Origin of the sequence: Kitasatospora sp. NPDC004615, from assembly GCF_042873545.1 — a bacterium.
Taxonomy (GTDB): domain Bacteria; phylum Actinomycetota; class Actinomycetes; order Streptomycetales; family Streptomycetaceae; genus Kitasatospora.
In genome coordinates, this window is record NZ_JBIALQ010000011.1 from 170771 (window position 1) to 228441 (window position 57671).

Annotated in this window: 44 protein-coding genes, 1 other RNA gene and 1 pseudogene (2 of these 46 running past the window's edge); 8 read left to right on the plus strand and 38 right to left on the minus strand. The window is 72.3% G+C overall.

Features of this window, described 5'->3' with window-relative positions:
* The 9 genes from ACFYS8_RS31520 to ACFYS8_RS31560 all read right to left on the minus strand — a co-directional run.
* Positions 1–190: the beginning of a WXG100 family type VII secretion target gene (locus ACFYS8_RS31520; protein ID WP_387647535.1), read on the minus strand. Its footprint begins 1373 nt before the window's first position; 190 of the gene's 1563 nt are visible here — the first part of the coding sequence; it begins with the start codon at positions 188–190; the stop codon falls past the left edge of the window.
* 1 nt (position 191) lies between these two features.
* A complete protein-coding gene (locus tag ACFYS8_RS31525) occupies positions 192–521 on the minus strand; it encodes a hypothetical protein (protein WP_387647538.1) in 330 nt (109 codons plus the stop codon).
* A gap of 130 nt (positions 522–651) precedes the next feature.
* On the minus strand, positions 652–1986 hold the full coding sequence (locus ACFYS8_RS31530; protein ID WP_387647540.1) for a S8 family serine peptidase: 1335 nt from the start codon (positions 1984–1986) through the stop codon (positions 652–654).
* 320 nt (positions 1987–2306) lie between these two features.
* Positions 2307–4613 (minus strand): xanthine dehydrogenase family protein molybdopterin-binding subunit, encoded by a 2307-nt coding sequence (locus ACFYS8_RS31535; protein WP_387647542.1) that lies wholly within the window; start codon positions 4611–4613, stop codon positions 2307–2309.
* Positions 4610–5662, minus strand: a complete 1053-nt coding sequence (locus ACFYS8_RS31540) for a (2Fe-2S)-binding protein (RefSeq protein ID WP_387647545.1) — start codon at positions 5660–5662, stop codon at positions 4610–4612. Before ACFYS8_RS31540 ends, ACFYS8_RS31535 begins: the two co-directional genes overlap by 4 nt.
* Positions 5659–6558: an FAD binding domain-containing protein gene (locus ACFYS8_RS31545; protein WP_387647548.1), complete on the minus strand. Its 900-nt coding sequence runs from the start codon at positions 6556–6558 to the stop codon at positions 5659–5661. The genes ACFYS8_RS31540 and ACFYS8_RS31545 overlap by 4 nt, the downstream gene beginning before the upstream one ends.
* A 209-nt stretch (positions 6559–6767) precedes the next feature.
* Positions 6768–8399, minus strand: a complete 1632-nt coding sequence (locus tag ACFYS8_RS31550; RefSeq protein WP_387647550.1) for a beta-N-acetylhexosaminidase — start codon at positions 8397–8399, stop codon at positions 6768–6770.
* A 69-nt stretch (positions 8400–8468) separates the two neighbouring features.
* A complete protein-coding gene (locus ACFYS8_RS31555) occupies positions 8469–8744 on the minus strand; it encodes a DUF3039 domain-containing protein (RefSeq protein WP_030459614.1) in 276 nt (91 codons plus the stop codon).
* Between the two features lie 60 nt (positions 8745–8804).
* The gene (locus ACFYS8_RS31560) at positions 8805–9383 is read right to left on the minus strand and encodes a YqgE/AlgH family protein (protein WP_387647553.1); all 579 of its coding nucleotides are present in this window, start codon (positions 9381–9383) and stop codon (positions 8805–8807) included.
* A gap of 217 nt (positions 9384–9600) precedes the next feature.
* Here ACFYS8_RS31560 and murA point away from each other — a divergent pair, with 217 nt between their 5' ends.
* Positions 9601–10956: a UDP-N-acetylglucosamine 1-carboxyvinyltransferase gene (gene murA, locus ACFYS8_RS31565; protein ID WP_387647556.1), complete on the plus strand. Its 1356-nt coding sequence runs from the start codon at positions 9601–9603 to the stop codon at positions 10954–10956.
* A 72-nt stretch (positions 10957–11028) separates the two neighbouring features.
* On the opposite strand, the gene ACFYS8_RS31570 is transcribed toward murA, so the two are convergent.
* The 10 genes from ACFYS8_RS31570 to ftsE all read right to left on the minus strand — a co-directional run bounded on the left by ACFYS8_RS31570 (position 11029) and on the right by ftsE (position 22520).
* On the minus strand, positions 11029–11310 hold the full coding sequence (locus tag ACFYS8_RS31570; RefSeq protein WP_014136004.1) for an HU family DNA-binding protein: 282 nt from the start codon (positions 11308–11310) through the stop codon (positions 11029–11031).
* A gap of 439 nt (positions 11311–11749) precedes the next feature.
* Positions 11750–13225, minus strand: coding sequence for an NAD-dependent malic enzyme (locus tag ACFYS8_RS31575; protein ID WP_387647559.1), 1476 nt, complete (start codon positions 13223–13225; stop codon positions 11750–11752).
* Between the two features lie 321 nt (positions 13226–13546).
* Entirely contained in the window at positions 13547–15847 is a 2301-nt protein-coding gene (locus ACFYS8_RS31580; protein ID WP_387647561.1) for a HelD family protein, read from the minus strand.
* A gap of 169 nt (positions 15848–16016) precedes the next feature.
* Positions 16017–16395: a transfer-messenger RNA gene (gene ssrA, locus ACFYS8_RS31585) on the minus strand.
* 90 nt (positions 16396–16485) lie between these two features.
* On the minus strand, positions 16486–17772 hold the full coding sequence (locus ACFYS8_RS31590; RefSeq protein ID WP_387647564.1) for an alpha/beta hydrolase: 1287 nt from the start codon (positions 17770–17772) through the stop codon (positions 16486–16488).
* A 79-nt stretch (positions 17773–17851) separates the two neighbouring features.
* Positions 17852–19120 carry an alpha/beta hydrolase gene (locus ACFYS8_RS31595; protein WP_387647566.1) on the minus strand — a complete coding sequence of 423 codons (1269 nt, stop codon included), beginning with the start codon at positions 19118–19120 and terminating at the stop codon, positions 17852–17854.
* A gap of 104 nt (positions 19121–19224) precedes the next feature.
* Positions 19225–19701: an SsrA-binding protein SmpB gene (smpB, locus tag ACFYS8_RS31600; protein ID WP_387647568.1), complete on the minus strand. Its 477-nt coding sequence runs from the start codon at positions 19699–19701 to the stop codon at positions 19225–19227.
* Positions 19702–19745: 44 nt separating this feature from the next.
* Positions 19746–20867: a S41 family peptidase gene (locus ACFYS8_RS31605; RefSeq protein WP_387647570.1), complete on the minus strand. Its 1122-nt coding sequence runs from the start codon at positions 20865–20867 to the stop codon at positions 19746–19748.
* A 43-nt stretch (positions 20868–20910) separates the two neighbouring features.
* Positions 20911–21819, minus strand: a complete 909-nt coding sequence (ftsX, locus tag ACFYS8_RS31610) for a permease-like cell division protein FtsX (protein WP_387647572.1) — start codon at positions 21817–21819, stop codon at positions 20911–20913.
* 11 nt (positions 21820–21830) lie between these two features.
* A complete protein-coding gene (gene ftsE, locus ACFYS8_RS31615; RefSeq protein WP_387647574.1) occupies positions 21831–22520 on the minus strand; it encodes a cell division ATP-binding protein FtsE in 690 nt (229 codons plus the stop codon).
* A 259-nt stretch (positions 22521–22779) separates the two neighbouring features.
* Here ftsE and ACFYS8_RS31620 point away from each other — a divergent pair, with 259 nt between their 5' ends.
* Entirely contained in the window at positions 22780–22968 is a 189-nt protein-coding gene (locus ACFYS8_RS31620; RefSeq protein WP_387647576.1) for a hypothetical protein, read from the plus strand.
* 162 nt (positions 22969–23130) lie between these two features.
* On the opposite strand, the gene prfB is transcribed toward ACFYS8_RS31620, so the two are convergent.
* The 3 genes from prfB to ACFYS8_RS31635 all read right to left on the minus strand — a co-directional run bounded on the left by prfB (position 23131) and on the right by ACFYS8_RS31635 (position 27483).
* Positions 23131–24234 (minus strand): peptide chain release factor 2, encoded by a 1104-nt coding sequence (gene prfB, locus ACFYS8_RS31625; RefSeq protein WP_387647578.1) that lies wholly within the window; start codon positions 24232–24234, stop codon positions 23131–23133.
* A 35-nt stretch (positions 24235–24269) separates the two neighbouring features.
* A complete protein-coding gene (locus tag ACFYS8_RS31630; RefSeq protein WP_387647580.1) occupies positions 24270–25517 on the minus strand; it encodes a serine/threonine-protein kinase in 1248 nt (415 codons plus the stop codon).
* Positions 25518–25653: 136 nt separating this feature from the next.
* Positions 25654–27483, minus strand: a complete 1830-nt coding sequence (locus ACFYS8_RS31635; RefSeq protein ID WP_387647583.1) for a serine/threonine-protein kinase — start codon at positions 27481–27483, stop codon at positions 25654–25656.
* A gap of 340 nt (positions 27484–27823) precedes the next feature.
* Between ACFYS8_RS31635 and ACFYS8_RS31640 the strand changes: the two genes are divergently transcribed.
* Entirely contained in the window at positions 27824–30520 is a 2697-nt protein-coding gene (locus tag ACFYS8_RS31640) for an FtsK/SpoIIIE domain-containing protein (RefSeq protein WP_387647658.1), read from the plus strand.
* Positions 30521–30544: 24 nt separating this feature from the next.
* Here ACFYS8_RS31640 and ACFYS8_RS31645 read toward each other — a convergent pair whose 3' ends face one another.
* Positions 30545–31078 carry a M15 family metallopeptidase gene (locus ACFYS8_RS31645; protein ID WP_387647586.1) on the minus strand — a complete coding sequence of 178 codons (534 nt, stop codon included), beginning with the start codon at positions 31076–31078 and terminating at the stop codon, positions 30545–30547.
* 664 nt (positions 31079–31742) lie between these two features.
* Here ACFYS8_RS31645 and ACFYS8_RS31650 point away from each other — a divergent pair.
* Together ACFYS8_RS31650 and ACFYS8_RS31655 are read left to right on the plus strand one after the other, a co-directional pair.
* Positions 31743–32405, plus strand: a complete 663-nt coding sequence (locus ACFYS8_RS31650; protein ID WP_387647661.1) for a response regulator transcription factor — start codon at positions 31743–31745, stop codon at positions 32403–32405.
* A complete protein-coding gene (locus ACFYS8_RS31655; RefSeq protein ID WP_387647589.1) occupies positions 32402–33538 on the plus strand; it encodes a sensor histidine kinase in 1137 nt (378 codons plus the stop codon). Before ACFYS8_RS31650 ends, ACFYS8_RS31655 begins: the two co-directional genes overlap by 4 nt.
* On the opposite strand, the gene ACFYS8_RS31660 is transcribed toward ACFYS8_RS31655, so the two are convergent.
* From ACFYS8_RS31660 to ACFYS8_RS31700, 9 genes are all read right to left on the minus strand, one after another.
* Complete coding sequence (locus tag ACFYS8_RS31660) at positions 33489–34022, minus strand: hypothetical protein (protein WP_387647592.1); 534 nt, start codon at positions 34020–34022, stop codon at positions 33489–33491. The genes ACFYS8_RS31655 and ACFYS8_RS31660 overlap by 50 nt on opposite strands.
* 72 nt (positions 34023–34094) lie before the next feature.
* Positions 34095–39035, minus strand: a complete 4941-nt coding sequence (locus ACFYS8_RS31665) for an NAD-glutamate dehydrogenase (RefSeq protein ID WP_387647594.1) — start codon at positions 39033–39035, stop codon at positions 34095–34097.
* A gap of 292 nt (positions 39036–39327) precedes the next feature.
* Positions 39328–40962 (minus strand): L-glutamate gamma-semialdehyde dehydrogenase, encoded by a 1635-nt coding sequence (pruA, locus tag ACFYS8_RS31670; protein ID WP_387647664.1) that lies wholly within the window; start codon positions 40960–40962, stop codon positions 39328–39330.
* Positions 40963–41053: 91 nt separating this feature from the next.
* Positions 41054–41710 (minus strand): HAD family hydrolase, encoded by a 657-nt coding sequence (locus ACFYS8_RS31675; RefSeq protein ID WP_387647597.1) that lies wholly within the window; start codon positions 41708–41710, stop codon positions 41054–41056.
* Positions 41711–41772: 62 nt separating this feature from the next.
* Positions 41773–42600, minus strand: coding sequence for an aldo/keto reductase (locus tag ACFYS8_RS31680; protein ID WP_387647600.1), 828 nt, complete (start codon positions 42598–42600; stop codon positions 41773–41775).
* Positions 42601–42605: 5 nt separating this feature from the next.
* Positions 42606–42953, minus strand: a complete 348-nt coding sequence (locus ACFYS8_RS31685; RefSeq protein ID WP_387647603.1) for a nuclear transport factor 2 family protein — start codon at positions 42951–42953, stop codon at positions 42606–42608.
* Positions 42950–43375: a heme-binding protein gene (locus ACFYS8_RS31690; protein ID WP_387647606.1), complete on the minus strand. Its 426-nt coding sequence runs from the start codon at positions 43373–43375 to the stop codon at positions 42950–42952. The genes ACFYS8_RS31685 and ACFYS8_RS31690 overlap by 4 nt, the downstream gene beginning before the upstream one ends.
* Positions 43376–43407: 32 nt before the next feature.
* Positions 43408–44595, minus strand: a complete 1188-nt coding sequence (locus ACFYS8_RS31695; RefSeq protein ID WP_387647608.1) for an MFS transporter — start codon at positions 44593–44595, stop codon at positions 43408–43410.
* 181 nt (positions 44596–44776) lie between these two features.
* A complete protein-coding gene (locus ACFYS8_RS31700) occupies positions 44777–45286 on the minus strand; it encodes a DUF6912 family protein (RefSeq protein WP_387647611.1) in 510 nt (169 codons plus the stop codon).
* Positions 45287–45600: 314 nt separating this feature from the next.
* Here ACFYS8_RS31700 and ACFYS8_RS31705 point away from each other — a divergent pair, with 314 nt between their 5' ends.
* Entirely contained in the window at positions 45601–46113 is a 513-nt protein-coding gene (locus tag ACFYS8_RS31705) for an Rv3235 family protein (protein ID WP_387647614.1), read from the plus strand.
* Positions 46114–46205: 92 nt separating this feature from the next.
* Here the strand turns inward: ACFYS8_RS31705 and secA are convergent, their stop codons facing one another.
* The gene (gene secA, locus ACFYS8_RS31710) at positions 46206–48983 is read right to left on the minus strand and encodes a preprotein translocase subunit SecA (RefSeq protein WP_387647617.1); all 2778 of its coding nucleotides are present in this window, start codon (positions 48981–48983) and stop codon (positions 46206–46208) included.
* A gap of 219 nt (positions 48984–49202) precedes the next feature.
* On the opposite strand from secA, the gene ACFYS8_RS31715 reads away from it, so the two are divergent.
* On the plus strand, positions 49203–50393 hold the full coding sequence (locus ACFYS8_RS31715) for a winged helix-turn-helix domain-containing protein (RefSeq protein ID WP_387647620.1): 1191 nt from the start codon (positions 49203–49205) through the stop codon (positions 50391–50393).
* An 18-nt stretch (positions 50394–50411) separates the two neighbouring features.
* Here the strand turns inward: ACFYS8_RS31715 and ACFYS8_RS31720 are convergent.
* Both ACFYS8_RS31720 and hpf read right to left on the minus strand, forming a co-directional pair.
* Positions 50412–51080 (minus strand): annotated as a pseudogene (locus tag ACFYS8_RS31720) (response regulator); the annotation flags it as partial.
* Positions 51081–51305: 225 nt separating this feature from the next.
* Positions 51306–51998 (minus strand): ribosome hibernation-promoting factor, HPF/YfiA family, encoded by a 693-nt coding sequence (gene hpf / locus ACFYS8_RS31725; RefSeq protein ID WP_387647621.1) that lies wholly within the window; start codon positions 51996–51998, stop codon positions 51306–51308.
* A gap of 371 nt (positions 51999–52369) precedes the next feature.
* Here hpf and ACFYS8_RS31730 point away from each other — a divergent pair, with 371 nt between their 5' ends.
* Positions 52370–53158, plus strand: a complete 789-nt coding sequence (locus ACFYS8_RS31730) for a ComF family protein (RefSeq protein ID WP_387647624.1) — start codon at positions 52370–52372, stop codon at positions 53156–53158.
* Here ACFYS8_RS31730 and ACFYS8_RS31735 read toward each other — a convergent pair.
* The 3 genes in view from ACFYS8_RS31735 to mtrA are tightly spaced (at most 2 nt apart) and all read right to left on the minus strand, a layout consistent with a single transcriptional unit that may run on beyond the window.
* Complete coding sequence (locus ACFYS8_RS31735) at positions 53142–55019, minus strand: LpqB family beta-propeller domain-containing protein (RefSeq protein ID WP_387647627.1); 1878 nt, start codon at positions 55017–55019, stop codon at positions 53142–53144. The genes ACFYS8_RS31730 and ACFYS8_RS31735 overlap by 17 nt on opposite strands.
* Positions 54994–57102, minus strand: coding sequence for an MtrAB system histidine kinase MtrB (gene mtrB / locus ACFYS8_RS31740; RefSeq protein WP_387647630.1), 2109 nt, complete (start codon positions 57100–57102; stop codon positions 54994–54996). The genes ACFYS8_RS31735 and mtrB overlap by 26 nt, the downstream gene beginning before the upstream one ends.
* Before the next feature lie 2 nt (positions 57103–57104).
* Positions 57105–57671 carry the 3' portion of an MtrAB system response regulator MtrA gene (gene mtrA, locus ACFYS8_RS31745; protein ID WP_030459579.1) on the minus strand. 111 nt of this gene lie beyond the right edge of the window, so 567 of the gene's 678 nt are visible here — the last part of the coding sequence; the start codon falls outside the window, past its right edge; the stop codon is at positions 57105–57107.

Here is a 57671-nt window from a genome sequence, read left to right on the forward strand (position 1 = left end):
CAGCACCCTCCCAGTGCGCGGAGGCGTGCTGCACTGCCTCCTGCAGCTTTGCGGCGACCTCGTTCAACTCCTGGTGAACGCTCTTCCAGTGCTCGCCGACCTCACGGATCCGGTCCGGGCTGGAGTGCCCGACCATGTCCTTGAGCGGGATGAGGGCGTAGCTGTCGAACGGAGTCTTGTGTGACGCCATGTCAGACCGTCCTCGGGTTCAGCTGGTTCATCGTCGCCTGCTTGTCGAGCTCAACACCGGTGTACCTGGCATGAGCAATCTGGGTCTTGTCGCCGTACTCGTTGATCAGCGCGTCAAGATCCGCGATCGTCTTGGTCAGGAACGCCTGCATCTTGCCGTGCGCCTCATACAGCGCCTGCGCCTCGACGAAGTTGCCGCCGAAGGCATCCCGAGAGATGTCGGTCTTGTACTTCGTATTGGTGCCGCAGGTGCTGATGTTCTGCTGGAGGGCCCGCAGTCGCTTGACGACTGCCTCCAGCTCATCCGGGTTTACGCTGAATCCGTCGGACACGAGGCCCTCTCCCCCTGGAGTGTCGAAACTTCCCCGTGGTAGCGCTCTGGCGGGTGGGCTGACCGTTTGCTCAGAGCGTTCGATCGTATCGCGTTCAGAGGGCGCATTGACACGCCCTCGACGCGACTGATTACTGTCCCTGGTAAGGGTTCTGATAGGACGTCGGCGGCTGCGGCGGGTAACCGGGCGGCGGCTGCTGACCGTACTGCGGAGTTCCCGGCTGCTGCTGGGCGGGCGGCCAACCCTGCGGAGCGCCATACGGAACCGGACCGCCCGGCTGGCCGACAAGGGCTTGCGCCCGGTTCCGCCTGCGGCTGTTCGCCACCACGATCGCAATGATCACCACCAGCAGCACAACCGCCCCGCCAACCGCTCCCAGGATCAGCGGTGTTACCGACTGGGACGGCTGACTCAACTCGGGGGCAGCACCAGGGTCTCCGAGGCCTGGCGTCGAGGGCGACGCCTCTGGATCAGGAGTCGAACCTCCCGCCGTGGAACCCGACCCGGTACCGCCGGCCGCCTTTGCCAACGGTCCCTGCGGAGAGCCCGCAGGGATGTCCATGGTCAGCGCCTCGTACGGGCGGAGAATGCCATAGCCGTAATGCGAGTCGGGAAGCTTTCCGCCAGCCGTCCCGGAAGGTGCAAGGGCCGACTTGATCAGCCGATTCGCCACCTGACCAGCAGTCAGCTTGGGAAACTTGGCTCGGACGAGTGCGGCCGCCGCGGACACGAAGGCCGTTGCATCGGAGGTTCCGCTGGACTTGCAGTAAGAACCGCCGCCACATCCGCCCGCGCTCACGATGTCCACCCCCGGAGCGGTCAACATCACTTCAGGGCCGTAGTTGGAGTCCGACCAGATCTTCCGGTTCTTGTCGACGGCACCGACCGCCAGTACCCCCGGCACATTCGCCGGGTAGTCGACAGCGGCACCGTCATTGCCGGTACTGGCCACGATGAGTACGTCGTGCTGCAGCGCATAGTCGACAGCGTCTGCCATCACGCTGTTCGTGCTCCGTGATCCCTGGGAGATATTGATGACCTTGGCACCATTGTCAACGGCCCACTTGACACCTTCCGGGATGGCATCCCTGCCTCCCGGCCCGCCCTTGTAGATCGGCAGGATCTTCACCCCGGGAGCGAGGCCAAGCACGCCCGCGCCGTCACCGTGCCCGTGGGCAGCGATGTCTGCCGCCATGCTGGTTCCGTGGGAGTCGCCGGACGCCCTCTCCCGCCCCTGGCCTCCAGGGTCGAAGCCCGGCAGGATCTGACCACTGAGGTCGGGATGGGAATCGTCCACCCCATCGTCGATGAGCGCGACGATGATGTCGCCACCCTTGGTGATCGACTGCACCTTGGCCGTGCCGAAGTACTCATTGGCCCATTGCCCGTCACGCACCTGGTCCGCGGACGCCGTCGGCAGTCCTGCAAGCAGGAAGCCCGCGGTCAGCGTGGTCGCGCCGAGCACGCGCGTGAGTCTCGTCAGCCTCATCAGTACCCCGTCAGTCGTGTGACAGCCCGTTCGTTCTCGCAACGCCCCCGGAACGCAGGACAGTCCGATCGTATCGCCCGGCCCGACCGCTGCGCAGACCCCGGATGACGAGCCCACAACATTTCGACCCGTCACACCCCGGCCGCCTGCGACCGCCCGGAATGACGAGCGGGATTCTGCTTGATCCGGCCAACCGACTGCCAACTTTGGTCCAGACGTGAATCTTGACTGGCCGTCTGCCTCTCGCAGGCCCCGCTGCCCGGCGCACCCGCGGCCGAACAGCGGGTGGCGGGCCGTCAGGCGAGGATCGCGTCCTCCGGCAGGATGGGAAGCCGGCCGACGGGGAGGCCGGTGGCGGCGCGGACGGCGGCGGCTACGGCGGCGGGGGCGACGACGGCGGGGGCGGCGCTGACGGCTTTCGCGCCGAAGGGGGCGACGACGTCGCGCTCTTCGAGGAGGGCGGCGATCCGGATGTCGGGGGTGTCGAGGGCGGTGGGCAGGCGGTAGCCGGTGAGGGAGGCGTTGAGGGGGATGCCGTGTTCGGTGCGGAGGTTCTCCAGCAGGGCGAGTCCGACGCCCTGGGCGACGGCGCCTTCGATGCGGTTCTCGATCTGGCGGGGGTTGAGGGCGCGGCCGACTTCCTGGGCGACGGTCACGTCGACGACCCGGACGGCGCCGAGTTCGATGTCGACGTCGACGACGGCGCGCATCGCGCAGAACGCGATGGAGACGAAGGCGTCGCCCTGTCCGGTCTCGGGGTCGAGGGGTTCGGTGGGGTGCGGGCGGCACTGGGCGGTGGCCCAGAGTTCGCGGCCTTCGAGGGCCTGGCTGACGGGCATGCCGAGCACACCGTCGTACGAGGTGATTTTCCCGTCGCTGATGGTGAGCAGTTCGACGGACATGCCGAAGTCGGCGGCGATCGGCTGCAGCATCTGGTGGCGGACCATCAGCGCGGCCCGTTCGACCGCGCCGCCGGAGACCCAGGTGTGCCGGCTGCGGGCGGCGGGGCCGGCCGAGGTCTGGTCGGAGTCGACGGGCGCGATGTAGACCTCGCTGACGCCGAGCACCGACTGGACGATCTGGCGGGCCAGGGTGGCGAAGCCCTGCCCGGAGTCGACGGCCGCGCAGATCACGGTGGCGTGGTCGCCGGAGACCCGGACGGTCGCGGTGGAGACCTCGTCCTCGCCCTCCGCGCCGAGCATGTGCACCATGCCGACGGCGTAGCCGATGCCGCGGCGCACGGCGGCGGGGTCGCCGGCCCCGCCCGGGCCGCCGGGCAGCAGCCAGTCGGCCTCCGGGTCGTCCAGCGGGAGGGCGGGCAGCGGGGAGTCGGCGAGCGCGTCGAGCAGTGCGGTGACGGGTGCGGGGCAGGTGACGGCCTGTCCGGTGGGCAGCGGGTCGCCGGTGGACATCGCGTTGCGGCGGCGGATCTCCACCGGGTCGACGCCGAGTTGCTTGGCGAGCTGGTCGAGCTGCGACTCGTACGCGAAGCAGGTCTGCAGCGCGCCCTCGCCGCGCATCCGTCCGGCGGGCGGGTTGTTGGTGCGCACCGCCCAGGCGTCGACGAAGACGTTGGGGCAGGTGTAGGGGCCGACCGAGAACGCGACGGCGGCGGCGAGCGCCTCGGCGGAGACGTCGGCGTAGGCGCCGCCGTCGAGCAGGATCTGCGCCTCGACCTTCACCAACTTGCCTTCGGCGTCGGCGTGGTGGCGGTAGCGCAGGAGTGCGGGGTGCCGGGTGGGGTGCGCCTGGAAGGACTCGGCGCGGGTGAGTGTCATCTTGACGGGGCGGCCGGTGCGCAGCGCGAGCAGCGCCAGGGTGACCTGGAAGGACAGGTCTTCGCGGTCGGTGCTGGCGCCGGGCACGCCGGTGACGACGAGCCGGACCCGGTCGGGTTCGAGGCCGAGGCAGGCGGCGGTGCGGTCGCGGTCGCCGTGCGGGTCGGTGGAGGACAGGTGCAGTTCGACGCCGCCGTCGGGGCGGGGCACGGCGAGGCCGGCCTCGGCGCCGATCGGGGCGGGGTCCTGCCGGCCGACCTGGTAGAGGCCCTCGACGACGATCTCGCCGACGGCGTCGGGGTCGCCGGTGCGCAGCGGCAGGTGGCGCAGCAGGTTGCCGTCGGGGTGCAGCGGCGGGGCGTGGAAGGCGGCTTCGGGGTCGGTGACGGGTTCCAGGACCTCGTACTCGACCAGGATCGCGGCGGCGGCGAGCCGGGCGGTGTCGGGGTGGTCGGCGGCGACGGCGGCGACGGGTTCGCCGTGGTGGCGCACCACGCCGGAGGCGAGCACCGGCCGGTCGGCGACGACGGCCCCGCCGGGTGCGCCGTCGGGCCCGGCGGGCAGGTCGGCGGCGGTGACCACGGCGCGCACGCCGGGGACGGCGAGCGCGGCGGAGGTGTCGACGGAGACGATCCGGGCGTGCGGGTGCGGGGAGCGCAGCACGGCGCCCCAGAGCAGCCCTTCGGCCCACAGGTCGGCGGCGTACGGGTAGATGCCGAGTGCCTTGGGGAGGGCGTCGGTGCGCAGCGGGGAGCTGCCGAGTCCGGTGGAGCCGGTCTCGTCGTCCGCGGGGGCGGCCGCCGGGAGCTCGGTGGCGGAGGTCATGCGTTCTCGTCCTCGGGGAGCCTGATGCCGTGGGCGGGGGTGGCGTCGTAGCCGGTGTACTGGTGTCCGTAGCCGTCGGTGGCGTAGACGGTGCCGTCGTAGGCGCCCGCGTCCTGCGGCGGTGTGCCGGGGGGCGGGGCCGTGTCGTAGATGCCGGCGTCCTGGTGCGGGATGCCGTGCGGCGGGGTGGGCAGGTACGGGGTGCCGTGGGCGGGGGTGCCGTAGACGGCGGCGTCGGCGGTGGTGCCGTGGGCGGGGGTGGGTTCCCAGCCGACGGGGACGGCGGTGCCGTGCGCGGGGGTGCCGGACCAGGCCTGCGGAGCGGGCTCGGCCTGGGCCTGCGGGGGGATCAACTGGTCGGCCTCGTGCCAGAGTTCGGAGTCGGCGTAGAGCGGGAGCTCGCCGGCCAGCGCGAGGTCGGAGAAGGACTGCTCGGTGGCCCGGGCGGGTTCGGGCGCGGCCGGCTGGGGTGTGTCGGTGGCGGTGGCGGCGGCCTGTTCGGCGGCGTCGAGTTCCGCTTCGAGGGCGGCTTCGCGGGCGTCGGCGACGGCCTGGACGGCGGCGAGTGCGCCCCGGTAGCCGGTGCAGCGGCACAGGTTGCCGCACAGTGCCTGGCGGGCCTCGATCTCGCTGGGGCGGTGGTTGCGCTGCAGCAGGTCGTGGACGGCCATCGCGAGGCCGGGGGTGCAGTAGCCGCACTGGACGGCGCCGGAGTCGGCGAGCGCCTGCTGGACGTCGCTGGCGCCGCCGGTGCCGGACAGGCCCTCGACGGTGTTGATCTCGCTGTCGGCGGCGAGCGCGGCGGGCACCAGGCAGCCGTTCACCAGCTGTCCGTCGACCTGCACCGAGCAGGCCCCGCACTCGCCCTGTTCGCAGCCGTCCTTGGCGCCGGCCAGACCGAGGCGTTCGCGCAGCACGTACAGCAGGCTCTCGCCGATCCAGGCGTCGCTGACGGGTCGTTCGACGCCGTTGACGCGCAGCGTGTACGAGGCGGTGGGGCGCACGTCACCGGTGAGCGCCCCGGGGTGGTTCAGCAGTTCGTCGGTCACTTCTTCAGCGCCCTTCCCAGCGCCCGGCGGGCCAGCACGGCCACGGTACGCCGCAGGCGGGCGGCCGCCGGGCCCGCCCCCTCGTCGGGCGCCCCGCCCTCGGGGACGCAGGCGCCGGCCACGTATTCGCCGAACGCGGCGAGCGCGGCCGGATCGATCAGGACCGCGCCGTCCTGGCCGCGGGCGTCCCAGTCGATGCAGCCGGCCACCCAGTTCTCGGCCTCCAGCGGCCGCAGCGGGACGGGGGCGACGGCGCCGACGGCGCAGCGCACGCCGCGCCGGGCGGGGTCGAGGACGAGCGCGACGGAGGCGGCGGCGCGGGACGGGCCGCTGCGGCCGGTGGATTTGAGGAACACCTGGGGGGCGTGCAGCAGCGGCACCCGCACCCAGGTGAGGAGTTCGCCGGGGCGCAGCGGGTCGAGTCCGGTGAGCAGGTGGCTGATCGGGACGTCGCGGACGGTGCCGGGCCGGGCGAGGGTGGCGGTGGCTTCGAGGGCGGCGAGCACCGGGAGGGTGTCGCCGGCGGGGGCACCGGTGGCGATGTTGCCGCCGAGGGTGCCGACGTTGCGCACCTGCGGGGGTCCGGCGGTGCGGGCGGCGTCGGCGAGGGCGGGGATCAGTGCGGCGAAGTCGGGGCGGTCCATCCGGGCGTGGGTGAGCCCGGCGCCGAGGACGGCGGTGCCGCCGTCCTCGTAGCGCCAGCCGCGCAGTTCGGTGATCCGGCCGAGTCCGATCAGGGCGGCGGGCCGCAGCCGTCCGCCGTTGACGGCCTCCATCAGGTCGGTGGCGCCCGCCACCGGCACCGCCCCGGGGGTGGCGGCCAGCGCTTCGACCGCCTCGTCGACCGAGGACGGCATCATGATCGTCCGGTTCACCAGGTTCCCACCGTGCTCCATTTGCAGTGCGGCCTGCCGCCCGTAGGGTACGGGCGATCGGTGCGGGTTGGGCAACTCTGGCACACAAAGACCGCTGATCATTTCCGAGGTCGCGGACAGGTCCGAACAACTCGGGACAACTCCGGGCGCGAACGCGACCGGGCCCGTCCAGGTGATCGGTTGTTCACTTGATCATGACGAGGCGGCCGCGCCCGGAGTTCCGGTACGTCCTAGCCGACGGCCGGACCGGCGCCGGGACGCCCGTCGATCGGCCGGCCGACGATGCCGGGCTTGCGCTGCCAGGGGAGCGGGCCCTCGGGGCGGCGGTACTCGATGCCGAGGGCGTCCAGGCGCGGGTAGTGGCCGGCCATCCGGGCCTCGAAACCGGCCAAATCGCGCGCGTCGGGGTCGCGCGGCAGGTCGGACCAGGCGACCTCGGCGAACGCGACCAGCCGCGGGAACACCTTGTAGTCGACGTCCCGGCCGTCGAGCATGAACTCGGTCCAGATGTTGGCCTGGGTGCCGATGACGTGCCGGGCGGCCTGCTCGTCGAGCTGCGGCGGGACGGGCTCGAAGCGGTAGACGTCCTCCAGCGTGCGCACCCAGCCGACCGGCACGGGCTCGTCCTCGCCGCCGGCCTGCCGGTGGTCGAGGTAGACGTGCTGCTCGGGGCACATCACCACGTCGTGGCCGGCCTGAGCGGCGGCGATGCCGCCCTCGTAGCCGCGCCAGGAGGAGACGGCGGCGCCGGGAGCGAGGCCGCCCTCCAGGATCTCGTCCCAGCCGATCAGGCGGCGGCCGCGCTCGGCCAGCCAGTTGTCGAAGTGCCGGATGACGTGGCTCTGCAGCTCGAACTCGTCCTTCAGTCCGAGTTCGGCGATCCGGGCCTGCGCGGCGGGGCTGGACTTCCACTGGTCCTTGGGGCACTCGTCGCCGCCGAGGTGGACGAAGGTGGAGGGGAAGATCTCCAGCACCTCCTCCAGCACGTGTTCGTAGAACCGCAGGGTGGCCTCGGAGGCGTTCAGGATGTTCTCGCTGACGCCCCAGTCGGTCCAGGTGCCGAGCGCGGCGGTGTCCACCACGTCGGTGTTGCCGAGCTCGGGGTAGGCGGCGATGGCGGCCTGGTTGTGGCCGGGCAGGTCGACCTCGGGGACGACGGTGATGTGCCGGGCGGCGGCGTAGGCGACGATCTCGCGCAGGTCGTCCTGGGTGTAGTAGCCGCCGTGCGGCTGGTCGTCGTGCCGCTTGCCGGCCCGGAAGCCGACCATCGACCGCTCCCGCCAGGACGCGGTCTCGGTGAGCTTCGGGTAGCGCTTGACCTCGATCCGCCAGCCCTGGTCGTCGGTCAGGTGGAAGTGCAGGACGTTGAGCTTGTGGGCGGCCAGCTGGTCGATGAACCGCAGCACCCCGGCCTTGGGCATGAAGTGCCGGGAGACGTCCAGCAGCGCGCCTCGCCAGCCGAACCGGGGCGCGTCGTGGATCTCCACCGCGGGCACCGTCCAGCGCGCGCCGGGCAGCGGCGCGGTGCGGTACGCGGCGGGGCCGAGCAGCTGGCGCAGGGTCTGCGCGGCGTGCGACAGACCGGCGGCGCCGCCGCCGGTGAGCCGTACCGCGTCCGGGCCGGCGCTCAGCCGGTACTCCTCGGCGGCGAGGGTGTCGTCCAGCGCGAGCACGAGGTCACCGTCCTGCCCGGCGGGGGCCGGGTCCAGGTCGAGGCCGGTGGCGGCGGACAGTTCGGCGCGCAGTCGACGGGCCACGCCCTCGGTGCCGGGGGCGGCGGCGATCCGGGTGCCGGTGTGCAGCTCGAACGGGGCGGTGTCGGCGGGGGTCCGGACGTGCAACGGGGCAGGGATGAGGTCCATGCGCCTCATCCTGCCCCGGTGAACCCCGATTGGCATAGACCACTCGGGGGCATCGCACAGGTCGGACGGTCAGTCCTTCTTGTCGTCCCCGCCCGGGTTGTTCAACCCGTCGAAGATCTCCTTGCACATCGGGCAGACCGGGTACTTCTTCGGGTCGCGGCCGGGCACCCAGACCTTGCCGCACAGCGCCACCACGGGGGACCCGGAGAGCGCGCTCTCCATGATCTTGTCCTTCTGGACGTAGTGGGCGAAGCGCTCGTGGTCGCCGTCCCCGTGCGAAGTCTGCGGGACGGGCTCGACCAGGGTGCCGGTGCCGAGGCCGCGCTCGGGCTCAAGAGTGCTCATGGGTGCCAAGTCTATGGGGGCCGCCCGGAACCCGGCCACCATGTGGGAGCAGGCCGCCGGTCAGTTCAGCATCGGGTCGTCCGGGTAGGTGGCGAGCATCGCCAGCGGCCCGCGCTGGCGGCGCAGCACGGCCCGCCACATCCGGTCCGGCTCCACGCAGGAGACGTCGCCGGCCTCGCACTCCACCGGGTACCAGGCGCCCTCGGCGATCTCCTGCTCCAGTTGGCCGGGCGACCAGCCGGCGTAGCCGGCGAACACCCGCATGCCACCGAGCACCCCGGCCAGCACCTCCGGCGGGGCCTCCAGGTCGACCAGGCCGATCGCCCCGTGCACCCGCCGCCAGCCGAGCGGCCCGGGGTGGGTCTCCTCACCGGGCACCACGGCGATCGCCAGCGCCGAGTCCAGCCCCACCGGGCCGCCCTGGAACACCACCGCGGGGTCGCCGGTCAGCGACGCCCAGCCGTCCAGCACGGCGGCCACGTCGACGGGGGTGGGCCGGTTGAGGACCACGCCGAGCGCCCCCTGGGCGTCGTGGTCGAGCAGCAGCACGACCGACCTGGCGAAGTTCGGGTCGGTCAGTACGGGCGTCGCCACGAGCAGTCGCCCGGTGAACGAGGGGGCCGCTTCCATGCCTGCCATGATGCCTCCCGAGGGGCCGCGCCGGACACCCGGCGGGCCGTGGGCAGGCCACCCGTCCGGCCCAATGGCGGTGCCGCCGGGCACCCCTTACAGCATGATCACCAATAGGGCACACGGGAACCAATCGCCCACCCTCTACCATCTATGTGGTGGCGAAGGGCCGTTCCCTCAGCTCCGCAGCCGAAAACATCCCTGCGCACCCCGGATTGCGAGAACGATGACCGACGACGTCCTGCTGGTCCACGGCGGAAACCCGCTCGAAGGCGAGATCCAGATCCGCGGCGCCAAGAACCTGGTCCCCAAGGCCATGGTCGCCGCGCTGCTCGGCCAGGGCCCCAGCAGACTGCGCAGCGTGCCGGACATCCGGGACGTCAAGGTCGTCCGCGGCCTGCTGCAGCTGCACGGTGTCACTGTCCGCACCGGCGACGAGGAGGGCGAGCTGATCCTCGACCCGTCGCACGTCGAGAGCGCCAACGTGGCGGACATCGACGCGCACGCGGGCTCCTCGCGCATCCCGATCCTGTTCTGCGGCCCGCTGCTGCACCGTCTCGGCCACGCGTTCATCCCGGGCCTGGGCGGCTGCGACATCGGCGGCCGGCCGGTGGACTTCCACTTCGAGGTGCTGCGCCAGTTCGGCGCCACCATCGAGAAGCACCCGCAGGGCACCTACCTGGTGGCCACCCAGCGGCTGCGCGGCACCAAGATCGAGCTGCCGTACCCGTCGGTCGGCGCCACCGAGCAGGTGCTGCTGACGGCGGTGCTCGCGGAGGGCGTCACCGAGCTGCGCAACGCCGCGATCGAGCCGGAGATCGTCGACCTGATCTGCGTGCTGCAGAAGATGGGCGCGATCATCTCGCTGGGCACCGACCGCACCATCCTGATCACCGGTGTGGACGAGCTGGACGGCTACACCCACCGGGCGCTGCCGGACCGCCTGGAGGCCGCCTCGTGGGCCTGCGCGGCGCTGGCCACCAAGGGCGACATCTACGTCCGCGGTGCCGAGCAGATCCCGATGATGACCTTCCTGAACACCTTCCGGAAGGTCGGCGGCGCCTACGAGATCGACGACGCGGGCATCCGTTTCTGGCACCCGGGCGGCGAGCTGAAGGCGATCGCCCTGGAGACCGACGTCCACCCGGGCTTCCAGACCGACTGGCAGCAGCCGCTGGTGGTGGCGCTGACCCAGGCCACCGGCCTGTCGATCGTGCACGAGACGGTGTACGAGTCCCGACTGGGCTTCACCGGCGCGCTGAACCAGATGGGCGCGCACATCCAGCTGTACCGCGAGTGCCTGGGCGGCACCCCGTGCCGGTTCGGCGCGCGCAACTTCAACCACTCCGCGGTGGTCTCCGGCCCGTCCAAGCTGATGGGCGGCGAGCTGGTCATCCCCGACCTGCGCGGCGGCTTCTCGTACCTGATCGCGGCGCTGGCGGCCGAGGGCACCTCCACGGTGCACGGCATCGACCTGATCAACCGCGGCTACGAGAACTTCATGGACAAGCTGCGCGACCTGGGCGCGCACATCGAGCTGCCGTCGGAGGCCGAGCTGGCCGCGGTCCAGCTGACCGCCTGATCCAAGGCCCGTAACAAGCCGGTGGCCGGCCTCCCCGAGGGGAGGCCGGCCACCGGTGCGTTCAGCGGAGGGTCACTTGCCCTTCGCGGCTTCCTTCAGCTTCGAGCCGGCGCTCACCTTGACGCTGAAGCCCTCGGCGATCTGGATCGGCTCGCCGGTCTGGGGGTTGCGGGCGGTGCGGGCGGCGCGCAGGGTGCGCTCGAAGGTCAGGAAACCGGGGATGGTGACCTTCTCGTCGCCCTTGGCGACGACCTCGCCGGTGATCTCGGCGAAGGCGGCCAGCACGGCGTCGGCGTCCTTGCGGGTCACCTCGGCGCGCTCGGCCAGCGCGGCCACCAGCTCACTGCGGTTCATGTGTACTCCTGTGGTCTGTTGCTCTGCCGTACGCGGAGGCATGGCCGGTCCGCGGCACGGTGCTCGTTCAGGCGAGGGGTGGTCAGGGGCCGGGCTCGCACCGCGAAGCGCCGCAAACTGCCCGCCTGGGTACGAATCCTGCCTCGACCGGCACTGAGAAAGCCAATCGGGTACCGGCGTGGTTGACCCGAACAGCGTCCGCCGGACAGAGGTGTGACGCTCCGTCGGTTCCGGGGTGGCCGGGGCGGGCGGCGGCCGGGACGACACGCCGTGGCACAACTGGGGACGTTCCGTACTTGTCGGACACGCCACCCCGTCGCAGGGCTACGGTACGCCCTGGCACCGACAAGCCCAAACACGCCCCTTTCCCTTGTGTCGCAAGGGATCCGGCACGTTCGCCGCAATCCGGCCGCGGCGACCGTGCCGGGCGCTCACCGGCTCAGAGCTGAACGGCCGGGAACGCGGCGGTGTCGAGCGTTCCGACGATGCCCGGGGTGGGCTTCGCCGGGGCCGCCTCCGCGCCGCCACGGGCCGCCACGGCGGCGTCCCGGACGGCCGCGGCGACGGTCTTGGCGACACCCGGGTGGAAGACGCTGGGGATGATGTAGTTGGCGTTCAGCTCGTCGTCGGTGACGGTGGTGGCCAGCGCGCGGGCGGCGGCCAGCATCATCTCGGTGTCGACGCTGGCGGACTGGGCGTCCAGCAGGCCGCGGAAGACACCCGGGAAGACCAGCACGTTGTTGATCTGGTTGGGGAAGTCGCTGCGGCCGGTGGCGACCACCGCGGCGGTGTGCCGGGCCACCGCCGGGTCGACCTCCGGGTCGGGGTTGGCCAGCGCGAAGACGATCGCGTCCTTGGCCATGGTGGCCAGGTCGTCGCCGTCCAGCACGTTCGGGGCGGAGACGCCGATGAAGACGTCGGCGTCGGCCACCGCCTCCTTGAGGGTGCCGGTGCGGCCGGAGCGGTTGGTGTTCTCGGCGATCCAGCGCAGGTTCTCGTTCAGGTCCTCGCGGCCCAGGTGGACCACGCCCTGCACGTCCGCCACGGTGGCGTGCGCTACGCCCGCGGCCATCAGCAGCTTGAGGATCGCGGTGCCGGCGGCGCCGGCGCCGCTCATCACCACGCGGATCTCGCCGATCTCCTTGCCGACCACCTTCAGCGCGTTGGTCAGCGCGGCCAGCACCACGATCGCGGTGCCGTGCTGGTCGTCGTGGAAGACCGGGATGTCCAGCGCCTCGCGCAGCCGGGCCTCGATCTCGAAGCAGCGCGGCGCGGAGATGTCCTCCAGGTTGATGCCGGCGAAGCCCGGGGCGATGGCCTTGACGATCGCCACGATCTCGTCGGCGTCCTGGGTGTCGAGGCACAGCGGCCACGCGTCGATGCCCGCGAAGCGCTTGAACAGCGCCGCCTTGCCCTCCATCACCGGCAGCGCGGCCTTCGGGCCGATGTTGCCCAGGCCCAGCACCGCGGAGCCGTCGGTGACCACGGCGACCGAGTTGCGCTTGATGGTCAGGCGGCGGGCGTCCTCGGGGTTCTCCGCGATCGCCATGCACACCCGGGCCACACCCGGGGTGTAGATCATGCTGAGGTCGTCACGGTTGCGGATCGGCAGCTTCGAGGACATCTCGATCTTGCCGCCGAGGTGCATCAGGAACGTACGGTCGGAGACCTTCCCGATGGTGACGCCGTCGATCGTGCGGAGCTTCTCCACGATCTCCTGGCCGTGCGCCACCGAGGACGCCGCGACGGTGACGTCGATGCGCAGCGCCTCCAGGCCGGAGGCGGTGACGTCGAGGCCGGTGACCGAGCCGCCGGAGGACTCGACCGCGGTGGTGATGGAGCTCACCGCGTTGCCGGTGGCCGGCACCTCCAACCGGACCGTGATCGAGTTCGAGACACTGGGCACCGTCGCCATCGACGTCCTTCTTCCTAGAATCAGCAGACCGTGACCGGCCTGGTAATCGCGCAGCATGCTAGGTATCGATCGTCGCACCTACCGGGTGCTTCCCAGAAATAACGTTCATTGAGTGTGCGGATCCGACAAACCCGCACGGCCCGGGCAGAGGGCCTCCTTGCCCGTGGGCGCCGATGCGTTACATTGGAACGGCACCGGCTCGATCCAAGCCCCCGGGCCCAACCTTCGTCCCTTCGAGGGACCACTTGCCGCGAGGCGAGCATGGCGGGTCGGTGTTCAGCTTCACGAAGGCCCCCCACCTCCTGGTGGGGGGCCTTCGCGTTACTTCAGCAGGGCCGGGACTCCGGCGGCGTCCGGCAGGTCGTCCGGGCCGGACAGCACCGTCAGCCGCTGGGTGGCGCGGGTCAGCGCCACGTACAGCACCCGCAGGCCCGCCTCGGACTCGCCGGCGATGCCGGTCGGGTCGGCGACCACCGTGGCGTCGTACTCCAGGCCCTTCGCCTCCAGGCTGCCCAGCGCCACCACCCGGTCGCCCAGGCCCTCGGTCCAGGACGCGGCCTCCGCGCGGCGGTCCATCGGGACGACCACCGCGACGGTGCCGTCCACCTCGGACAGCAGCCGCTCCAGCTCGGCCCGGGCGGCCTTGCCGAAGGACTCCGCGCCGGCGTCCCGGACCGCCGCGAACCGCGGGTGCACGCCGGTGGCCCGGACCGCGCTCGGCGACGGGGTGCCCGGCGCGGCCAGCGCCAGCACCTTCGCCGCCACCTCGGCGATCTCCGCCGGGTTGCGGTAGTTCACCGTCAGCGTGTGCCGGCGGCGCGGCTTACCCGCCAGCACCTCGCCCATCGCCGCCTGCGCCTCCTCGGGGAACGGCCAGGACGACTGCGCCGGGTCGCCGACGATGGTCCAGGTCGCCATCCGGGCGCGGCGGCCGATCAGCCGCCACTGCATCGGCGTGAGGTCCTGCGCCTCGTCCACGATCACGTGCGCGTACTCGCGGCGCTCCTCGGGAATGCGCTCGCGCTCGCGCCGCCCGTACGCCCGCTCGCCGTACGTGGTGACTTCCTCCAGGCCGGTCAGCAGGTCGATCGCGTCGACCTCCCGGACCTTCGGCCGGGCCGGCTCGCCGAGCAGCACCTGCAGCTCGTCAACCAGCGCCACGTCGTGCACCGACAGGTCGCCGGCGCCGCGGTCGTCCAGGTGCCGCCAGGACGCCGCCAGCAGGCGGGCCTCCTCCGGGGTGACGGCCCGGCGGGCGATCCGGTTGGTGTGCCGGTGCTGGCGCAGCGTGGCCAGCACCCGGCGCGGGGTGACGGCCGGCCACCAGGCGTCCAGGAAGTTCAGGAACGCGGCCTCGTCGGAGACGTACTCGTCGAAGGACTCGCGCTCCTCCTGGCGCTGCTCGCGCTCGCCGTGGCTGACCGGCTTCGGCAGGTCGCGCACGGCCTCCGACCAGAGCGCGTCCAGCAGCAGGCGGCGGGCGCGCGGGCGCAGCAGGTTGAGCGGGGTGCCGCCGCCGCCCACCACGTTGCCGCGCACGGTCTTCAGCCGGCCGGCGTCCAGCCGCAGCGCCTGGCCGCGGGCGAACACCTTCAGCTCGGTCGGCGCGCCCAGCTCCAGGGCCGCCCGGGCGGCCCGGCGCAGCAGCTGCACCATCCGCGAGGAGCCCTTGATCCGGGCCACCTCGGGGCTGTCGTAGCGGGCCGCCTCGATGCCGTCCACCAGACTGCCGACCGCGCGGATCGCCACCTGGCCCTCCTCGCCCAGCGAGGGCAGCACGCCCTCGGTGTAGGAGACCAGCAGCGCCGTCGGGCTGACCACCAGGATGCCGCCCGCGTAGCGGCGGCGGTCCTGGTAGAGCAGGAACGCGGCGCGGTGCAGGGCGACGGCGGTCTTGCCGGTGCCGGGGCCGCCGGTGACCAGGGTGGCGCCGGCGGCGGCCGCCCGGATCACCTCGTCCTGCTCCTTCTGGATGGACGAGACGATGTCGCGCATCGTGTGACCGCGGGCCCGGCCCAGCGTCGCCATCAGCGCGCCGTCGCCGACCACGGCGAGTTCCTCGCCGTCCAGGGTCGGGGTCAGGTCGGGACGCAGCAGGTCGTCCTCGACGCCGATGACCTTGCGGCCCTTGGAGCGGATCACCCGGCGGCGGATCACCCGGCCCGGCTCCAGCGGCGTGGCCCGGTAGAAGGGTGCGGCCGCCGGGGCCCGCCAGTCGATCACCAGCGGGCCGAACTCGGCGTCGAGCACGCCGAGCCGGCCGATGTGCAGGCTCTCGGCGACCGCCGGGTCGGCCGGGTCCATCGGTGTCTGCGAGGGAATCCCGTGTTCCTCGGGGGCGTCGGCCTGCTGGAGGTCGATGCGCCCGAAGAGGAAGTCCTCGAACTCGTTGTTCAGCCGCTGCAGGTGCGCGCCGGCGCGGTACACCTGGGCGTCGCGCTCGGCGAGTGCGCCGGGGGTGCCGACCTGCACGCGCTTCGCGGCGTCCTCCAGGATGTACTCCGCCTCGGCGAGCTTCTCCTCGAGCCGTTGGTAGACGGTGTCGAGATGCTGCTGCTCCTCCGCGATCTCGCGGTCGCGGAGAGTATCGGTGTGGTGCTCGGCAGAGCCGTGCGCGCCCAAGGAGCCCCCAGAGGTGCGGAGAAAAAGGCGGACGGACGATCTTACGGGATGAACTGTTCCGCGGACGAGGACCCCCGCCCACCGACGCCCGGACCGGGGACCGGGGACCGGCCCGGAACGCACGAGAGCCGCCCTCCTGGTGGAGGACGGCTCTGCGATGCACATGGGGTGGTGGAGATGCCGGGAATCGAACCCGGGTCCAGTGGAGAGGATTCAGGACTTCTCCGAGCGCAGTCCGCTGTGAGTTTCTCGGCCCTGGCAGTCACGCGGACAAGCCGCCAACAGGCCCAGCCACTGTTTGATTTCCCCGCCACCCCCGTGACCGGAGTGGAAGGTTGAGTTCCCTAGATTATGCCAGGATCCGGGTCGGGAACGCCCCGGGCTGACACCCATTCACTTTCGCAGATCAGGCTGCGAGAGCGAACTGCTGGGAATCGCGCTTAGAGTTGGCGATTATATTTTTGCGACAGATGGTTTACGAGATCATTGCCGCGTTCCTCGGCTCGCTTCTCCTGTTTCGACAGCCACTGTCGAAACCGATCATCCCCATGTTGATTTGACAAACAGCACCGGCGGGCGAGGCCCTCCGGGTGATGCGCTGCCATAGTACTCGGGCGGCGCGTCAAGGGTCCAGCGCATTAACGAGCGGCGGCCGGCGGGTTCTTCGCGGCCGCCCCCGGAGTGCCCAACTGCTGGGCCAGCCACGGCAGCTGGCGCTCGAAGGCGCCGGCGGCGAACTGCCAGACGTGCCGCCCGGGCTCGACGTTCAGGCGGGTGGTCAGCCCGGCCTTCCCGGCCGCCGCCTCCAGCTGCTTGGCGTGCGCGAGCTGCCCGCTCTCCTGGTCGCCGACGTCGAACATCCCGGTGACGCCCTTGTACTTGCCGCGGTGCGCGGCCAACACGGTCTGCGGGTCGTAGGCGGCCCAGGCGGCGGCGTCGCCGCCGTACAGCTTCTCGATGGTCTGCTGCTTGTCGCCGATGTACGGGCCGAGGTCGCCGGAGATGTCCAGGAAGTGGCCGAACACCTCGGGGTGGGCGGCGGTCAGGGTGATCGCGCAGGTGCCGCCCATCGACCAGCCGGCCATCGCCCACTTCTTCGGGTCGGCGGACGTGTCGAAGGTCTTCTCGACGTACTTCGGCAGGTCCTTGACCAGGTGGTCGGCGGCGTTCCCGGCCGGGCCGTCCACGCATTCGGTGTCGACCTTGAAGCCGCCGGTGGCGTCCGCGAACACCAGCACCGGGGAGAAGCCGTTGTGCTTGGCCGCGTAGGCGTCGGCGGTCTTCACCGCGTTGCCGGCCCGCACCCAGTTGTCGGGGGCGGCGAACTCGCCGCCGACCATCTCCACCACCGGCAGCTTGGGCCGCGTCTTGCTGCGGAACCAGGCCGGCGGCAGGTACACCAGCTCCTGCCGGTGCGCGAAGCCGCTCGGCACCGCGGGGACGTCCACCGCGACCACCCGGCCGGTGCCGGTGCGGCCGGTGGTCTGCAGCGCCTGGTCCAGGCTCATCTGGTCGGGCACCGGGGAGCCGGAGAGTTCGCCGATCGCGTCGCCCAGCGTCGGGTAGTAGCCGGTCGCCGCGTTCAGCGTGTTCGCCCCGGCCAGCACCGCCGCCAGCATCGCGACGGGCACCGCCGCCCGGTGCCACCAGCGCGCCCCGCGCCAGCCGGCCACCAGCACCAGGGCGGCGAGCAGTGCCACGCCCAGCCAGACCCACAGCGCGGCGGGAAGCGGGTCGGTGATCCCGGACAGCTCCAGCACCCCGACGGCGAGCAGCCCCGCCGCGCCGGCCGCCGCGCCGACCGCCACCGGCAGCCGGCGCAGCCACCAGCGGCGTCCGGGCCGGCCGATCGCGGCCAGCAGTGCGGCGACGGCGAGCGCGCGCACCGTCCACGGGAACCAGCCGTCCAGTAGCGATATGTCCACTCGAGGATGGTAGGCGCCCGGGCGGTGGCGGTGCTGGTCCCGCGGGTGGACGGTGACGAAGCTGCGACAGTGCCGCCGGTCAGCTGCCGGTGCCCGGCACGCCGAGTTCCTTGGCCAGCCAGGGCAGCGATTCCCGGAACGCGAAAGCGCCGAACTGCCAGTCGTGCTTGCCGGGGTGGATCTGCACGCTGGTCTTCAGGCCGGCGGCCTTCGAGAGCTTGTCGAGCTCCTGGGCGGTGTTGCGGTGCGCCTCGGTCTCCTCGGAGCCGACCATGAACATGCCGCTGGAGTTCTGGTAGGTGTCCTTCTTCGCCTTCGCCATCACCGTCGCCGGGTCGTGCGCCTCCCAGGCGGCCACGTCGCCGCCGAACAGCTGGTTGATGGTGGTCTGCTTGCCGCCGAGGTTGGGGCCCATGTCGCCGGAGATGCCGACGAAGTGACCGAACACCTCGGGGTGGACCACGCCGAGGTCGACGGCGCAGGTGCCGCCCATCGACCAGCCGACCACGCCCCAGGAGCGCGGCCCGGTGGCGGTGTCGAAGGTCTTCGTGATGTACGGCGGGATGTCCTTGACCAGGTGGTCCTCGGCCTTGCCGTGGGCGCCGTTGACGCACTCGGTGTCGACGTTGAAGCCGCCGGTGGCGTCGACCATCACCAGGATCGGGGCGTAGCCGTTGTGCGCGGCGGCGAAGTCGTCGGCGGTCTTGACGACTTCACCGGCCCGGATCCAGTTGTCGGGGGCGGCGAACTGGCCGCCGATCATCTCCACCACGGGCAGCTTGGGCCGCGTCTTGCTGCGGAACCAGGCCGGGGGCAGGTAGACCTTCTCGCGGCGGTGCTTGAAGCCGCTCGCGTCGGCGGGGATGTCCACCACGACGACCCGGCCCTCGGTGGCCTTGCCGACGGTGGTGAGGGCCTCCTCGAGGCTCATCTCCTGCGGCACCGGCGCGCCCGACAGGTCGCCCAGCGCGGCGTCCACGCTCGGGTAGTAACCGGTCGAGATGTTCAGCGAGTTGGCGGCGCACAGCATCGACAGTCCGGCGGCCACCGGCACCGCGGCCAGGTTCCACCACTCGGAGTTGCGGACGCCGGCCGCCAGACTGCCGAGCGCGAGCAGGGCGCAGCACAGCCAGAACCACAGGCCGAACGGCAGCGGGTCGTCGATGTCCCCGAACACCTTGGCCAGCAGCGCGAGCAGCGCGGTCAGCGCGACCGCGCCTCCGGCCACCCAGGGAAGTCTGCGGCGCAACCAGAACGGACTGACCCGGAACAGCGCCACCGCGGCCGCCGCCAGGGCGAGTATCCGCAAGGTCCAGGGCAGCCAACCGCTCAGCAGTGAGATCTCCACCCACAGATCGTACGCAAGCCCCAACTGCGCAGGCCCCAACTGTCCGCGTACGACCGGGAGGTACTGTTTACCTGACGTGCAGTCAACCGCTCCTGGCGGCGGCCTCAGCCCTGCCGGCGGCGGGCCGCGGCAACGGCGCGGTCGGACTCGCGGCGGTCCTGGCGCTCGCGCAGGGTCTGCCGCTTGTCGTAGAGCTTCTTGCCGACGGCGAGGGCGATTTCGAGCTTCGCGCGGCCGTCCTTGAAGTACAGGGACAGCGGGACCAGCGTGTGGCCGGTCTCCTTGGCCTTGGACTCCAGCTTGCGGATCTCCATCTTGTGCAGCAGCAACTTGCGCTTGCGGCGGGCCGAGTGGTTGGTCCAGGTGCCCTGGGTGTACTCGGGGATGAAGACGTTGTCGATCCAGGCCTCGCCGCCCTGGATGTACGCGTAGCCGTCGACCAGGTTGGCCCGGCCCTCGCGGAGCGACTTGACCTCGGTTCCGGTGAGCACCATTCCGCACTCGTAGGTGTCGAGGATGGTGTATTCGTGCCGCGCCTTCTTGTTCTGCGCGACCAGCTTCTTGCCCGTTTCCTTTGCCATAGCTCCGTCATTCTCGCACCTCGGGGGCGCCCTCGGCAGCCCCTTTACGGCGCGCCGGACGGTTCGGGGGCGGGGCTCAGCCCGTCCAGCACCCGCAGGGCGAGGTTCTCGGTGCCGGTGTCGTCGCCGGCGGGGGCGGGAACGTCGGGCTGGACGCCGGTGCCGTCCGGGGAGCGGCCGGCTGGGGTCTGGTAGCGGCCGACGGTGAGTTCGAGCACCGAGCCGTCGGCGAGCGTGCTGGGCTGCTGGACGGTGCCCTTGCCGAAGGTGCGCTCGCCCACCAGGACGGCCCGGGAGCGGTCCTGCAGGGCGCCGGCCAGGAGTTCGGCGGCGCTCATGGTGCCGCCGTCGACCAGCACCACCAGCGGGACGGCGGTGTCGCCGCCGGGGGTGGCGGTCAGTTCGCGGTGCTCGCCGCGCGCCTGGTAGCTGGCCACCGGGCCGCCGTCGAGGAACGCCGAGGCGACGCCGACGGCCTCCTCGACCAGGCCGCCGGAGTTGCCGCGCAGGTCCAGCACCACGCCGCGGGCACCGGCCGCGGCGGCCCGCACCTGGCCGGCCACGCCCTTGGTGAAGGCGTGCACCGCGATCCGCGCCACGCCGGGGCTGGGGCGGTCGGTCTCGACCTCACGGGCGGCCAGTTCGGCCCGGGTCAGGCCGAGTTCGCGCACCGGCCCGTCGCCGTCCTGCACGCCGACCACGACCTCGCTGCCGGCCGGGCCGCCGCGCAGCCGGGACACCAGTTCGGTGACCGGCAGTTGAGCGGCCGGGACGCCGTCCACGCTGACCAGCCGGTCGCCCACGGCGATGCCGGCCCGGGCGGCGGGCGAGCCGGGCAGCACCTCGGCCACCTCGGTGGGGCCGTCGGCGCTGCGCTCGACGGTCAGTCCGACGCCCGGGTAGCGGCCGCCGGTGAAGTCCCGGTACTGCTGCGGGCTGAGGTAGGCCGCCCACCGATCGCCGCTGGCGCCGACCAGCTGCCGGGCCTCCTGCGGGCTCAGGTCGGCCCCGGACAGGTCCGCGCCGCGGACCCCGTCGGACGACAAAGGGGCCCGGGACGAACCGATCGGTTCGCCCCAGGCCCCGGAAGCGGCTCCGGCGAACAGCACGGCGCCGAACACCAGGCCGAGGGTCATCCCCTGGCGTACACGTGGAGCTGTCGGCATGCCAGCGAGTGTAGGGCCACCGGCGGGCGCTGCCGACGGCCCGTCAGACCTTCAGGTACTTGCGCAGGGTGAAGAACGCCGCGATGCCGGCCATCGCCATACCGACCACCACCAGCAGCGGAATGACCGCCAGCACCGAGGACAGGCCGATGAAGTTGATGAACAGCACCTTCTTCGCCAACCACCCGTGGACGAAGAAGTGACCACCCAGAAGCAGCAGCGAGGCCAGGCCCGCGCCGAGCAGCGCGGAGAACGCGGCCTCCGCGATGAACGGCATCTGCACGTAGAAGTTGGAGGCGCCGACCAGCCGCATGATGCCGGTCTCGCGGCGCCGGCTGAACGCCGACACCCGGACGGTGTTGACGATCAGCAGCAGCGCCACGCAGAGCATCAGTGCCATGATCACGAAGGCGGCGGTCTGCAGGCCGCGCAGCAGGCCGAACAGGTTCTCCAGGATCTTGCGCTGGTCCTCGACCGACTTCACGCCGGGCTTGCCGGCGTAGGCGCTCTGGATCACGTCGTACTTGGTCGGGTCGTTGAGCTTGACCCGCCAGGACGCCGGCAGCGCGTCCGGACCGACCGCCGCGAGCAGCGGGTTGTCCGGGTTGGACGCCTTGAAGCGCTGGTACGCCTCCTGCGAGCTCTCGAAGGTCGCGCTCTGCACCAGCTCGGTACGCTTGTCCAGGTCGGCCTTGACGTCCCTGATCTGGTCTTCGGTGGCCGCGCCGGCCGCGCACTGGGCGGAGTTGTGGTCCGACTTGGCGCAGAAGTAGATGCTGACTTCGACCTTGTCGTACCAGTAATCCTTCATGGAGTTGACCTGGTCGCGGACCAACAGCGAGGCACCGGCGAGGGCGAGCGAGAGCGCGACACTGACCACGACGGCGATCGTCATGGTCAGGTTGCGGCGGAGACCGACGCCGATCTCCGACAGAACGAACTGGGCGCGCATGCTTCTCTCTTCTAGCTCTGGTAGCCGTAGACGCCGCGGGCCTGGTCACGGACCAGCAGACCCTTGTCGAGCTCGATGACGCGCTTGCGCATCTGGTCGACGATCGCCTGGTCGTGGGTGGCCATCAGCACGGTGGTGCCGGTCCGGTTGATCCGGTCCAGCAGCTTCATGATTCCGACCGAGTTCTGCGGGTCGAGGTTGCCGGTGGGCTCGTCGGCGATCAGCAGCATCGGACGGTTCACGAACGCGCGGGCGATCGCCACACGCTGCTGCTCACCACCCGACAGCTCGCCGGGCATCCGCTCCTCCTTGCCGCCGAGGCCGACCAGGTCGAGCACCTCGGGCACCACCTTGTTGATGGCGCTCTTCGGCTTGCCGATGACCTCCAGGGCGAACGCCACGTTCTGCCCCACGGTCTTGTTCGGCAGCAGGCGGAAGTCCTGGAAGACGGTGCCCAGTTGGCGCCGCATGTGCGGCACCTTCCAGTTGGAGAGCTTGCCCAGGTCCTTGCCGAGGACGTGCACCTCGCCGGTGGACGGGCGCTCCTCGCGCAGGCACAGGCGCAGGAACGTCGACTTGCCCGAACCGGACGAGCCGACCAGGAAGACGAACTCGCCCTTCTCGATCTCCAGCGAGACGTTGTCCAGGGCCGGACGGTTCTGCTTGGGATAGGTCTTGGAGACGTTGTCGAATCTGATCACGGCTGCATCACGGGGCCATCCTAGGTGGATCGGAGCCAGTGACCTTACGCGATGCCCTTGCGTACCCGCAGTAACCGGGCAGCTACCCATGGGGATTTCGTCTGCTTCGGTTCCGGTTCGGACCCGAAATTGCGAGCTACGTCACAGCTCGATAACCCTTCCCCTCCGGGGGCCCAGGTGTCCGGAACCTGGCAGAGTGGTAGGGAGTCGGAACAGAAGCCGCCTCCGGCACGTTGGCTATGCAGCAAGGAGGACACGCATGACCTGCGACCAACTGGTGTGCGCCAACTGCAACGGCCGCGTCATCGACGGCCGCTGCCCGGTGTGTCGCGCCAACCGCGCCCGGCTCCAGCAGGAGCAGCACGGGCCGTTCGCCACGCTCAACCCGACGGTGCTACTGGCCGTCCTGTGCGCCGCCCTGATCGCGCTGGCGCTGCTCGCCCGCTGATCCCCAGGACCGAGAACACGGAAAGGGCCCCACCGCCGAAGCGGTGGGGCCCTTTCTCATTGCCTCGCCATGACGCTCAGCTCTCGCGCTGCTTGCGCCACCGGATGCCGGCTTCGATGCTGCGTCTGATGTTCATCTCAGCCGGCCTCCTCCCTCGCAGTGTCAGCTCTCGCGCTGCTTGCGCCACCGGATGCCGGCTTCGATGAAGCCGTCGATGTCGCCGTCCAGCACGCCCTGCGGGTTGCCGACCTCGTGCTCGGTGCGCAGGTCCTTGACCATCTGGTACGGGTGCAGGACGTAGGAGCGCATCTGGTTGCCCCAGGAGCTGCCGCTGTCCTTGAGCGCGTCCATCGCGGCGCGCTCCTCCTGGCGGCGCCGCTCCAGCAGCTTGGCCTGGAGGACGTTCATCGCCGAGGCCTTGTTCTGGATCTGCGAGCGCTCGTTCTGGCAGGAGACCACCACGCCGGTGGGCAGGTGGGTGATGCGGACCGCGGAGTCGGTGGTGTTGACGCCCTGGCCGCCGGGGCCGGAGGCGCGGTACACGTCGATGCGCAGGTCGCCCTCGTCGATGTCGACGTGGTCGGACTGCTCGACGACGGGGAGCACCTCGACGCCGGCGAAGGAGGTCTGGCGGCGGCCCTGGTTGTCGAACGGGGAGATGCGCACCAGGCGGTGGGTGCCCTGCTCGACGGAGAGGGTGCCGTAGGCGTAGGGGGCCTTGACGGTGAAGGTCGCGGACTTGATGCCGGCCTCTTCGGCGTACGAGGTGTCGTAGACCTCGGTCGGGTAGCCGTGCCGCTCGGCCCAGCGCAGGTACATGCGCATCAGCTGCTCGGCGAAGTCGGCGGCGTCGACGCCGCCCGCCTCGGCACGGATGTTGACGAGGGCCTCACGGGCGTCGTACTCGCCGGAGAGCAGCGTGCGCACCTCCAGCTCCTCGACGGCCTTCTTGACGGCCTCCAGCTCGTTCTCGGCCTCGACGCGGGTGTCCGCGTCGTCCTCGGCCTCGGCGAGCTCGAACAGGACGCCCAGGTCCTCGACCCGGCCGCGCAGGGACTCCACCTTGCGCAGCTCGCCCTGGAGGAAGGAGAGCCGGCTGGTGACCTTCTGCGCGTTCGCGACGTCGTCCCACAGGGTGGGGACGGCTGCCTCCTCCTCCAGGGTTGCGATGTCGGCCCGGATCTTGTCCAGGTCGAGGACTGCCTCGATCGACGACATGGTCGAGTCGAGGTTCTTGAGCTCTTCGGAAGGATCGACGGCTGCCACGCCCACAAGGGTAATGGTTCGCCGGGGGGGCTCGGCTACAACCGGGGGTACCAGGCGGTGTGGACGGCTCCGGCGGTGGACGCGGGGGGCTCCGCGGCGAACGCCGTCCAGGCGGCGGCGGCCCCCGCGAGCAGCAGGATCACCGCGATCAGCACGGCCAGCGTGCGGCGGCGGCGGATCTGCTGGGCCCGGGTGCGCCGGTGGGCGGGCGCGGGCTGGGTGCGCTGGGCGCGGGACTCCTCCGCGTAGGAGGCGAGCTCCCCGGCGGACGGGCGGCGCAGGCTGGTGTGGGTGTCGCGGGTGGAGTCGGGGGTGGGCCCGGGCACCAGCGGGACGGCGGGGCCGCGGCGGCGGCGGTGGGTGCCGCGGCCGGTCTCCGTCTCGGCGTAGACGGCCTCGCCGGGGGTGGGCGCCTCCTCGGTGGCGGTCCGCTGGGCGGGCACCGCGAGCGGGCCGACCCCGGCCAGTTCGGGCAGCAGCTCGCGCAGCCGGGAGGCCAGTTCGGCGGCCCGCAGCCGGGAGGCGGGGGCCTTGGCCAGGCATTCGGAGATGATCCGCCACAGGCCGTCCGGCATCCCCTCGACCGGCGGGACGTTCTCGGTGACGTGCCGGCGCAGCACCGCGCCGGTGTGGCCGCCGCCGAACGGGGTGGTGCCGGTGAGCAGTTCGTACAGCACGGTGGCGAGGGCGTAGATGTCGACGGCGGCGCGCGGCTCCAGGCCCTCGATGATCTCGGGGGCCAGGTAGTCGGGGGTGCCGATGATCCGGGTGGCCCGGGTGCGGCGGGGGGCGTCGACCAGGCGGGCGATGCCGAAGTCGGTGAGCTTGGCGCGCGGGGCGCCGCCGGGGCCGGGCGGGGCCGCCAGGTCGAGCAGGACGTTCTCCGGCTTGACGTCGCGGTGCACGATGCCGGCGGCGTGCGCGGCGGCCAGGCCGTCGGCGACGTCGGCGATCACCGAGGCGGCGACCAGCGGGTCGAGCACGCCGTCGCGCTCCAGGCGGGTGCGCAGGTCGGTGCCCTGGACCAGGTCCATCACCAGGGCGAGGTCACTGCCGTCCACCACCATGTCGTGCACGCCGACCACCCGCGGGTGGTCGAGGCAGGTCAGTGCGGTGCGCTCCTGGACGAAACGGCCGACCAGGACCTGGTCGGCGGCCAGGTCCTCGCGCAGCAGCTTCACCGCCACCGGCCCGTCCGGGCCCTCGCCGAGCCACACCGTGCCGGCCGAGCCGCGGCCGATCACCTGGTGGACCGTGTACCGGCTGCCGATCTTGCGTGCCAATGCTGCTCCGTGGGCTCGTGAGGTCGGTGCTCGCGGAACAACCTACGCGCCCGAGCGGCCTCCGGGGGCCGCGGAGGGCCCCCGGAGCGGTTCCGATCCGGAGGAATTTCGTCGGAGTGTCGACAAAGCGTCAAACCTAGTTGCCGGTATGGCTGCCGATCCAGGACTTCGCCGAATCGAACCAGCCCACCACGTTGTGCCAGTAGTCCGGGAGCGGCGTGAAGTTCCACAGCGCCAGGCAGCCCAGCGCCAGCACCACCAGCACCAGCAGGCAGCCCTTCGCGCAGCCCAGGCCGGGGATCCACATCCGGTTGCGGCTGCGCGGGCGCGGCTCGCGCTCCCGCGCCCGGGGCGGCTCCGGCTCCCGGTACGGCGGCTCCTGGCGGCGCGGCGGGGCCGGTTCGGGCCGGCGCTGCGGCGCCGCGTGGCCCTGCGGGCGGCCGTCGTAGCCGGGCGGCGGGCCGGGCTGCTGCGCCTGGTACGGCTGCGGGGCGACCGGCGGGCGACCACCGCGGCCCTGCGGGTACTGGCCGCCGGGCTGGCCGCCGCCCTGCTGCGGGTGCCCGCCCTGCTGCGGGTGCCGGCCGGGCTGCGGCTGGTACGGGCCCGGCTGCGGGGCGTACCGGCCGCCGCCGGGCGGCGGGCCGGGCTGCGGGGCCTGGTACGGCGGCGGGGCGACCGGCGGGCGCTGCCCGGGCGGCGGGTACTGGCCGGCCTGGTAGGGGCGGGGCGCGACCTGCGGGTCGGCCAGGTCCTCCGGCTCGAAGTAGCCGATCCGGGTCTGCTCGTTGCGGTCCCGGGCGGCCTGCAGCTGGGTCTGCCACGGGTGCGGCCCGTCCGGCCGCGCGGGCGGCTGCTCGGGCGCGGGCGGCATCGCGGGCATCACCCTGGTGCGGTCCGCGGGCGGCGCGGGCGGCTGCGGGCTCATCAGCTGGGTGCGGTCCTCGGCGCCCTGGACGGCCTGACTGTGCGTCATGACCTGGGTGGCGGCGGCCGGGTCGTACCCGTTGCCGCCGAACGCGGGGTCGTGGGCCGGCGCGGCCGGGGCGAGCGCGGGGTCGGGCACCAGCAGGGCGGCGACCGACAGGGCGGCGTCCACGGCGGCGGGCGAGGAGTGCACGCCGATGCCGGCCGCCACCACCCGCAGCGCCTCGGCCAGCGAGACGGCGGTGGGCCGCTCGGCCGGGTCCTTGCGCAGGCAGCGCTCGACCACCGTCCACAGCGGCTCGGGCATGGTGCGGGGGCGCTGCGGCTCCTGCGCGAGGTGGGCCTGCAGGATCGCCAGCGGGTTGTCGCCCTGGAACGGCGGGCGGCCGGTGACCAGTTCGTACAGCATGATGCCGGCGCCGTAGACGTCCACCGCGGCGGTCTGCGGGCGGCCGTCGGCGGACTCCGGGGCGACGTACACGGGGGTGCCGACGAACTCGTGGGTACGGGTGATGCCCGGGGAGTCGGCAAGGCGGGCGATGCCGAAGTCGGTGAGCATCGGGTACATCTGCTCGCCGCCGTCCATCTCCAGGGTGGCCAGCAGGACGTTGGCGGGCTTCAGGTCGCGGTGCACCACGCCGTCGGCGTGGCTGGCGGCCAGCGCGTCGGCGATCTGCGCCATCAGCAGCGCGCCGGCGATCGGCGACAGCGGGCCGGACTCGCGCAGGTAGCGGAACAGGTCGGGGCCGTCGATCAGGTCCATCACCAGGGCGAGCAGCTCGCCCTCCACCACCAGGTCGCGGGTGCGCACGATGTTGGGGTGGGTCAGCCGCAGCAGGACGGAGCGCTCGCGCAGGAAGCGCATCACCACGTCCGGGTCGGCGGCGAGCTCCTCGCGCAGCACCTTCACCGCGACGGCCTGGCCGGGCTGCAGGCCCGGCACGGCGACGTCCTCGCGCACCCGGCCGCGCCAGACCGTGCCGGTCGCTCCGCGTCCGAGGCTCTCCTCGAGCAAGTACTTGCTTCCGACAGGCCGCACCTGTGCACTCCGTTCGGTCACCCCGCGCCCGCTGCGGGGCCGCGTTCCGGCACTCCCCCGTTCCCGTGAACGGCGCCGGGGCCTTTGGGATCCGCCCGCGCGCGAGGGCTCCCGGTTTTCGGCAACTCTAACGGTGCCCGCGCGGGTTTCCGAGGTGTTGCCGGGGCCCGTCGCGCGCTGTCGGCCACCTGGGGCGCCGGGGTCTCCTTGACCTGACTCGGCGTCGGATTCACCATGGCGATGATCGCAAGATCGTCAAATCCGGTACCGTGCGCGGACTGTCCGTCCCGAGTGGCAGGATGGCAGGCACCACACGTGTGCAGAAGGGACCCCGGGCGTGATGCAGATCCGGCTCACCGTCCTTCGACCGCGCAGCGGCCCGACCAGCCCCGGGAGCTCTGCCGACGTCCTGGTCACCGCACCGGTCGGCACCACGCTCGGCGCCGTCGCCACCGCGCTGGCCGGCGCGGTCGGCGTCCGCGGACCACGCTCCGCCACCCACATCCACCTGTACGCCGGTGAGCAGCGCCTGGACGAACAGCTCCCGATCGGCCACCCCCCGCTGATCGACGGCGCCGTCCTCGCCCTCGGCGAGCCCGACCCGGACACCGGGGACACCGCCGGCCACCCCGCCGCCGAACTCCGCGTCGTCGGCGGCCCCGACGCCGGCGGCGTCCACCGCCTGCACGGCGAGCGGATCCGGATCGGCCGCTCCACCGAGGCCGACGTGCCGCTCGACGACCCCGACGTGTCCCGGCTGCACCTCGCCCTCCACCTCACCGCCGACGGCCACGCCACCGTCCAGGACCTCGGCTCCACCAACGGCACCCTGCTGGACGAGCGCTACCTGCGCGAGGAGAGCGCCGAACTCGCGCCCGGCGCACTGCTGCGGATCGGCGAATCCACCCTCCAGCTCGCCCACCCCGCCGACATAGCGGCCCGCAGCACCACCCCCGACGGCGAAGGCCGGCTCCGGCTCGCCCCCCGCCCCACCGCCCGCACCGCACCCGGCCGCCCGGCCGGCCCCCCGCCCCCCGCCGAACCGCCCGCCGAGCCCGGCGGCGGCCGCGGCCGCTGGCTGCGCCGCACCCGCCCCGAGCCGCCCGCCGTCGACACCGACCGCCAGCACGCCACCGCCCGCCTGCGGCAGGCCGCCAACCAGCGCGAACGCTGGCCCGACCCGGCCGCGCTGCTGCTCGCCGCCCTCGGCACCGGCCCCCGGCTGTGGGAACGCGGCCCCGACCACCCCGACGCACTCACCCTGCGTCTGGGCACCGCCGACCTCCCCGGCGGCCCCGGCACCGCCCCCGGCACCCTGCTGCCCGCCGTCCCCGCCACCGTCGACCTGCAGACCGCCGGCAGCCTCGGCCTGGCCGGCCCGCGCCACCGCCTCGCCGGCCTGGCCCGCGCCGTGCTCGCCCAGCTCGCCGCGCTGCACCCGCCCAGCGGCCTCGCCCTGGTCGTGATCGCCCCCGAGCACCACGCCGAGGACTGGTCCTGGGCCCAGTGGCTGCCCCACCTGCGGCCCGCCCACGGCCAGGCCTGCCGGCTCCTCTACGGCCTCGGCCCCGAACAGGCCGAGGCCCGGCTCACCGAACTCGCCTCCGCCACCGCCGCCGCGCCCGCCACCGTCGTCCTGGTCGACGGCGATCCCGGCACCGACGCCGGCCGACGCGCCCTCGGCCTGCTGCTCCGGCAGGGCCCCGCGGCCGGCGTATTCGTCCTCTGCCTCGCCGAGGTCCCCGAGGAACTCCCCACCGGGCTCGGCGCGTTCGGCCTGATCACCGGCGAGGTCGCCACCCGCCTCACCCTCGACCGGCCGGCCGGCGGCGCCCGCGAACACCTCACCGACATCGCCCTCGACGCGGTCTCCCCCGCCTGGGCCGAACGCCTCGCCCGCACCCTCGCCCCGCTCCGCGAAGCCGCCACCGACGCCGACCACGCCGCCCGCGGACCGCTCCCCGAAGCCCTCCGCCTGCTCGACCTGCTGCGCTCCGAATCGCTCTCCCCCGCCCGGCTCGCCGAGAGCTGGAACGCGCTGCCCGCCGGCGCGGGCGCCGCCGCCGCCCTGCTCGGCACCGCACGCGGCGCGGCCGGCGAGGAGACCTGCGCCGTCGACCTCGCCGAGGACGGCGACCACCTGCTCATCGGCGGCGGCCCCGGCTCCGGCAAGTCCGAACTGCTGCGCGCCCTCGCCGCCTCGCTCGCCGTCTCCGAACGCCCCGGCCGTCTCGCCCTGCTGATGATCGACGGCGACCGCGCCGACGACGGCGGCCTGGCCGGCTGCACCGACCTGCCGCACGTCACCGACCACGTCAACGCCGCCGAGGACCCGCGCGGCGCACTGCTCGCCGCCGAACGCCTGCTCGACGAACTCGCCCACCGCGAAGCCCTGTTCGGCGGCCTCAGCTTCACCGAGTGGCACACCCGGCAGATCTTCGACAAAACCCCCGCACTGGTCGGCGGCCCCGCCGCGGACCGCGTCCGGGTGGTCGAACCCCGCCGCTCCCCCGACGCCCCGTCCGCCGACGCCCCCGCCCGCCTGATCGTCGTCGTCGACGACTACGACGCGCTGCTCGGCCCCGCCTCCCCCGGCGGCCGCCCGCTCGCCCGCGCGCTGGCCGCCGCCGCCACCCGCGGCGCCCGCCTCGGCGTACACGTCATCGCCACCACCGGCTCGCCGGAGAGCACCGCCGACACCGAACTCGACGAGGCCGCGCAACTGCGGATCGCCCTGCGCACCGAACAGCCCGGCGACTCCGACCTCCTGATCGACCTGCCCGACGCCGCCGCCCTGCCCGGCACCACCCCCGGCCGCGGCTACCTGCGCCGCCCCGACGGCGCCGTCACCGCCTTCCAGGGCGCCCGGGTCAGCGGCCGCATCCCGCGCACCGCGACGCTCCGGCCCACCGTCGTCGCCCAACGCCTGGAGGACCACGGCGCCGCCCCGTCCCCGCGCCCCGTCCGCGAACTCGGCAACGGCCCCACCGACCTCGCCCTGCTCGCCTCCGCCCTCCGCCGCGCCACCGAGAGCTGACCGCTTCAGGCTTCCGGGCGCCGCTCAGCCGGCGGCGTCCGGAAGCTGCGACGGGCAGCGGCCGCCCGGCGTGGTCAGCAGCTCGAAGTGCCACATCTCGTTCGCGAACACCTGGCACAGCCCGTACTTGGCGCCCTTCCGGTTCAGCCAGTCGTCGGCATTGGTCGGCCCGACGTCCACCGCCTTGCCCGACACGTGCGAGGACTTCTCCGGCGTGTTCACGTACCGCCGCGCCAGCTCCAGACTGCCGTGCTTCTCCACCGCGGCATCCAGCAACCGCTGCTGATAGCTCCGGCTCCGCCACCCCGAAGTGACCCGCAGCTCGATCCCCTGCTCCTTCGCGTCCGTGGCCGCCGCCCGCAACGCGGCGAGCAGCGCCGGATCGAGCTTGCTCACCGCCGCCGAGCCGTTGTCGAACGGGCTGGCCGAGACACCGGCGGCCAGCTCCCCGTCGGCCTCTCGCACCTGGTCCGATCCCCCCACGGCAAACGCCGCCACCGCTCCGAGCACCGCCACCGTCCCCGCTGCGGTGATGGTCCGCCGTGTGGTCTTCCTCATCTCTGCCTCCTGCTCCGTGCGCTTGCTTCCGGGCTCCATTGCAGGGCGGGCGGTGTTGCGAGGGCGTCTGCGTTTCCGCATACGTTTTCGACACCCGCCGCCCCCGGCCGCCCCGCGCAGCGGCACACGAAGCACCCGCGCCAGCCGCGCGCAGCGGGTGGTGAGGGCGGGCACACGTCTTCGACACCCACCGCATCCCCCCGGCCGCCCCGCGCAGCGGCACACGAAGCACCCGCGCCAGCCCCGCGCAGCGGGCGGTCGAGGCAGGCATACGTCTTCGACACCCACCGCCCCCGGCCGCCCCGCGCAGCGGGTACCGCCGGACCGGTCACCCCGGCCTGCCCCCCCCCGGTTCTCGCGCCGGCCCCGCGCAGCGGGTGGCGGGCATACGTATCCGACACCCACCGCATCCCCCCGGCCGCCCCGCGCAGCGGCACACAAAACACCCGCACCGGCCCCGCGCAGCGGGCGGTGGAGGCAGGCATACGTCTTCGACACCCACCGCATCCCCCCGGCCACCCCGCGCAGCGGGTACCGCCGGACCGGCCACCCCGGCCTGCCCCCGGTTCCCGCGCCGGCCTCGCGCAGCGGGTGGCGGGCATACGTTTTCGACATGCGGGGTCCGGTTCAATGGATGTTCGATCGTCGAGGAGCGGAGCTGTGCGTGCGGGTGCTGGTGGTGGAGGACGAGGTGTACCTCGCCGAGGCGGTGCAGGCGGGGTTGCGGTTGGCGGCGATCGCGTGCGACGTGGCGGGGGACGGCGAGGCGGCGTGGGAGCGGTTGGGGGTGCACCGGTACGACGTGGTGGTGCTGGACCGGGACCTGCCGGGGGTGTCGGGTGACGAGGTGTGCCGGCGGATCGTCGCGGCGGGGCTGGGCTGCCGGGTGCTGATGCTGACGGCGGCGTCGCGGCTGGATCAGAAGGTGGCGGGGTTCGAGCTGGGCGCGGACGACTATCTGACCAAGCCGTTCGACCTGGCCGAGCTGGTGGTGCGGCTGCGGTCGTTGGCCCGTCGGCCGGAGCAGTCCGCGCCGCCGGTGCTGGAGTTCGCGGGGCTGCGGGTGGATCCGTTCCGGCGCGAGGTGTTCCGGGACGGGCGGTATGTGGCGTTGCCGCGCAAGCAGTTCGCGGTGCTGGAGGTGCTGATGGCGGCGCGCGGCGGGGTGGTGAGCGCGGAGGATCTGCTGGAGCGGGCCTGGGACGAGCACGCGGATCCGTTCACCAACGCGGTGCGGATCACCATCTCGGGTCTGCGCAAGCGTCTCGGTGAGCCGTGGGTGATCCACACCGTGCCGGGTGTCGGCTACCGCCTGGACGCGGCGTGAGCCGCCCGCGCCGGTTGACCGCCCGGCTGCGGCTGACGTTGAGCTACACGCTGTTCACCGTGACCACCGGCGCGCTCTGCCTGGGCGTGGTGTACGTCGGCATGAAGTACGTCCCCAACTACCCGTTGACGTCGGCGAATCCGCGCTACCGCTCGGACGCCCCGTCGCGGCAGGAGATCCTGCGCTCGCTGCTCACGGCGGAGGCGTACGCGCTGGCGGTGCTGACGACGGTGGGGATGGTGGGCGGCTGGCTGGTGGCGGGGCGGGTGCTGCGGCCGTTGCAGGAGGTGACGGCGGCGGCGCGGCGGGCGTCGGACGGGGATCTGGGGCACCGGATCGCGTTGGCGGGGCCGCGGGACGAGTTCACCGAGCTCGCGGACGCGTTCGACGAGATGCTGGCCCGGCTGGAGCGGGCGTTCGACGCGCAGCAGCGTTTCGCGGCGAACGCCTCGCACGAGCTGCGGACGCCGCTGGCGATCAACCGGACGATGCTGCAGGTGGCGGCGGCCGACCCGGCGGGGCAGGACTGGCCGCGGCTGGTGGACCGGCTGCTGGACACCAACCGGCGCGGCATCGAGGTCACCGAGGCGCTGCTGCAGCTCGCCGAACTCCCGCACCGCGTCCCGGAGTCGGCGCCGGTGGAGCTGTCCGCGCCGGCCCGCGAGGCGTTGGCGGCGGTGGCCGCGGAGGCCGCGGAGCTGGGGGTGGCCGTCAGTGCGGAGCTGTCCGCGGCCCCGGCCGCCGGCAACGAGGTGCTGCTGCGGCAGGCGGCGGTGAACCTGCTGCAGAACGCCGTCCGGCACAACCTGCCGTCCGGCGGCCGGGTGGAGCTGGCCACCGGCCCGGACCGGCAGCATCCGGGCAGGGTGCAGTTGACGGTGCGCAACTCCGGCCCGGTGCTGGACAGTTCGGTGGTCGCCACGCTCACCGAGCCGTTCCTGCGCGGCAGCGGCCGGACGGCACAGCGCGGCCCGGTGCGGCGCGGACACGGCCTGGGGCTGGCGATCGTCGCGGCGGTCACCGAGGCACACGGCGGACAGTTGCGGCTGGCGGGCAACCCGGACGGTGGGTTGACGGTGGTGCTCAGTCTGCCCGGTACGGCAGGTAGTGGGGCTGCGGTCGCGGCCAGGTGATGTCGAGGAACAGCGGGTAGTTCTCGCGTTCCAGGCAGCGCAGCAGGAACTCGGGGAAGGTGCCGCGGGTGGCGTACCACTGGCCGGTGTCGCTGACCACGGCGATCGGCCAGCGGTCCGGGTCGGGGCCCTGGGCGAGGAAGAACCAGGCGCCGCCGTACTTGTCGACCCCCCAGCCGATCAGCCCGCCGGGCTCGGGGTGGTACGGGAACGGGTCGATGTCGTGGTTGCGTGTCTGGCCGGGCTGCGAGCCGTACCACACCCCCCACAGCCCGCGGGCCTCGTCCGCGGTGCCGTCGACCGGTCCGAGGACGGTGAGGAAGCTGTCCAGGGTGCCGGGGCCCCAGCGGTCCACGAAGGTCTTGTAGCCGCTCGGCAACCGGACCCCGAGGTAGGTCTCGGCAGCGTCCCAACTGCCGTGCGGCGCTTGCCTGTCGGGTTCGCCGAGCAGGTCCGTGAGCCGGTCGAACGCGGAATCGCTCATGCGGGTCATTGTGCCGGGAACGCCCGAAGGGGCCCCGGGCGGGTTGCCCGGGACCCCTTCGGGGTGGTGCGGTCAGCGACCGGCGCGCAGCAGGGTGCGGATGACCCGCATGGCGACCGAGAGGCTGGACAGCTCGTAGTTGTCCGAACCCCTTATGTCGTCGAGGGTGGTGCGGGCCCGACCGAGCAGGTTGCCGTTGAGCTCGGCCCACTCGGTGTAGCGCTCCTCGGGGCTGGATCCGGCCGGTCCGGCGGCCAGCACGTCGGAGGTGAGCGCGGCGTGCGCGGCGAACAGGTCCTCGCGGATCGCGGCGCGGGCCATCGAGGACCACCGGTCGGTGCGCGGCAGTTCGATGATCCGGTCGAGCAGGTGGCTGATCTCCAGGCGGTCGCCGAGGTCGTAGTACAGCTCGGCGACCTCCATCACGTCCGCGTCCGAGCGGTCCGCGACACCGACGATGTCGAGGGTCGGGAACGCGGAGGACAGTCCGGCCATCCGGCCGGCCAGGTCTTCCGGCACACCGGCCGAGGACAGCCTCTGGTACACCGACTCGTACCAGGCGAGGTCCTCGCCGCGCAGCGGCTTGGGCAGCGAGTCCCAGACCTGGTTGACCCGGTCGTGGAAGAACGCGATGGTGCCGGCGATGTCGAGCGGCTGGCGGCGGTTGCCCAGCATCCAGCGGGTGGCGCGCTCGACCAGGCGGCGGGCGTGCAGCCGCATGGTGGTCTGGATCTTGGCGCCGACCTGGTTGTCGAGGCCCTCGACCTGGTCCCAGAGCTGCTCCAGGCCGAACACCGCGCGGGCGGCGGCGTGGGTGCGGGCGATCTCCTCCATCGTCGCGCCGGTCTCCTCGCGGAGGCGGAACGCGAAGGTGCAGCCACCGCGGTTGATCGTGTCGTTGACGATCAGCGTGGTGATGATCTCCCGGCGCAGCGGGTGGTTGTCGATCTGCTCGGCGAACCGGGCCCGCAGCGCGGACGGGAAGTACTGGTGCAGCACGTCCCGGAAGTACGGGTCGTCGGGCAGGTCGGTGGCGAGCAGCTCCTCGGCGAGGGTGATCTTGGTGTAGGCCAGCAGCACCGACAGCTCGGGCTGGGACAGGCCGCGGCCGGCCTGCTGGCGCTCACGGATCTGCTTCTCGGTGGGCAGGAACTCCAGCGCCCGGTCGAGCTGTCCGTTGGACTCCAGCCGGTTGATCATGCGGGCGTGCACGTTGACCATGCTGGCGGCCTGCGCGACGGCGTTGGCCAGCACCACGTTCTGCGCGTAGTTGTTGCGCAGCACCAGGCGGCCGACCTCGTCGGTCATCTCGGCGAGCAGGGTGTTGCGCTGCTTGACCGTCATGTCGCCGTCGGCGACCACCTGGTTGAGCAGGATCTTGATGTTCACCTCGTGGTCCGAGGTGTCCACGCCGGCCGAGTTGTCGATGGCGTCGGTGTTGATCCAGCCGCCGCTGGACTGCGGGCCGCCGTGCGAGGCGAACTCGATCCGGCCGAGCTGGGTGCAGCCGAGGTTGCCGCCCTCGCCGATGACGCGGGCGCGGATGTCGGTGCCGTTGACCCGGATCGGGTCGTTGGCCTTGTCGCCGACCTCCGCGTTGGTCTCGGTGGAGGCCTTCACGTAGGTGCCGATGCCGCCGTTCCAGAACAGGTCCACGGGGGCCTGCAGGATGGCCTTCATCAGCTCGGCGGGGGTCAGCTTGGCCGCTTCGATGCCGAGCACCTCGCGGACCTGGGCGGACAGCTGGATCGACTTGGCGGAGCGCGGGAACACGCCGCCGCCGGCCGAGATCAGCGACTTGTCGTAGTCGTCCCAGGAGCTGCGCGGCAGGTTGAACAGGCGCTGGCGCTCGGCGTGCGAGGCGGCCGCGTCCGGGTTCGGGTCGAGGAAGATGTGCCGGTGGTCGAAAGCGGCGACCAGGCGGATGTGCTCGGACAGCAGCATGCCGTTGCCGAACACGTCGCCGGACATGTCGCCGATGCCGATGACGGTGAAGTCCTCGGACTGGGTGTCGACGCCGAGCTCGCGGAAGTTGCGCTTGACGGACTCCCACGCGCCGCGGGCGGTGATGCCCATGCCCTTGTGGTCGTAGCCGGCCGAGCCGCCGGACGCGAACGCGTCGCCGAGCCAGAAGCCGTACTCCTGGGCGACACCGTTGGCGATGTCGGAGAACGTCGCGGTGCCCTTGTCGGCGGCGACCACCAGGTAGGTGTCGTCCTCGTCGTGGCGGACCACGTCGACCGGGTTCACGACCTCGCCGGCGACCAGGTTGTCGGTGATGTCGAGCAGCGCCGAGATGAAGGTCTTGTACGAGGCGATGCCCTCGGCCAGCCACGCGTCGCGGTCCACCGACGGGTCCGGCAGCTGCTTGGCGACGAAGCCGCCCTTGGCGCCGACCGGCACGATGACGGTGTTCTTGACCATCTGGGCCTTGACCAGGCCGAGGATCTCGGTGCGGAAGTCCTCACGCCGGTCGGACCAGCGCAGACCACCGCGGGCGACCTTGCCGAAGCGCAGGTGGACGCCCTCGACCCGGGGCGAGTACACCCAGATCTCGAAGGCGGGGCGCGGCGCGGGCAGGTCCGGGATGGCCTTGGGGTCGAACTTCATCGACACGTACGAGTGCCAGTTGCCCTCGGCGTCGTGCTGGAAGAAGTTGGTCCGCAGGGTGGCCTTGATCAGGTGCAGGAAGGAGCGCAGGATGCGGTCCTCGTCCAGCGACACGACCTCGTCGAGGGCGCCGGACAGCTCTTCCAGGATGGCGTCGGTCAGCTCGTCGCCGCCGGAGCGGTGGCTCGGCGAGAGCCGGGCCTCGAACAGGTTGACCAGCAGCCGGGTGGTGTGGGTGTTGTTGCGGAGCGCGTCCTCCATGTAGTCCTGGGAGAACGTGGAGCCCGCCTGCCGCAGGTACTTCGCGTAGGCGCGCAGCACCACGGCCTGACGCCAGGTCAGCTTGGCGGTGAGGACCAGCTCGTTGAAGCGGTCGTTCTCGGCCTGGCCGCGCCAGGTCGCCGCGAAGGTGTCCTGGAAGCGCTCGCGGTCCTCCTCGGTGAGGTCGGTGCCCTCGCGCAGGCGCAGACCGAAGTCGACCACCCACGCGGTGGTGCCGTCGGTGCGGCGCAGCGCGTACGGGTGCTCGTCGAGCACCTCGACGCCCAGGCGTTGCAGGACCGGCAGGACCTCGGTGAGCGAGATCGGGCCGCCCACCCGGTAGATCTTGAAGCGGCGCTCGTCGTCGCCCGCGCCGACCGGCTGGTACAGGTTCAGGCGGAAGTCGCCCTCGCCGGTGAGCGATTCGATCTGCTTGAGGTCGGCGACGGCGGTGCGCGGCGAGTAGTCGGCGCGGTAGCCGTCGGGGAAGGCGGTGGCGTACTTGTGGCCCAGCTCGGCGGCGTGCTCCTCGCCGAACTCGGTCTGCAGCTGGTCGTTGAAGCCGTCCATCCAGAACCGGGCGGCCTCGGCGAGCCGGTTCTCGATCCGCTCGATGTCGGCGTCGGACAGCTGCGGCAGCTCGTTGCCGGGGGCGACCCGGACCACGAAGTGCAGGCGGGTCAGCACCGACTCGGTGGCGTACACCGTGTAGTCGATGGTGTCGCCGTCCAGCTCCTCCTTGAGGATGCTCATCAGGGCGAGCCGGATGCGGGTGGTGTAGCGGTCGCGCGGCAGGTAGACGTACGCCGAGAAGTAGCGGCCGTACTCGTCCTGACGGAGGAACAGCCGCAGCCGGCGGCGCTCCTGCAGGTACAGCACGCTGGTGGCGACGGACTGCAGCTCGGCGGCGGCGGTCTGGAACATCTCGTCGCGCGGGAAGGTCTCCATGATCTGGAGCAGGTCGCGGCCGTCGTGGCTTTCGCCGGAGAAGCCGGCGCCGTCCATGACCTCCTGCACCTTGCGGCGCACCACGGGGATCCGGGTGACCGACTCGGTGTAGGCGGCGGAGGAGAACAGACCGAGGAAGCGGCGCTCGCCGATCGGCTCGCCGGCCGCGTTGAACTTCTTCACGCCGACGTAGTCGAGGTACGCGGGGCGGTGCACAGTGGCCCGGCTGTTGGCCTTGGTGAGGATCAGCAGCTTCTTCTCGTGCGCCTTGGCGCGCACGGGGGCGGAGAGCCGGCCGAAGGCCTCGGAGACCGGGTGGTGGTCCACGTCGTGGCTGAGCGGGTCGGCGCGCAGGATGCCGAGGCCGGTGCCGGCGACCGCCTTGAGCACCTCCTCGCCCTTGTGCTCGACCAGGTCGTACTCGCGGTAGCCGAGGAAGGTGAAGTGCTCGTCGGCCAGCCAGCGCATCAGCTCCCAGGCCTCGCCGACCTCCTGCTCGGGCAGGTGCGCGGGGGGCTGCTCGGCGAGCTCGTCGGCCAGACGGAGCGCGGAGTCGCGCATCTTCGTCCAGTCCTCGACGACCTCGCGGACGTCGCCCAGCACGCGGCGCAGGCCCGTCTCGATCTCGCGCAGGTCCTCGCGGGCGGTCTCGCGGTCGATCTCGATGTGCATCCAGGACTCGATCACGGCGTCCGCGGGCCACTCGGCGCCGGCGGCCTGCGCGCGGTTGCACGCGTCGGTGTCGAGGATCTCCAGCAGCTTGCCGGTGAGGTCGCGGCGGACCGCCAGCTGCGGGTGCACGACCAGGTGGATGGCGCGGTTCAGGCGGGTCAGCTCGTTGGTGACCGAGTCGACCAGGAACGGCATGTCGTCGGTGACGACCTCGACCACGGTGTGGCCGCAGGACCAGCCGTTCTCCTCCACGGTCGGGGTGTACACCCGGACCTCGGCGGTGCCCTGCGGGCGCTTGAGGCCCAGCCGGTAGTGGGAGGCCGCGGCACCGTAGACGTCCACCGGGTCCCGGTTGATCAGGTCCTCGGGGGCCGTGTGGAGGTAGTAGTGGTGCAGGTAGGCGGCCAGAGCGCCGTTGCTCAGCCCTTCGCCGGGCGCCGCTCCCCCCACCTGGCTGTTCTCAGCGGCTGCTGCTGCCTTCTTGAGCAGGTCGGCCTTGGCTGCGTCCAGCTTGGTCTGCATAGCTGTTTGGCTCCTGTCGCGCGCCGTTGCGTGACTCGGTGATGACGGTGGGTGCACCGCCGGGCCCCATCGGCAAATCCTCCCGCGCACCAGGTGGAAAAGCGCTCATGTCACGCATGAGTCGCGCTCAACCCGGGTACGACAAGTCGTTTGGCCTGCCTGACCGAAACCGGCGACGCCAGCCAGCCTAACGTGGCGGCACCAGGGTGTCAGGGGACATGGAGGCACAATCCCGGACGAAGATCGTTCCTTCCTGGACACCTTGTCCAAAGCCGTCCGGGCGTCCTGTACGTCACTCGGGTGACCACTCCATGTGCGGGTGCACGTAGTCGGTCGGCGGGGTGAACGTCTCCTTGATCGACCTGGTGGACGTCCAGCGCAGCAGGTTCTGCGCCGCGCCCGCCTTGTCGTTGGTGCCGGACGCCCGGCCGCCGCCGAACGGCTGCTGTCCGACCACCGCTCCGGTCGGCTTGTCGTTGACGTACAGATTTCCGGCGGTGAACCGCAGCCGCTCCACGGCCTGCGCGATGGCCCGCCGGTCCTGCGCGATCACCGAGCCGGTCAGGCCGTACGGGGCGGCCGCGTCGACCCGGTCCAGCGCCTCCTCCCAGCGGGTGTCCTCGTACACCTGGACGGCCAGGATCGGCCCGAAGTACTCGGTGGAGAAGATCTCGCCGCGCCGGGCGCCGCCGAGCAGCACGGTCGGCCGGACGAACCACCCGATCGCGTCGTCGTACTGGCCGCCCGCGAGGAGTTCCACCTGCGGGTCGGCCTTGGCGCGCTCGATCGCATCGCGGTTGCGCGCGAACGCGCGTTCGTCGATCAGCGCGCCCATGAAGTTGCTCAGGTCGGTGACGTCGCCGACGGTCAGCGCGTCCACCTCGCCGAGGAAGTCGTCCTTGATCCGCCGCCACAGGCTGCGCGGCACGTACGCCCGGGACAGTGCCGAGCACTTCTGGCCCTGGTACTCGAACGCGCCGCGCAGCATCGCGGTGCGCAGCACGGCCGGGTCGGCGGAGGGGTGGGCGATCAGGAAGTCCTTGCCGCCGGTCTCACCGACGATCCGCGGGTAGCTGCGGTAGTGGCCGATGCTGCGGCCGATCTCCCGCCACAGGTGCTGGAAGGTGGCGGTGGAGCCGGTGAAGTGCAGCCCGGCCAGCGCCGGGTCCCGCAGCGCCACCTCGGTCACCGCCTGCCCGTCGCCGGTGACCAGGTTGACCACGCCGGGCGGCAGGCCGGCCTCCTCCAGCAGCCGCATCAGGAAGTGCGCGGCCAGCATCTGCGCCGGTGCGGGCTTCCACACCACCGTGTTGCCCATCAGGGCGGGCGCGGTCGGCAGGTTGCCGGCGACGGCGGTGAAGTTGAACGGGGTGATCGCGCAGACGAAGCCCTCCAGCGGGCGGTGGTCGGCGCGGTTCCACACCCCGGGGCCGGAGATCGGCTGCTCGGCCAGGATCTGCCGGGCGAACCGCACGTTGAACCGCCAGAAGTCGACCAGCTCGCACACGTCGAGCTCGGCCTGCTGCACGGACTTCGACTGGCCCAGCACGGTGGCGGCGGCCAGCGTCTCGCGCCACGGCCCGGCCAGCAGGTCGGCGGCGCGCAGGAACACCGCCGCCCGGTCGTCGAACGACAGGCCCCGCCACTCCGGCGCGGCCGCCAGCGCCGCGTCCACCGCGGCCCGCACGTCGGCGGCGGTCGCGTTGCCCAGCACGCCGAGCTTCGCCGCGTGGTGGTGCGGCTGCGCCACCTCGATCCGCTCCCCGCCGCCGATCCGCTGCCGGCCGCCGACGGTCATCGACAGCGTCGTGTACTGCCCGGCCAGCAGGTCCGCGACCCGCAGCAGCCGGGCCCGCTCGGGACTGCCCGGCGCGTACTCCCGCGACGGCTCGTTGACGGGTGTGGGGACGGTGGTGACCGCGTCGATCGGCATGCTGCTCAACTGCTCCGTACGGTGGTGCGTGCTGTTCCCCTCCCAGGGTGAACGCGCGTACCCGCGTTGACGTGCCGTGACACGCCTAGCGCGACAGCTCCTCGGCCACCGCGACGGCCTCCGCCAGCGAATCCACCACCGGCACGCCGACGTGCACCAGCTTCTCCCGGGTGTGCGAGCCGCCCGTCCACAGCACCGACTTGATGCCCTGCGACAGCGCCGCGTGCGCGTCGTCCGCCGCGTCCCCGATCAGCACGGTGCGCTGCCGGTCGATCTCCCCGTCCAGCGCCGCCAGGTGCCCCGCCAGCTCCTCCGCCTTGCGCCCGCCGGAATCCCCACGCCGTCCGTCCACCCGCACGAAGTGCCTGGTCAGGCCGAACGCGTCCACCGCCGGCACCAGCTTCTCGTGCTCGTACATCGACAGCACCGACTGGCTGCGCCCACCCGCCGCCCACCCCGTCAGCAGCTCCTCCACGCCCGGCGTCAGCCCGCAGCTCGGGAACAGTTCCAGGTACTTGACGTGGAACGCGTCGTCCAGCTCCAGCCACTCGTCCCGGCTCGGCATCCGCCCCAGCAGCCGGTGGTAGAACCGCGGGACCGGGATCTCGTACTGCGCCCGGTACTCCTCCAGCGACATCGGCGCGATCCCGACCAGCGAGAGCGCCGCGTTGCTGGCCCCCAGCACCGCCGGCATGTCCGACAGCAGGGTGCCGTTCCAGTCCCAGACTATGTGTGTACGCACCCGCCAAGGGTACGGCCGGGGCCCGGAATCCCGTTCGGAACCCCGGGCCCGGGCCGGCCGGATCAGGCAGCGTTGAACTCGTCCGGGTTCGGGCCGGTGCGCAGGCCGCGGTCGGTGGCGGCGATCGCGGCCATTTCCTCGTCGGTCAGGGTGAAGTCGAAGACGTCGAGGTTCTGCCGGATCCGGGCCGGGGTGACGGACTTCGGGATGACCAGGTTGCCGAGCTGGAGGTGCCAGCGCAGCACCACCTGGGCGGCGGACTTGCCGGTGCGCCCGGCGATCGCGGTGATCGCCGGATCGCCCAGCACGGCGCCCTGGGCGAGCGGGCTCCAGGCCTCGGTGGCGATGCCGTGCTCGGCGTGGAAGGCCCGCAGTTCGGCCTGCTGGAGGCCGGGGTGCAGTTCGACCTGGTTGACGGCGGGCACCAGGCCGCCGTTCTCGATCAGCCGGGTGAGGTGCGCGGGCTGGAAGTTGGAGACGCCCGCGGCGCGGATCCGGCCGTCGGCGGCGAGGCGCTCGATCGCCCGCCAGGAGTCGAGGTAGAGGTCCCGGGCGGGGGTGGGCCAGTGGATCAGGTACAGGTCGACGGTCTCCAGCCCGAGCTTGTCGAGGCTGGCGTCGAAGGCCCGCAGGGTCGCGTCGTAGCCCTGGTCGGCGTTCCACAGCTTGGTGGTGATGAACAGCTCCTCGCGCGGCAGCCCGGACGCGGCCAGCGCCTTGCCGACGCCGCGCTCGTTGCCGTAGATCGCGGCGGTGTCGATGCTGCGGTAGCCGGCCTCCAGCGCGGTGGCGACGGCGGCGGTGGTCTCCTCGTCCGGGACCTGGAAGACGCCGAAGCCGAGCTGCGGCATCTCGACGCCGTTGTTGAGGGTGACAGTGGGGACGGTCATGCGGATCAAGCCTTTTCGGTGAGGGTGTAGTTCAGGGTCTGGGCGCGGATCAGGCCGTCCCGGAAGACGAAGGTGTCGACTCCGTCGGTCACCTGCCGGGTGGCGGTGGCGGCGCTCCAGCGGAGGAACAGCAGGTCGTCGGCGAACAGCGGGGTGAGCTGCCATTCGGCGTCGGGGAGTTCGGCGAGCAGCCGGCCGATGACCTGCTTGACGCCGCCGCGGCCGGTGCGGACGCCGTCGGGCGTCAGGAACACGGCGTCCTCGGTGTAGCTCTGGGCGATCAGGTCGAGGTCGCCGGTGGCGAGGCGCCGGCCGTGCTCGGCGAACACCTCCTGCGGGGTGCGGGCGCTCACCGGTCGAGCTCCCGCAGCGCGGTCGTGGCGAACCCGTGGTCCTGCTCGGGGGCGCCGCCGCCGACGCCGAGGGCGCCGATCAGCCGGCCGTCGCGGTGCACCGGGACGCCGCCGGCGATGAACAGCAGGGGACGGTCCAGCGCGGTCGGCAGCGAGTGGAACGGGCCGTCCGGCTTGACCAGGTCGACCAGGTCGGCGGTCGGCGCGTTCAGCTGGAGCGCGGTGTACGCCTTGCGGGTGCTGGTCTCGCCGGAGATCAGCACGGCCCGGTCGTCGCGGCGGAACGCCAGCAGGTGCCCGCCCGCGTCCAGGACGGTGACGCTGACCGCGACCCCGGCCGCCTCGGCGGCGGCGCGGGCGGCGACGATCAGGGTCTCGGCGTCGGTGGTGGTGAGCGGGGTGGTGGTGAGGGTGGTGCTCATGGTGCTTCTCCGGTACGGGGAGTGAGGGTGGATCAGTGGTTCAGCGCGGGAGCGGGGACGGCCGCGGGGGCCGCCGCCTCGCGGCGCTCCAGGCCGGCCGAGACGAAGGCCAGCAGCAGGGCGGAGCCGGCCAGCGCCGCGCCCACCCAGTTGGGTGCGGTCGCGCCGAATCCGGCCGAGATGACGGCGCCGCCGAGCCACGCGGCGAGCGCGTTGCCCAGGTTGAATGCTCCGATGTTGACGGCCGAGGCCAGCGTCGGCGCGCCGTGCGCCTGGTCGAGGACCCGCTTCTGGAGCGGCGGCACGGTGGCGAAGCCGAGGGCGCCGATCACCAGCAGGGTGACCGCGGCGGTGATCTCGTTGTGCGCGGTGACGGTGAACAGGGCGAGGGCGAGGGCCAGGCCGCCGAGGGTGGTGAACAGCATCGGCATCAGCCGGCGGTCGGCGAACCGGCCGCCCAGCAGGTTGCCGAGGAACATGCCGACGCCGAGCAGCACCAGCAGCCACGGCACCGCGCCTGCCGAGAAGCCCGCGACGTCGGTCATCATCGGCGCGATGTAGGTGATCGCGGCGAACACGCCGCCGAAGCCGAGGACGGTCATCGCCATCGCCAGCACCACCTGCACGTTGCGGAACGCGGCCAGCTCCCGGCGCAGGCGCGCGCCCTCGGGCCGGGGCAGGTCCGGCACCAGCTTGGCGATGCCGAGCAGTCCGATCACGCCGAGCGCGGCGACGACCGCGAAGGTGGCCCGCCAGCCGACGCTCTGGCCGACGAAGGTGCCGAGCGGCACGCCGACGATGTTGGCGACCGTCAGCCCGGTGAACATGGTGGCGATCGCCCCGGCCTTCTTCTCCGGCGCGACGAGCTCGGCGGCGACCACCGACCCGATGCCGAAGAACGCGCCGTGGGCGAGCGAGGCGACGATCCGCCCGACCAGCATCGCCCCGAAGTTCGGCGCGAGGGCCGAGAACAGGTTCCCGACGGTGAACAGGACCATCAGCAGCATCAGCATCCGCTTGCGGCTGATCCGGGTGCCGAGCACGGTCATCAGCGGTGCGCCGACGACCACGCCGATCGCGTAGCCGGTGACCAGCAGGCCGGCGGTGGGGATCGTCACCCCGAAGTCCGAGGCGACCTCGGGCAGCAGGCCCATGATCACGAACTCGGTGGTTCCGATGCCGAACGCCCCGATGGCCAGGGCGAGGAGCGCGAGAGGCATGACTGCCGACCTCCATGCGATTGCGGATGCGCCTTACGTGCTCCGACAATAATTGCAGACGCATCTTCTTGCAAGCGCAATGATTGCAGACGCCTTGTACGGGGTGGTCGGTGCAATGGGCGCGGAAACGCGAGGACCCCGCCCCGGCCGGGTGGCCGTGACGGGGTCCTGGAGCGAAAGATCAGCCGATCAGACCGGGGATCTCCTGGGTGGCGAACCAGAGCAGCTCGTGGTCCTCCGCGCCGTCCACGGTGAACTGCGCGTCCTGGTCGCCCTGGTCGGCGGCGGCGATCGCGTCGGCCGCGGCGGCCACGTCGGCCTCCACGTCCGCGTCCGCGTCGTCGGCGTGCACCGAGGCGGCCTTCACCAGCCGGATCGGGCCGGCCAGCACCACCCGGCCCAGCGAGGCCTGGTCCTGGTACTCGTCGCCCGGGAACGGCGACACCGCGGAGTCGGCGACCTCGACGGCCACCACGACGCGCCGCCGCGCCGCCTTCGGGTCGGCGGCCAGCAGCCGGATCGAGGACAGCGCCGCCCGGTTGAGGGCCGCGTACTCCAGCTCCTCCATGTCGTCGCTGACGTACCACTCGCGAAGCGCCGGAGTCACCGCGTACGCGACGCTCTGCTCCAGGACCCCCTCGGGGTGCGCCACCGTCAGGTCGTTCAACGTGGTGGGCACGTACACGCGCATGGGGGGCACCTTCCTCGGTCACAGTGCGACGGGTCAAGAATACGCAGCCCGCGGCCGCCGGTTCCGCGCTGGGCCGGTCAGGGGAGGGGCGGTGTCCCCCTTGGTGCCGCCCGGCCGCCGACCGTGCGTCAACTCCGCGACCGGCCGGGCCCGCCGGGCCCCTTCCGCCCCCGCGAACACCACCCGCACGAGTGGATTTTCCGGCCGCCTCGCGGGCGCGCGACCCGCCTTGGGCCTGCCCCTGCGGGCCCGATAACAAGGTCCGGCACACCCGACTCACCGGCCCCCACGCCCCGACGCCCGAGAAGGCCCCGATGACCGAGCAGCTCACCCGGACGCCCGGCCCCCGCATCCGCCCGCTGGTCCATCCGGTGCACTCCGCCCGCCGCCCGGTCCGCCACCCGCACCCGGCCGGCGACGCGGTCCGGACCGTCCGCAGCCCGCGGGCGGCCTGCGACGGCGGACGCCCGGCCCGGCCGCGCAGCCCGGCACCGACCCGGACGGGGCACAGCGAGCTGGCGGCCCGCTTCGCCCGCCGCCTGGTGGAGGTGCTGTGCGGGGTGCGCCCGGTGCACCAGCTGCAGCGGCACACCACGCTGCCGGGCTTCCACCAGCTCGCGGCACTCACCCGCAGCGGCCCGCTCCGCCCGCGCGGGCGGTCCTGGCAGCCGCGGCTGGGCCATGTGCACGACTCGGCGCCCGCGCCGGGCGCGGTGGAGGCCTGCGTCCGGATCGAACTCGGGCCCCGGCACCACATGCTGGCGTTCCGGCTGGAACTGCACACCCGCACCGGCCAGTGGCAGTGCACCGCCGTCGAGGCCCGCTGAACACCTGCCGAGTGCGCCTGAGCACCCGGGGAAACGCCGCGGGGCGCCACCCCCGGAAAGGAGGTGACGCCCCGTCGGACGCGTGCTGCCGGTCAGCTCTTGCGACGCCGGCCCTTCGCGGCCTTGGCCGCCTTGCGGCGCTCGGCCCGGGTCAGGCCGTCACCGTCGGGCACCAGGCCGTCCTCGTCGAAGTCGCCCTCGACCACGCCGCCGCCGACCTCGTCGGACGGGGCGGTGTAGTGCAGCTTCTTGCGCTCGGGGGCCTCCAGGCCCTTGGCGCGGATCTCCGGGCGGGCGGCGGGGACGGTGGCGTCCTTCTCCAGCTTCTCGAGCAGCACCTGCTCGTCGTCCGGCACCGGCACCTCCTCGACCTGCTGCTCGACCTGGACCTCCAGGTTGAACAGGTAGCCGACGGACTCCTCCTTGATGCCCTCCATCATCGCGGAGAACAGGTCGAAGCCCTCGCGCTGGTACTCGACCAGCGGGTCGCGCTGGGCGTAGGCGCGCAGCGCGATGCCCTCCTGCAGGTAGTCCATCTCGTAGAGGTGCTCGCGCCAGCGGCGGTCCAGCACCGACAGCACGACCCGGCGCTCCAGCTCGCGCATGATCTGGTCGCCGAGCTGGTCCTCGCGCTTGCCGTAGGCGGCGGCGATGTCCTCCTGGATGACCTTGGTGAGGTACTCCGGGGTGAGGCCGCCGTTCTCCGCGGCGTCCTCCTCCAGCTCGTCGAGGTCCAGCTCGAGCGGGTAGAGCTGCTTGAGGGCCGTCCACAGCTTGTCGAGGTCCCAGTCGTCCTCGAAGCCCTCGCCGGTGGCGGCGTTGACGTACGCGGCGACGGTGTCGTCCATGAAGTGGCCGACCTGCTCCTGCAGGTCCTCGCCCTCCAGGACGCGGCGGCGCTCGCCGTAGATGACCTCGCGCTGGCGGTTGAGGACCTCGTCGTACTTGAGGACGTTCTTGCGGATCTCGAAGTTCTGCTGCTCGACCTGGGTCTGCGCGGAGGCGATGGCGCGGGTGACCATCTTCGACTCGATCGGCACGTCCTCGGGGACGTTCGCCATGGAGAGCACGCGCTCGACCATGCCGGCCTTGAACAGGCGCATCAGGTCGTCGCCCAGCGACAGGTAGAACCGGGACTCGCCCGGGTCGCCCTGACGGCCGGAGCGGCCGCGCAGCTGGTTGTCGATCCGGCGGGACTCGTGGCGCTCGGTGCCCAGGACGTACAGGCCACCGATCTCCTGCACCTCCACCTGCTCCGCCTTGACCGCGAGCTTGGCCTTCTCCATCGCGGCCGGCATCGCGCCCTCGTACTCCTCCGGGGTGTCCTCCGGAGTGATACCGCGCTGCGCCAGCTCGGCGGCGGCCAGGTGCTCGGGGTTGCCGCCGAGCATGATGTCGGTGCCGCGGCCGGCCATGTTGGTGGCGACGGTGACGGCGCCCTTGCGGCCGGCCTGCGCGACGATCTGCGCCTCGCGCTCGTGGTGCTTGGCGTTCAGCACCTCGTGCGGGATGCCGCGCTTGCGCAGCTCCTGCGACAGGTACTCGGACTTCTCCACCGACACGGTGCCGACCAGCACGGGCTGGCCCTTCTCGTGGCGCTCGGCGATGTCCTGGACCACGGCGGCGAACTTGGCCGGCTCGGACTTGTAGATCAGGTCCGGCTGGTCGATCCGCAGCGGGGTCTTGTTGGTCGGGATCGGGACCACACCGAGCTTGTAGATCTGGTGGAACTCGGCCGCCTCGGTGGTGCCGGTACCGGTCATGCCGGACAGCTTGTCGTACAGGCGGAAGAAGTTCTGCAGGGTGATGGTGGCCAGCGTCTGGTTCTCGTTCTGGACCTCGACGCCTTCCTTGGCCTCGATCGCCTGGTGCATGCCCTCGTTGTAGCGGCGGCCGGCCAGGATGCGGCCGGTGTGCTCGTCGACGATCATGACCTCGCCGTTGATCACGACGTAGTCCTTGTCCCGCTTGTACAGCTCCTTCGCCTTGATGGCGTTGTTCAGGAAGCCGACCAGCGGGGTGTTCACCGACTCGTAGAGGTTGTCGATGCCCAGGTAGTCCTCGACCCGGCTGACACCGTCCTCGAGGATGCCGACGGTGCGCTTCTTCTCGTCGACCTCGTAGTCGCGCTCGATCTTCAGGCGCTGCACCAGCTTGGCGAAATCGCTGTACCACTTGGTGGCCTGGTCCGCCGGACCGGAGATGATCAGCGGGGTACGGGCCTCGTCGATCAGGATCGAGTCGACCTCGTCGACGATCGCGAAGTTGTGGCCGCGCTGCACCAGTTCGTCCTGCGACCACGCCATGTTGTCGCGCAGGTAGTCGAAGCCGAACTCGTTGTTCGTGCCGTACGTGATGTCCATCCCGTACTGGCGCTTGCGCTCGGCCGGCGTCATGTTCGCCAGGATCACGCCCACCTCGAGGCCGAGGAAGCGGTGCACCCGGCCCATCCACTCCGAGTCGCGCTCGGCGAGGTAGTCGTTGACGGTGATCAGGTGCACGCCCTTGCCGGTGAGGGCGTTCAGGTACGCGGGCAGCGTGCCGACGAGGGTCTTGCCCTCGCCGGTGCGCATCTCGGCGACGTGACCGTGGTGCAGCGCGGCGCCACCCATGATCTGCACGTCGTAGTGACGCTGTCCGAGCACTCGCTTGGCGGCCTCGCGAACGGTCGCGAAGGCCTCGGGGAGGATGTCGTCCAAGCTCTCCCCGTCGGCGAGCCGGGCCTTGTACTCGTCGGTCAGTGCGCGCAGCTCGTCGTCGGTGAGGTTGACGAAGTCCTCTTCGATCGAGTTGACCTGGGCGGCAATCCGCTGCAGCTTGCGGAGGATCTTGCCCTCGCCTGCGCGCAGGATCTTGTCGAAGACGGACACGTGAGCGGGCTCCTTGCCTCATTCGGCTCTGGATGACTGCCGGTGGGGAGTCCACCCCACCGTACGGGCCATCGTATGCGAGGAGCCCGAGCGCCCGGGAGGTCCGTCAGCACGCTATTCCTGTGTCACCCCTGGGCGCACATCGCCCGAAGCAGGGTACAAACGGTCAAAGCGCTCGGGCGTGGCCGCACTGTCAGTGCCCTCCCCTAGCCTCGCCCCATGGCCGCGACCCCTGCCCCGACCGTCCGGATCTCCGCCGACCACGCCCGCCGGCTCGCGCTGCGCGCCCAGGGACTGCTCGGTTCCCCCGACCGCCGCGCGGGCGCCCGCGGCGTGCTGCGCCTGCTCGGCGCCGTCCAGCTCGACACCATCTCGGTGCTCGCCCGCTCGCACGAACTGGTGCCGTACGCCCGGCTCGGCGCGGTCGGCCGTCGCCCGGTCGAGCAGGCGTACTGGGGGCGCGGAACGACCTTCGAGTACTGGTCGCACGCCGCCTGCATCCTGCCGATCGAGGAGTGGCCGCTGTTCGCCTTCCGCCGCCGCGCCAACCGGATCAAGGGCCGGGTCTGGGGCCACCAGGTCTCCGAGGAGGTGTACGCGCAGGTGCTCGCCCAGCTGCGCGCCGAGGGCCCGCTGACCTCGACCGGCCTCGGCGGGGCGAAGAAGACCGCCGAGTGGTGGGACTGGTCCGACACCAAGATCGCGGTGGAGCGCGCACTGGCCTTCGGCGACGTGGTGGTCACCGAGCGGCGCGGCTGGAAGCGGGTCTACGACCTTGCCGAACGGGCGGTCCCCGGCGATTTGTTCGAGCAGGACCTGACGGACGCCGAGTGCCTGGAGCGCCTGGTCGCACAGGCCGGCGCCGCGCTCGGAGTGGCCACCCGCGCCGACCTGATGGACTACCACCGCCTCAAGGGCGCCCAGCTGGACGCGGCACTGCCCGCCTCCGGCCTGGTCCCGGTCGCGGTGGAGGGCTGGTCCGCCCCGGCCTGGGCCGACCCAGCGGCGCTGGAGACCGCTGGGTCGACGAGCGGCTCCGCCGCGGGGCGCGGACGGCACCGCACCACCCTGCTCTCCCCGTTCGACTCGCTGATCTGGGACCGGCCCCGCACCGAGCGGATCTTCGGCATGGCCCACCGCCTGGAGGCGTACACCCCCAAGCACAAGCGGGTGCACGGCTACTTCGCGATGCCGCTGCTGGCCGGCGGCCGGCTGGTCGGCCGGGTCGACCCGGCCCGCGAGGGCGCCACCCTGGTGGCCCGGCAGGTCTCGCTGGACGGCCCCCGCTCGGTACCCGCCCTCGCCGAGGCGCTGCGCGAGGCCGCCGAGTGGGTGGGCTGCTCGGACGTCCGGGTGGAGCGGCTGGACGACGAGGCGCTGCGGCCGGAGCTGGAGAAGCTGCTGGCCTGACGGGCCATCGGCGTTCACTCAGCCTATTTCGAGGATCTTTTCACGCATCGCGTACACCACGGCCTCCATCCTGGAGTGCAGCTGCAGCTTCTCCAGGATGTTGCGCACGTGGTTCTTCACGGTGTTCTCGCTGATGAACAGCTCCTTGGCGATCTCCCGGTTGTTCATCCCGGTGGCCACCAGCTTGAGCACCTCCAGCTCCCGGTCGGTCAGCCGGGGCGCGGGCACCAGCTCCCGGTCGTCGGAACGGCGCTGGATCATCGACTTGAACTCGGTCAGCAGCTTGGCCGCCATCGACGGGCTGATCTGCGACTGGCCGTCGGCCACCGCGCGGATCGCGGTGGCCACCTCGTCGGTGGAGATCTCCTTCAGCAGGTAGCCGGTCGCCCCCGCCTTGATCGCCTCGTAGAGGTCGGCCTCCTCGTCGCTGATCGTCAGCATGATGATCTTGGCGCTGGGCACCACGTCCTTGATCGCGGTGCACGCCTCGATGCCGCTGCGCCGGGGCATCCGGACGTCCATCAGGATGATGTCGGGCAGCAGGTCGGCGGCCTTCAGTACGGCCTCCGCGCCGTCCCCCGCCTCGCCGATGACCCGGATGTCCTCCTCCTCGGCGAGCACGATCTCCAGGCCGCGGCGGAACAGCGCGTGATCGTCCACCACCAGCACCCGGATCGGCTCCGCGCGTCGCGGCGGGTAGCCGGCGTCCTCCGCGCCCAGGCTCTCCCCCATCCGGTCCTCCCCCGCCTCCGGTCACGTGACGCGCTCATCATTCCACGCCCCGGACGACCTGAGATCACCCTGTGCCGCCGAACCGCCCGGCTGGGTGACTCCCCGAACGCCGGTGACCCCGGCGGCCGTTCACGGCCACCGGGGTCACCACTTCTGTCATTCGGCGGACGCGGCCGCCACTCACTCCTCGTCGGGGCCGTTGATCGCGCCCCCGGCCCCGGCGAAGTCGGCCGCCGCGGCCTGGTCCTCCTTCAGGTGGATCACGCCGTAGTGGTAGCCGTGCCGGCGGTAGACCACGCTCGGCAGCCCGCTGTCCTTCTCCTGGAACAGGTAGAAGTCGTGGCCCACCAGCTCCATCGCGTACAGCGCCTGGTCCAGCGACATCGGCGCGGCCGAGTGGGTCTTCTCGCGGACCACCAGCGGCCCGTCCCCCTCCACCTCGAGGCTGCCCGCCAGCGTCTTGCGGATCGTGCCGTTCACGCCCTCGGCGGCCTCCGTCGAGGGCGGTTCGGCCAGCACGGCGGTGGCGGCGGCGACGCTCAGCGGGCCGCGCCCGTTGGTGCCGCCCTTCTGCACCCGGCGGCGGTCGGCGGACTTGCGCAGCTGCGCCTCCAACTTCGCCGAGGCCAGGTCGAGCGCGGCCCACGGGTCGTTGGCGGACGCCTCGGCCCGGATCACCGGGCCCCGGCTGCGGAGGGTGATTTCCACCCGGTCGGAACGGTCGGCCTGCCGCGGGTTGTGCTCCTTGGACACCTCGACGTCCAGGCTGATCGCCTTGGCGTCGAACTTCTGGACCTTCTCCAGCTTCTCGGCCACGTGCTCGCGGAACCTCTGGGGCACCTCGGTCTTGCGGCCCTTGACGACGATGTCCACGCAGAACTCCGATCCCTTGGTACTGACCGGCCCGGAGTGCGTCCCGGACCGGCGTGAGACCCAGCCGGACCGGCCGGCCACCGCCCGCCCCCGGAACACTGCCCGGGAGACCCGCGAGAACCGCCGGCCCCTTACCTCACTTCCTCCCCACCAGGAGCGTTCGAAACCCCTGGAGCCCTTATGCAACACCTCACGGGGGAATCTCGCCTCCCCAGTCGAACGAACGTACCGACGAGCGGTCGACGGCCCGGCTGTTCCCCCCTGTTTACCCTCCTACGGGTGAAACAGTGGTAAACGGCTGGACAACACGCCTGACACCGCCCACCGTATGGCTGAAGTCGCCGCCCGGCGAGGGTTCCGGAGGGGTTTCCGTGACGAGCCGCAGCACCGCCCACCGGCCCGGATCCGGCCCCGCACCGGTCCTCGCCGCCCTGCTCGACCTGCTGATCCCCGCCCGCTGCGCCGGCTGCGGCGACGGCCGCACCGCGCTCTGCCCGCCCTGCCGGGCCCTGCTCGACGGCACCGGCGCCGGGCCGGCCGGGCCGATGCGCCCACCACCCGGCCTACCGCCGGTGCACGCCGCCGCCCCCTACGCCGGGCCGGTGCGCCAACTGCTGCTCGCCCACAAGGAACGCGGCGCGCTGCGGCTGGCCGCCCCGCTCGGCTGCGCGCTGGCCGCCGCCGTCCGCTCCGCCACCGGCGCGGGCGCCGCCCCGCTGCTGCTGGTGCCGATGCCCTCCGCGCGCGCCGCCACCCGGGCCCGCGGCCACGATCCGATGCTGCGGCTGGCCCGCGCCGCCGCCCGCGAACTGCGCCGGGGCGGGGTGGCCACGCTGGTCGCCCCGGTGCTGCGGCAGTCCCGGCCGGTCGCCGACCAGGCGGGCCTGGGCGCGGCCGAGCGGCACCGCAATCTGCACGAGGCACTGACCGTCCCGGCCCGACTGGCCGGCCGGCTGACGGGGCACCGGCTGGTGCTGGTGGACGACCTGGTCACCACCGGCGCGAGCCTCGCCGAGGCGGCCCGGGCGCTGCGCGCGGCAGGCTGCCCGCCGCGGGCGGCGGCCACCGTGGCAGCGGCGGCCAGGCGCGGCTCCGGACCCGGCCGACGCGGCGCGCCGGCCGGGGAAGCCGGGGAGGCCGGTCTCAGCCCGGGTAGATGAACGCCACGGGCGTGTCTTTCGTGTCCGTGCTGGTCACCGCGTGCCACTGGTTGTCCTTCAGCCGGTACACGCCGTTGCCGGACGCGGCAAGCACCGCCGGGCCGGCCTGGTCGGCCTGCACCCGGGCCTCGGTGGCGGACAGCGCCGTCATCGACTCGCCGCCCTGCAGCGGGGAGTCGGTGGACTGCGAGCCGTCGGTGCCCAGGAAGTGCAGCTGCTGCAGCCGGTCGGCCTCCTTGCCGAGCACCACCAGCTGGTCGGTGTCGCTCCAGGAGACGGCGGCGACCTCGGTGAGCTGCGGGGCGAGCTGGCGCAGCCCGGTGATCCGGGCGGTGGGGGTGGCGGGGGTGCCGCCGTGCGTCACCAGGCCGAGCCACAGCGTGGTCTTTCCGTCGGAGCCCCGCAGCAGCAGCGCGACCCGGGTGCCGTCGGAGGAGATCCGCAGCGCCTGCACGGAGCGCTTGTCCAGCCCCTCCACCGTCACCGGGACGACGACGGGCTCGCGCACCATCAGCACCCGGGACGCGGCCGGGTCACGGTCGACCAGCCACAGGCTCCCCTGGCCGTCCCAGCTGGGCGAGGCCAGGCCCTGCGGGGCGCGGCTGGAGACGATCGGTTCGCCGTACTTGCCGGACTTGGCCAGATCGACCTGGTACAGGTTGCGGCCGTCCTTGTCGATCACCGCCACGGCGCCGCCGTCCCGGCGGACGGCGAGCTCGCCCGGCTTCGGCTGGTTGCCCTGCGCGGGCTGGCCGAGCACCCCGGCGACCGAAGGGAGCGGCCCGGCGGTCTGGGCGGCGTCCCCGCCGGACTGGCTGTAACGGGTCAGCCGGCCGTTGGCCAGCTGGATGTACGCCTGCATGCCGTTCTCGCCACCGGCCAGGAAGCCCGGCGCGACCGCCGCGGCCTCGGCGCTGCCGACCGAGCAGCCACCCTTGGGCGAGGACAGGTCGAGCCGGTCGAGCTTGCCCTGCTGGTCGGCCAGGGTCTGGAAGAACTGCTTGGCCAGCTGCTTGCAGCCGTCCTGGTACTTCCCGAGCTCGACGCCGTCCACCTTGACCGAGGCGATCCGGTTGTCGCCGACGGTGGCGCTGAGCACCTTGACGCCTTCGAGCGGGGCGGTGACCACCGGGGCGAGCCCCTGCGAGGGCCCTTCGGCGGTGGCTCGGACGGCCTCGGTGAGCGGGTCTATTCGGCGGCGCAGGTAGATCGGGTCGGGCACCAGCACCGCGCTCCGCTGGGCGGGGTCGATGGACGGGTCGGGAGTGGCGAAGAAGTACCGGTGGACCGGCTTGTAGGTGTTCTTGAAGTTGGTCAGGTCGACGATCAGGCCGTCGGGCAGGTCGTTGATCCGCCACTGGCCGGCGTCGGGCCCCTCGGCGACCTTCACGAAGGTGAAGGTCTCCTTGTACTCGGGAGAGCGGGGCGGCTGGTAGGTGTGCCAGCCGTCGAGTTCGGCGACCCTCGTGCCGGTGACTTTGATCGGCATGGTGGTCGCGTCCGGGCCCGGGACGGAATGGCTCCGCCCGGGGGGTTCGGCCAGCACCACGACCTGCGCGTCGGGGCGCCAGCGCTTGGCGGCGTCCGCGGTCAGGTACTGCTTGGCGGTGTCGTAGTTGGCCTGGTCGGCGTTGGAGGAGTCGAGGAAGCCGGCCAGCAGGTCGCTGGGGCTCTCGTCCTTGTGCGGGGCGACCGGGTAGACGTGCACCTGGACGCCGTCGGCGGCGCCCTGCGGCACCTCCAGGCGCTGCGGCGGGCCGCCGGAGGGCATCGAGACGCAGCCGGTGGCGGCGGCCGCCAGCAGTGCGACCCCGCCCCAGGCAAGCGCCCGTCGCTCAGCCGTCCTGTCGTCCCTGTGCACCGGTGGTCCCCTCCTGATCGGTGTCGGCGCCGTCCGGTGCGGACGGGGCCGGCTGCGTCGGGCGGCCGCTGCGGTCCACCACGACCTGTGCGCCGGTGGCCCCGTATCCGGCGGCTGCGGCGCGAACGTCCGACGGGTCGGCGACCGGGGCGGCGCTCGGCCGGCCCAGGCCCGGGCCGATGCTGAGCACCCCGCCGAGGCCGGAGCCGAACGTGTGCCGCTCGCCGGTGTCCGGGGTCTCCGGGACGGCGGCGGGCTCGCCGCCACCGCGCACCGCGCGCCGGTAGGGCGCGCCGACCGAGGACATGCCGCGGTTGTGCCGGGAGTCCTCCGGTTCCAGCCGGAACGGCGCGCGGGAGATCTCGCCGCCGCGGGTGCGCGGCAGGGTCAGCCGGAAGTGCGAGCCGCCACCGGGCTCGCCCCAGGCCTGCAGCCAGCCGCCGTGCAGGTGGGCGTCCTCGACCGCGATGGACAGGCCGAGGCCGGTGCCACCGGTGGTGCGCACCCGGGACGGGTCGGCCCGCCAGAACCGGTGGAACACCCGGGAGGCCTCGCCGGGCTTCAGGCCGATGCCGTAGTCGCGCACGCCCACGGCGACCGCGCCGTCCCCCGCGCCGAGCCGGATCACCACGTCCCGGCCCTCGCCGTGCTCCAGGGCGTTGACCACCAGGTTGCGCAGGATGCGCTCGATCCGGCGGCTGTCCACCTCGGCGATCACCGGGGTCTCGCCGCCGCGGATCAGCACCGCGCTGCCCTTGGCCTGGGCCAGCGGGTCGGCGGCCTCCACGACGCGGGTCACGATGTCGCGCAGGTCGACGGGTTCGGCGTCCAGGATGGCCGCGCCGGCGTCGAAGCGGCTGATCTCCAGCAGGTCGGCGAGCAGCGACTCGAAGCGGTCCAGCTGGTCCTGGAGCAGCTCCGCCGAGCGGGCCGCCATCGGGTCCAGGTCCTCGCGGCTGTCGTAGATCAGGTCGGCGGCCATCCGCACCGTGGTCAGCGGGGTGCGCAGCTCGTGCGAGACGTCGGAGACGAACCGCCGCTGCACCCGGGAGAGCTCTTCCAGCTTGCGGATCTGCGCCTGCAGGCCGTTGGCCATCCGGTTGAACGAGTCGCCGAGCCTGGCGATGTCGTCGGTGCCGGTGACCTTCATCCGCTCGTCGAAGTGCCCGGCGGCCAGCCGCTCGGAGATTCCGGCGGCCATCCGCACCGGGGTGACGACCTGGCGGACCACCAGCCAGGCGATGCAGCCGAGCAGGATGACCAGGAACAGCCCGGCGGTGGCCAGGGTCCCCATCACCAGGTTCAGGGTGCTGGTCTCCTGGTAGAAGGAGAAGACGTAGTACAGCTGGTACGGGTTGCCGTCCGGGCCGCTGAACTGCTTGCCGATCGCCAGGCCCTTGTTGTCGTCGGGCTTGGCCTGGCTGTCCGGCGAGCGGAGCAGCTTGACCGGCTGCTCGTGCGGGACGGACGGCTCGGCGGCGACCTTGGCGCGCATGTCGAAGGTGATCGAGTCGGGCAGGATCGAGCCCGAGTAGCGGGCGCTGCCGCGCAGGCCGGCGCTGGCGGCGCTGTCCTCCTGGCCGCCGGGCCCGATCGCGATCACCGAGTAGACGCCGGCGCCGCCGGACGCCAGGTCGGAGACCTGCTTGGTCAGCCAGGCGTTGATCTGGTCGCGGGTCGGGTCGGCGGTCGCACCGGCCTTGGCCTGCAGGTTGATCGCCTCGTTGATCTTGTCCTGCTCGATCTGGAAGCCGCCGATGGCCTGCCCGTGCGCGGCCTTCTGCTTGGCCTCCAGCAGGCCGGTGCGCACCTGGGCGACCACCACCACGCCGAGCACCAGCACCACCACGAAGGACAGCAGCAGCGTCGCCGCGACCACCCGCAGCTGGATCGAGCGGCGGTACAGCGCCAGCACCCGGCCCACCGGGTGCCGGAACTGCCGGATCACCGGCGCGAACAGCGCCGCCCACCACCGGCGCCGGCGCGGCCGGCCGGTGGTGGAACTCAGCACGTCGCCGCGCACAGCAGCCTCCCCGCCGGCGAACTCGTCCGACGGGGAGGAGGCGGCCTGCTCTTCGCTCATCCTCAGCTGGGCCCGGCCTTGTAGCCGACACCGCGGACGGTGACCACGATCTCCGGGCGCTCAGGATCCTTCTCGATCTTGGAGCGCAGGCGCTGCACGTGCACGTTCACCAGCCGGGTGTCGGCAGCGTGCCGGTAGCCCCAGACCTGCTCCAGCAGCACCTCGCGGGTGAACACCTGCCAGGGCTTGCGGGCCAGCGCGACCAGCAGGTCGAACTCCAGCGGGGTCAGCGGGATGCCGCGGCCCTCGCGCTTCACCGAGTGCCCGGCAACGTCGATCACCAGATCGCCGATGGTCAGCTGCTCCGGCGTGGGCTCCTCGGCCCGGCGCAGGCGGGCCCGGACCCGGGCGACCAGTTCCTTGGGCTTGAACGGCTTCGTGACGTAGTCGTCGGCACCGGACTCCAGGCCCACCACGATGTCGACCGTGTCGGTCTTCGCGGTGAGCATGACGATCGGGATGCCCGACTCCGCCCGGATCTGCCGGCATACGTCGATGCCGTCCCGTCCGGGCAGCATCAGGTCGAGCAGCACGAGGTCCGGCTTGGTCTCCCGGAAGGCGGCCAGCGC

Coding starts and splice junctions, on each gene's coding strand:
- ACFYS8_RS31620 (WP_387647576.1), top strand. CDS start 22,780: ATGACCTGCGACCAACTGGTGTGCGCCAACTGCAACGGCCGCGTCATC.
- ACFYS8_RS31545 (WP_387647548.1), bottom strand. CDS start 6,558: ATGGAGCACGGTGGGAACCTGGTGAACCGGACGATCATGATGCCGTCC.
- ACFYS8_RS31555 (WP_030459614.1), bottom strand. CDS start 8,744: ATGAGCACTCTTGAGCCCGAGCGCGGCCTCGGCACCGGCACCCTGGTC.
- ACFYS8_RS31560 (WP_387647553.1), bottom strand. CDS start 9,383: ATGGCAGGCATGGAAGCGGCCCCCTCGTTCACCGGGCGACTGCTCGTG.
- ACFYS8_RS31665 (WP_387647594.1), bottom strand. CDS start 39,035: ATGCAGACCAAGCTGGACGCAGCCAAGGCCGACCTGCTCAAGAAGGCA.
- ACFYS8_RS31715 (WP_387647620.1), top strand. CDS start 49,203: ATGGCCGCGACCCCTGCCCCGACCGTCCGGATCTCCGCCGACCACGCC.
- mtrB (WP_387647630.1), bottom strand. CDS start 57,102: ATGAGCGAAGAGCAGGCCGCCTCCTCCCCGTCGGACGAGTTCGCCGGC.
- ACFYS8_RS31690 (WP_387647606.1), bottom strand. CDS start 43,375: ATGAGCACCACCCTCACCACCACCCCGCTCACCACCACCGACGCCGAG.
- ftsX (WP_387647572.1), bottom strand. CDS start 21,819: ATGCGCGCCCAGTTCGTTCTGTCGGAGATCGGCGTCGGTCTCCGCCGC.
- ACFYS8_RS31575 (WP_387647559.1), bottom strand. CDS start 13,225: ATGGCGACGGTGCCCAGTGTCTCGAACTCGATCACGGTCCGGTTGGAG.
- ACFYS8_RS31535 (WP_387647542.1), bottom strand. CDS start 4,613: ATGACCTCCGCCACCGAGCTCCCGGCGGCCGCCCCCGCGGACGACGAG.
- ACFYS8_RS31705 (WP_387647614.1), top strand. CDS start 45,601: ATGACCGAGCAGCTCACCCGGACGCCCGGCCCCCGCATCCGCCCGCTG.
- ACFYS8_RS31640 (WP_387647658.1), top strand. CDS start 27,824: ATGCAGATCCGGCTCACCGTCCTTCGACCGCGCAGCGGCCCGACCAGC.
- ACFYS8_RS31660 (WP_387647592.1), bottom strand. CDS start 34,022: ATGAGCGATTCCGCGTTCGACCGGCTCACGGACCTGCTCGGCGAACCC.
- ACFYS8_RS31680 (WP_387647600.1), bottom strand. CDS start 42,600: ATGACCGTCCCCACTGTCACCCTCAACAACGGCGTCGAGATGCCGCAG.
- ACFYS8_RS31695 (WP_387647608.1), bottom strand. CDS start 44,595: ATGCCTCTCGCGCTCCTCGCCCTGGCCATCGGGGCGTTCGGCATCGGA.
- ACFYS8_RS31645 (WP_387647586.1), bottom strand. CDS start 31,078: ATGAGGAAGACCACACGGCGGACCATCACCGCAGCGGGGACGGTGGCG.
- ACFYS8_RS31570 (WP_014136004.1), bottom strand. CDS start 11,310: ATGAACCGCAGTGAGCTGGTGGCCGCGCTGGCCGAGCGCGCCGAGGTG.
- smpB (WP_387647568.1), bottom strand. CDS start 19,701: ATGGCAAAGGAAACGGGCAAGAAGCTGGTCGCGCAGAACAAGAAGGCG.
- ACFYS8_RS31550 (WP_387647550.1), bottom strand. CDS start 8,399: ATGGACCTCATCCCTGCCCCGTTGCACGTCCGGACCCCCGCCGACACC.
- ACFYS8_RS31605 (WP_387647570.1), bottom strand. CDS start 20,867: ATGCCGACAGCTCCACGTGTACGCCAGGGGATGACCCTCGGCCTGGTG.
- ACFYS8_RS31700 (WP_387647611.1), bottom strand. CDS start 45,286: ATGCGCGTGTACGTGCCCACCACGTTGAACGACCTGACGGTGGCGCAC.
- murA (WP_387647556.1), top strand. CDS start 9,601: ATGACCGACGACGTCCTGCTGGTCCACGGCGGAAACCCGCTCGAAGGC.